The sequence below is a fragment of the Nonomuraea sp. NPDC004702 genome (genome assembly GCF_053601695.1).
In genome coordinates, this window is sequence record NZ_JBSGCE010000061.1 from 1 (window position 1) to 53675 (window position 53675).

47 protein-coding genes and 5 pseudogenes are annotated in these 53675 nt (G+C 65.7%); 21 read left to right on the top strand and 31 right to left on the bottom strand.

The window, feature by feature from the left end:
- Positions 1–345: 345 nt before the first annotated feature.
- From ACWEJ6_RS43170 to ACWEJ6_RS43180, 3 genes are all read right to left on the bottom strand, one after another.
- Positions 346–909 carry a transposase gene (locus ACWEJ6_RS43170; protein WP_452431309.1) on the bottom strand — a complete coding sequence of 188 codons (564 nt, stop codon included), beginning with the start codon at positions 907–909 and terminating at the stop codon, positions 346–348.
- Positions 795–1127, bottom strand: a complete 333-nt coding sequence (locus ACWEJ6_RS43175; RefSeq protein WP_452431310.1) for a transposase — start codon at positions 1125–1127, stop codon at positions 795–797. Before ACWEJ6_RS43175 ends, ACWEJ6_RS43170 begins: the two co-directional genes overlap by 115 nt.
- Positions 1128–1274: 147 nt before the next feature.
- Positions 1275–1736, bottom strand: coding sequence for a hypothetical protein (locus ACWEJ6_RS43180; RefSeq protein WP_452431311.1), 462 nt, complete (start codon positions 1734–1736; stop codon positions 1275–1277).
- Between the two features lie 1009 nt (positions 1737–2745).
- Between ACWEJ6_RS43180 and ACWEJ6_RS43185 the strand changes: the two genes are divergently transcribed.
- Positions 2746–3618, top strand: coding sequence for an inositol monophosphatase family protein (locus ACWEJ6_RS43185; protein ID WP_452431312.1), 873 nt, complete (start codon positions 2746–2748; stop codon positions 3616–3618).
- A 33-nt stretch (positions 3619–3651) separates the two neighbouring features.
- On the top strand, positions 3652–4101 hold the full coding sequence (locus ACWEJ6_RS43190) for an SRPBCC domain-containing protein (protein WP_452431313.1): 450 nt from the start codon (positions 3652–3654) through the stop codon (positions 4099–4101).
- On the opposite strand, the gene ACWEJ6_RS43195 is transcribed toward ACWEJ6_RS43190, so the two are convergent.
- Genes ACWEJ6_RS43195 through ACWEJ6_RS43225 form a run of 7 tightly spaced genes read right to left on the bottom strand, consistent with a single transcriptional unit; the run spans position 4098 to position 14577 of the window.
- Positions 4098–4283: a hypothetical protein gene (locus tag ACWEJ6_RS43195; RefSeq protein WP_452431314.1), complete on the bottom strand. Its 186-nt coding sequence runs from the start codon at positions 4281–4283 to the stop codon at positions 4098–4100. The genes ACWEJ6_RS43190 and ACWEJ6_RS43195 overlap by 4 nt on opposite strands.
- A gap of 2 nt (positions 4284–4285) precedes the next feature.
- On the bottom strand, positions 4286–4681 hold the full coding sequence (locus ACWEJ6_RS43200) for a hypothetical protein (protein ID WP_452431315.1): 396 nt from the start codon (positions 4679–4681) through the stop codon (positions 4286–4288).
- 6 nt (positions 4682–4687) lie between these two features.
- Positions 4688–6313: a protein kinase domain-containing protein gene (locus tag ACWEJ6_RS43205; protein WP_452431316.1), complete on the bottom strand. Its 1626-nt coding sequence runs from the start codon at positions 6311–6313 to the stop codon at positions 4688–4690.
- A 32-nt stretch (positions 6314–6345) separates the two neighbouring features.
- Complete coding sequence (locus ACWEJ6_RS43210) at positions 6346–9444, bottom strand: type I restriction endonuclease subunit R (RefSeq protein WP_452431317.1); 3099 nt, start codon at positions 9442–9444, stop codon at positions 6346–6348.
- Positions 9445–9482: 38 nt separating this feature from the next.
- Entirely contained in the window at positions 9483–10829 is a 1347-nt protein-coding gene (locus tag ACWEJ6_RS43215) for a restriction endonuclease subunit S (protein WP_452431318.1), read from the bottom strand.
- Positions 10826–12772 (bottom strand): type I restriction-modification system subunit M, encoded by a 1947-nt coding sequence (locus ACWEJ6_RS43220; RefSeq protein ID WP_452431319.1) that lies wholly within the window; start codon positions 12770–12772, stop codon positions 10826–10828. The genes ACWEJ6_RS43215 and ACWEJ6_RS43220 overlap by 4 nt, the downstream gene beginning before the upstream one ends.
- A 23-nt stretch (positions 12773–12795) precedes the next feature.
- Positions 12796–14577, bottom strand: a complete 1782-nt coding sequence (locus tag ACWEJ6_RS43225; RefSeq protein ID WP_452431320.1) for an N-6 DNA methylase — start codon at positions 14575–14577, stop codon at positions 12796–12798.
- A gap of 356 nt (positions 14578–14933) precedes the next feature.
- Between ACWEJ6_RS43225 and ACWEJ6_RS43230 the strand changes: the two genes are divergently transcribed.
- The 3 genes and pseudogenes from ACWEJ6_RS43230 to ACWEJ6_RS43240 all read left to right on the top strand — a co-directional run bounded on the left by ACWEJ6_RS43230 (position 14934) and on the right by ACWEJ6_RS43240 (position 16440).
- Complete coding sequence (locus ACWEJ6_RS43230; protein ID WP_452431321.1) at positions 14934–15152, top strand: hypothetical protein; 219 nt, start codon at positions 14934–14936, stop codon at positions 15150–15152.
- Positions 15149–15478: pseudogene (locus ACWEJ6_RS43235) on the top strand (DUF6119 family protein); the annotation flags it as partial. The gene ACWEJ6_RS43230 and the pseudogene ACWEJ6_RS43235, both read left to right, overlap by 4 nt.
- A 101-nt stretch (positions 15479–15579) precedes the next feature.
- Positions 15580–16440, top strand: a pseudogene (locus tag ACWEJ6_RS43240) (DUF6119 family protein).
- Positions 16441–16531: 91 nt separating this feature from the next.
- On the opposite strand, the pseudogene ACWEJ6_RS43245 reads toward ACWEJ6_RS43240, so the two are convergent.
- The 3 genes and pseudogenes from ACWEJ6_RS43245 to ACWEJ6_RS43255 form a co-directional block, all read right to left on the bottom strand.
- Positions 16532–17203: pseudogene (locus ACWEJ6_RS43245) on the bottom strand (transposase); the annotation flags it as partial.
- Between the two features lie 214 nt (positions 17204–17417).
- Complete coding sequence (locus tag ACWEJ6_RS43250; protein WP_452431322.1) at positions 17418–19364, bottom strand: hypothetical protein; 1947 nt, start codon at positions 19362–19364, stop codon at positions 17418–17420.
- Positions 19348–21480 carry an AIPR family protein gene (locus ACWEJ6_RS43255; protein ID WP_452431323.1) on the bottom strand — a complete coding sequence of 711 codons (2133 nt, stop codon included), beginning with the start codon at positions 21478–21480 and terminating at the stop codon, positions 19348–19350. The genes ACWEJ6_RS43250 and ACWEJ6_RS43255 overlap by 17 nt, the downstream gene beginning before the upstream one ends.
- A 321-nt stretch (positions 21481–21801) precedes the next feature.
- On the opposite strand from ACWEJ6_RS43255, the gene ACWEJ6_RS43260 reads away from it, so the two are divergent.
- The 8 genes from ACWEJ6_RS43260 to ACWEJ6_RS43295 all read left to right on the top strand — a co-directional run bounded on the left by ACWEJ6_RS43260 (position 21802) and on the right by ACWEJ6_RS43295 (position 27572).
- Positions 21802–22788: a glycosyltransferase gene (locus ACWEJ6_RS43260; protein WP_452431324.1), complete on the top strand. Its 987-nt coding sequence runs from the start codon at positions 21802–21804 to the stop codon at positions 22786–22788.
- Entirely contained in the window at positions 22781–23200 is a 420-nt protein-coding gene (locus tag ACWEJ6_RS43265; protein ID WP_452431325.1) for a hypothetical protein, read from the top strand. Before ACWEJ6_RS43260 ends, ACWEJ6_RS43265 begins: the two co-directional genes overlap by 8 nt.
- Positions 23104–23859: a phosphotransferase gene (locus ACWEJ6_RS43270; RefSeq protein WP_452431326.1), complete on the top strand. Its 756-nt coding sequence runs from the start codon at positions 23104–23106 to the stop codon at positions 23857–23859. The genes ACWEJ6_RS43265 and ACWEJ6_RS43270 overlap by 97 nt, the downstream gene beginning before the upstream one ends.
- A 63-nt stretch (positions 23860–23922) precedes the next feature.
- Positions 23923–24501, top strand: a complete 579-nt coding sequence (locus tag ACWEJ6_RS43275) for a hypothetical protein (RefSeq protein ID WP_452431327.1) — start codon at positions 23923–23925, stop codon at positions 24499–24501.
- A complete protein-coding gene (locus ACWEJ6_RS43280; RefSeq protein ID WP_452431328.1) occupies positions 24438–25358 on the top strand; it encodes a hypothetical protein in 921 nt (306 codons plus the stop codon). The genes ACWEJ6_RS43275 and ACWEJ6_RS43280 overlap by 64 nt, the downstream gene beginning before the upstream one ends.
- 207 nt (positions 25359–25565) lie before the next feature.
- Positions 25566–25718, top strand: a complete 153-nt coding sequence (locus tag ACWEJ6_RS43285; RefSeq protein ID WP_452431329.1) for a hypothetical protein — start codon at positions 25566–25568, stop codon at positions 25716–25718.
- Between the two features lie 653 nt (positions 25719–26371).
- Positions 26372–26914: a hypothetical protein gene (locus tag ACWEJ6_RS43290; RefSeq protein ID WP_452431330.1), complete on the top strand. Its 543-nt coding sequence runs from the start codon at positions 26372–26374 to the stop codon at positions 26912–26914.
- A gap of 295 nt (positions 26915–27209) precedes the next feature.
- Entirely contained in the window at positions 27210–27572 is a 363-nt protein-coding gene (locus tag ACWEJ6_RS43295) for a transposase (protein WP_452431356.1), read from the top strand.
- 179 nt (positions 27573–27751) lie between these two features.
- On the opposite strand, the gene ACWEJ6_RS43300 is transcribed toward ACWEJ6_RS43295, so the two are convergent.
- The 3 genes from ACWEJ6_RS43300 to ACWEJ6_RS43310 all read right to left on the bottom strand — a co-directional run bounded on the left by ACWEJ6_RS43300 (position 27752) and on the right by ACWEJ6_RS43310 (position 30088).
- A complete protein-coding gene (locus ACWEJ6_RS43300; protein ID WP_452431331.1) occupies positions 27752–28165 on the bottom strand; it encodes a hypothetical protein in 414 nt (137 codons plus the stop codon).
- Between the two features lie 346 nt (positions 28166–28511).
- Complete coding sequence (locus ACWEJ6_RS43305; protein ID WP_452431332.1) at positions 28512–29243, bottom strand: AAA family ATPase; 732 nt, start codon at positions 29241–29243, stop codon at positions 28512–28514.
- The gene (locus ACWEJ6_RS43310) at positions 29243–30088 is read right to left on the bottom strand and encodes an aminoglycoside phosphotransferase (protein ID WP_452431333.1); all 846 of its coding nucleotides are present in this window, start codon (positions 30086–30088) and stop codon (positions 29243–29245) included. The genes ACWEJ6_RS43305 and ACWEJ6_RS43310 overlap by 1 nt, the downstream gene beginning before the upstream one ends.
- Before the next feature lie 155 nt (positions 30089–30243).
- Between ACWEJ6_RS43310 and ACWEJ6_RS43315 the strand changes: the two genes are divergently transcribed.
- On the top strand, positions 30244–30468 hold the full coding sequence (locus tag ACWEJ6_RS43315; RefSeq protein WP_452431334.1) for a hypothetical protein: 225 nt from the start codon (positions 30244–30246) through the stop codon (positions 30466–30468).
- A 131-nt stretch (positions 30469–30599) separates the two neighbouring features.
- On the opposite strand, the gene ACWEJ6_RS43320 is transcribed toward ACWEJ6_RS43315, so the two are convergent.
- Both ACWEJ6_RS43320 and ACWEJ6_RS43325 read right to left on the bottom strand, forming a co-directional pair.
- Complete coding sequence (locus ACWEJ6_RS43320; protein WP_452431335.1) at positions 30600–30842, bottom strand: hypothetical protein; 243 nt, start codon at positions 30840–30842, stop codon at positions 30600–30602.
- A 1184-nt stretch (positions 30843–32026) separates the two neighbouring features.
- Complete coding sequence (locus ACWEJ6_RS43325) at positions 32027–32332, bottom strand: hypothetical protein (protein ID WP_452431336.1); 306 nt, start codon at positions 32330–32332, stop codon at positions 32027–32029.
- Positions 32333–32891: 559 nt separating this feature from the next.
- Here ACWEJ6_RS43325 and ACWEJ6_RS43330 point away from each other — a divergent pair.
- Together ACWEJ6_RS43330 and ACWEJ6_RS43335 are read left to right on the top strand one after the other, a co-directional pair.
- On the top strand, positions 32892–33059 hold the full coding sequence (locus ACWEJ6_RS43330; protein ID WP_452431337.1) for a hypothetical protein: 168 nt from the start codon (positions 32892–32894) through the stop codon (positions 33057–33059).
- Entirely contained in the window at positions 33056–33691 is a 636-nt protein-coding gene (locus ACWEJ6_RS43335; protein ID WP_452431338.1) for a hypothetical protein, read from the top strand. Before ACWEJ6_RS43330 ends, ACWEJ6_RS43335 begins: the two co-directional genes overlap by 4 nt.
- Positions 33692–33791: 100 nt before the next feature.
- Here the strand turns inward: ACWEJ6_RS43335 and ACWEJ6_RS43340 are convergent, their stop codons facing one another.
- On the bottom strand, positions 33792–34229 hold the full coding sequence (locus ACWEJ6_RS43340) for a hypothetical protein (RefSeq protein WP_452431339.1): 438 nt from the start codon (positions 34227–34229) through the stop codon (positions 33792–33794).
- 800 nt (positions 34230–35029) lie between these two features.
- A complete protein-coding gene (locus tag ACWEJ6_RS43345; protein ID WP_452431340.1) occupies positions 35030–36040 on the bottom strand; it encodes a ParA family protein in 1011 nt (336 codons plus the stop codon).
- Positions 36041–37103: 1063 nt separating this feature from the next.
- Here ACWEJ6_RS43345 and ACWEJ6_RS43350 point away from each other — a divergent pair.
- Positions 37104–37705 (top strand): annotated as a pseudogene (locus ACWEJ6_RS43350) (transposase); the annotation flags it as partial.
- Between the two features lie 474 nt (positions 37706–38179).
- Here ACWEJ6_RS43350 and ACWEJ6_RS43355 read toward each other — a convergent pair.
- The gene (locus tag ACWEJ6_RS43355) at positions 38180–38896 is read right to left on the bottom strand and encodes a hypothetical protein (RefSeq protein ID WP_452431342.1); all 717 of its coding nucleotides are present in this window, start codon (positions 38894–38896) and stop codon (positions 38180–38182) included.
- Between the two features lie 448 nt (positions 38897–39344).
- Between ACWEJ6_RS43355 and ACWEJ6_RS43360 the strand changes: the two genes are divergently transcribed.
- Complete coding sequence (locus ACWEJ6_RS43360) at positions 39345–39665, top strand: hypothetical protein (RefSeq protein WP_452431343.1); 321 nt, start codon at positions 39345–39347, stop codon at positions 39663–39665.
- 602 nt (positions 39666–40267) lie between these two features.
- Here the strand turns inward: ACWEJ6_RS43360 and ACWEJ6_RS43365 are convergent.
- Positions 40268–40612, bottom strand: a complete 345-nt coding sequence (locus ACWEJ6_RS43365) for a transposase (protein WP_452431344.1) — start codon at positions 40610–40612, stop codon at positions 40268–40270.
- Positions 40613–41107: 495 nt separating this feature from the next.
- Here ACWEJ6_RS43365 and ACWEJ6_RS43370 point away from each other — a divergent pair, with 495 nt between their 5' ends.
- Complete coding sequence (locus ACWEJ6_RS43370; RefSeq protein ID WP_452431345.1) at positions 41108–42277, top strand: IS110 family transposase; 1170 nt, start codon at positions 41108–41110, stop codon at positions 42275–42277.
- Between the two features lie 8 nt (positions 42278–42285).
- Here ACWEJ6_RS43370 and ACWEJ6_RS43375 read toward each other — a convergent pair.
- The 5 genes and pseudogenes from ACWEJ6_RS43375 to ACWEJ6_RS43395 form a co-directional block, all read right to left on the bottom strand.
- Positions 42286–42636: pseudogene (locus ACWEJ6_RS43375) on the bottom strand (IS982 family transposase); the annotation flags it as partial.
- 222 nt (positions 42637–42858) lie between these two features.
- Positions 42859–43386, bottom strand: coding sequence for a hypothetical protein (locus tag ACWEJ6_RS43380; RefSeq protein ID WP_452431346.1), 528 nt, complete (start codon positions 43384–43386; stop codon positions 42859–42861).
- 18 nt (positions 43387–43404) lie between these two features.
- Positions 43405–44421, bottom strand: coding sequence for a tyrosine-type recombinase/integrase (locus tag ACWEJ6_RS43385; RefSeq protein WP_452431347.1), 1017 nt, complete (start codon positions 44419–44421; stop codon positions 43405–43407).
- 32 nt (positions 44422–44453) lie between these two features.
- Positions 44454–44936 carry an NUDIX domain-containing protein gene (locus ACWEJ6_RS43390; RefSeq protein WP_452431348.1) on the bottom strand — a complete coding sequence of 161 codons (483 nt, stop codon included), beginning with the start codon at positions 44934–44936 and terminating at the stop codon, positions 44454–44456.
- Positions 44937–44945: 9 nt separating this feature from the next.
- Positions 44946–46583 carry a DegT/DnrJ/EryC1/StrS family aminotransferase gene (locus tag ACWEJ6_RS43395; protein ID WP_452431349.1) on the bottom strand — a complete coding sequence of 546 codons (1638 nt, stop codon included), beginning with the start codon at positions 46581–46583 and terminating at the stop codon, positions 44946–44948.
- Between the two features lie 952 nt (positions 46584–47535).
- On the opposite strand from ACWEJ6_RS43395, the gene ACWEJ6_RS43400 reads away from it, so the two are divergent.
- Together ACWEJ6_RS43400 and ACWEJ6_RS43405 are read left to right on the top strand one after the other, a co-directional pair.
- Complete coding sequence (locus ACWEJ6_RS43400; protein WP_452431350.1) at positions 47536–47910, top strand: hypothetical protein; 375 nt, start codon at positions 47536–47538, stop codon at positions 47908–47910.
- A 36-nt stretch (positions 47911–47946) separates the two neighbouring features.
- Positions 47947–48657: a hypothetical protein gene (locus ACWEJ6_RS43405; protein WP_452431351.1), complete on the top strand. Its 711-nt coding sequence runs from the start codon at positions 47947–47949 to the stop codon at positions 48655–48657.
- A 1776-nt stretch (positions 48658–50433) separates the two neighbouring features.
- Here the strand turns inward: ACWEJ6_RS43405 and ACWEJ6_RS43410 are convergent.
- From ACWEJ6_RS43410 to ACWEJ6_RS43425, 4 genes are all read right to left on the bottom strand, one after another.
- Entirely contained in the window at positions 50434–51273 is an 840-nt protein-coding gene (locus tag ACWEJ6_RS43410; RefSeq protein WP_452431352.1) for a hypothetical protein, read from the bottom strand.
- The gene (locus ACWEJ6_RS43415) at positions 51274–52140 is read right to left on the bottom strand and encodes a ParA family protein (protein WP_452431353.1); all 867 of its coding nucleotides are present in this window, start codon (positions 52138–52140) and stop codon (positions 51274–51276) included.
- Between the two features lie 787 nt (positions 52141–52927).
- On the bottom strand, positions 52928–53158 hold the full coding sequence (locus ACWEJ6_RS43420) for a hypothetical protein (RefSeq protein ID WP_452431354.1): 231 nt from the start codon (positions 53156–53158) through the stop codon (positions 52928–52930).
- Positions 53136–53618, bottom strand: coding sequence for a hypothetical protein (locus tag ACWEJ6_RS43425; RefSeq protein WP_452431355.1), 483 nt, complete (start codon positions 53616–53618; stop codon positions 53136–53138). Before ACWEJ6_RS43425 ends, ACWEJ6_RS43420 begins: the two co-directional genes overlap by 23 nt.
- Positions 53619–53675 lie beyond the last annotated feature (57 nt).

A 53675-nucleotide genomic window follows, 5' to 3' on the forward strand; every position in this document is an offset into this window, starting at 1 on the left:
GGACTCCACTTGAGGTCCACAACGAGTACCTGAGTCGACAGCTCGCATCATGAAGTGATCATCAGGAAGCTGTCCGGAGGACGCGGGGCACCTCAACATCGAGTTCTGCGGCGCGCCCCCAGACACCTGGAAGCTCGCCCACTGGTGGACGTACGTCAGCGGGCCTCTACTCCGAGACCAGCCCGCCCACCGCGCCATCACCGTCGACAACCGCCTCGGCGCCGCCATCAGCTTTGCCGACCAGACGCGCGAGACGCTGAAGCGGATCCTCACATGAGGGGCATCGTCTTGTACGGGCCACCGCCAGCGGTAAAGGCATCATCACTGCCGCCCCTAGCCGATGACTCACTTGGTGAGTCGGTTGTAGCAAATGAGGGCTGCGGCGATGGCGTCGAAGGCTGCGAAGTGGTCGGCTGGGCGCTGGTGGCGTCGGTGTAAGCGGCGGCAGCCGGCCACCCAGGAGTCCGTGCGCTCCACCACCCAGCGGTGGCGTCCCAGGCGCTGACTGGACTCGATCCCGCGGCGGGCGATGCGGTGGATGTTGCCCGGTCGCGCGGGAAGGCGCGCGGGTGGGGGTAGTCGTAGCCTTTGTCGCCGTGGAGCTCGCCGGGTCGCCGCCGCCCTGGGTCCGCGACGGGAACGGATCGGCGGAATCGACCGCGCCAGCGGTTCCCGCGCGAGACTGTCGTGGATGTTGGCGGCGCTGATCGCGACAGCCGGCGGCGAACCGGTGCGTTCGGTGATGAGGTGAGTCTTCGACCCTTTCTCGCCGCGATCGACAGGATTCGGGCTTGTCAGCTCCTCTCTTCGCTCGCCCGGACGCTGACCGAGTCGATCGCGCGTCGCGACCAGTCCAGCTCGCCGCGGGCGCCGAGTTCGTCCAGCGGGATCCGGTACAGCTTGGTCCACACTCGCGGGGTGCTCCACTCGGTGAAGCGGCGATGCGCGGTCCGCCAGGAGGCGCCGAGGACCGGCGGCGACCGCCGCCAGGCACACCCAGTGGTGGCCACGTACACGATCGCCGCCAGAATCGTCCGGTCGTCGACCCGCCGTCGCCCGCCACCTCGCGGTCGCGTCGGCGCCGGCGGTACCACCCGCTGGAACAACTCCCACAACTCATCCGACACCAGCCGTCAAAGGAACGCATCCACGATCGATCTAACGACCAAGCCCCAAATGAGTCACAGTCTAAATAGCCGTCGTTAACAATCCTCTGCGGCACCTAATGGTAATAGTTGTGCTACATGGCCGCTATAGGTGGCGAACATCAGTCATCACCTCAGCGTACGGGTTAGGACATCTAGGATCGGCGCACCCATGTACGCCTGGACTCGGCCCATTGCTTGATATGACCAACGAAGGTACATCGGATAGGCGGGAACCTGGTTCTTGCCTACGCACACCACCACGCGATCCTCGGGCCGCCCTTCCAAAATTTTCCAGTGCAATCGGCTTCCGATGCGTCGCCTACGCATGTCTCTACGGATGACAAAGTCGATCAATGCGAGCGATCGGCGCCCGCCTTGCTCATTGGTCATATCTCTGGCAGTTGGCTCGACGAGATGATTCCACCAATAGTCATCGCTTGGCAGCCGATGACCAAAGATGAAGCCGATAAGGATCCCGCCCACATGAGCTGTCTGTAGCTCGAATCCGGGCATATCGACATCGTTTCGGAAGCGTCCCAAAAAGCGATCTTCGCTGTAGAATTTTGACCTGAATTCCGGAGAATCCATGAAATCACTTACATACAGCTTTGCGAGGGCGCCCTCAATATTTCTCGCACTCTCTCTATTGTGCTTGGTTATGGTGACGTCGCCATTCTCGACAGAGGCCTCTCTAGTTGGACTCCGAGCGGGCAAATGCCTGTTCTCACGGGTGCTGATGTACTCCGTCCCGGAGGGCCACCGCCACGGCATCTGATCAGGTCATACATCTGAGAGGACCGCAAAGTCAAGTCACATAAATTAACCTATCAAGCGACATACAGCATCAATCCTCCTTCGGAACACCTGGCGTGTCGCATGCGTACTACAGGTTCCGAAGCGCGTGACAGGAATGCCCGAGAAGCGGTATGGCCAACGCGACCAGCCAACATCACGCCACGGTCACGACTAGCGCATCTACCGAGGCCTTTCCCTATGGCATGCCATCTCGTCTAAGCACAGCCTCACGGAGGGGAGCACGACACCGCGAGGCGACCACGTCAGCAGCCGTGATCGTCCCCCCATATCTTCCCACCGAAGGTCGCATGCTCTGACCTCACCTACAAAGAGGCAGGCAGATGGCATGAAGGGTTTTGTTGTCCATCGGACTCCTAAATCGGGTGCCGCAGGTACGAATCCTGCCGGGGTCACTAGTCTCAGCCCGCAGCAATGCGCCCCTCGAAGCGACGCCTCATGACTGCTGCCACGAGCACACCTCTCCCTGTTCGGTCTCTACGTCATGAGGGGAAGCCAAATTTCGTCTCACGCGAGAACCGCGACCGCCATCCCGGCGCGCAGATCTACTCCGCGGTGTTCGGAGCCATGACCAAGGGGAAACTCGAAGTCAGCGATTTCGACCATCTGACCGGCGCTGGCATCATGCGAGCGGCAAGGTTCAAGGCGGTCCCATCGCCGCGACGATGAGCCCCCAGGCATCGAACCGCCGCTGGAGCTGCGCTAACAGTAGGAAGGTCCCGTAGTGACACCCTCCCCCGCCCTCCCCGGCCTCCCCCAGAACCTCGTCGAGCTGGTCGCTCAGATGATCAGGGAGATCCGACCCAGCCTGGTCCAGGCCGCGCTATCGGGTGAACGATCAGAGGCCGCCAACCTGCGCCACTCCGACAACTTCCTGTCCGCACACGATCTATGGATGCATGAGCGCTACCGAGAGCTTCTGAACCCGATCCTTCCCTCATACATCTATGCCTCGGAAGAGGCCGCCCCTCAAGTCATCGGAGCCGACCCAGATCCGGATCTGTGCGTCGTGGTCGATCCGCTCGACACCAGCGAGCTGGCCGTTCGCGCCCTCTACGGCTACACACACGTGATGGTGTACTCCCGCAGCCTCGCCCGACCCATCGCCGCGGTGGTGGGCGACATCTTCCACCATCTCCAGATGTATCTCGCGGCCCGCGACGAGGACGGCAACGACCAGGCGTTCGTCTACACGCAAGACGGCAAGGCACACGAGCTGAAGGTGCGCCGCTTCGCAGAACTGCACGAGGCACTGATCACGAACTACCTGATGAAGCCTGCTGAACGACTCCAGCCGCTCGGACGCCAAACCCGCCTACTCGACGCGCTCAACCAGCCTTCGACGGACGGCGCCCTTCGCGGCCGCGTCGGAGTCGACTTCGGGTCCGCCAGTTTGTGCCACGTCGCGGCGGGCTTCACCGACGCGACGATCGAGTTCGCGAAGGGCTTCTCCGTCTGGGACCTGGCACCAGGACACTACATTCTCAAGGCCGCGGGCGGCGCAGTCCTCGACCTCGAAGGCGACCCCCTACCACTGGACTACCAGTTTGGCAGCATGGCTGACATCAACAGGGCGATGGACAGGCGGCAGAAGTTCGTGGCCGCCTCCAGCCTCACCCTCGCACACGACATCATCGCCTCCATCGACGCCCTCTAGCTAGTGGCGGATTCCGGGTGATCCTCACGTACCTTGAACCCCACCGACAGCCCCGGCAAGACGTCAGACGCGACGGACGTCGTCGACGTCGAGTTCACCGAACTGGTTCCACCAGAGCGCGTGGTGCAGCGGGCAGTGTTCGAGGCCGATGACCCGTCGTACGCGGGCACCATGACGATGACCTGGCACCTGACCACCGGCGAAGGGACCAAGGTAACCGTCATCGCAACGGACGTACCACCCGGCATCGACCAAGCCATACATGAGGCCGGGATGGCCTCCTCGCTGGCCAACCTGACGTCGCAGCTCGAAAGGGGCCGGCTGAGTCAGGTCGGCTTGCGACCGATGGGCCGTCCCAGCCTGAGCAGCATCTCCCGCACGGAGAACTCAACAAAACACCAGGTCAGCCGGAGTGCTTCACGTGTCTACTCCCATGAGGTGCCTGACGTTTCTGTCCCACGACATGAGCAACAAGTGATCTAGGAAACATGGCCAACCTTGTACGGCCGATGAGCGTTGACGTTGCGGACCGGGAGATCGGTGGTGCGGTGCGCCGTGCGCGGCCCTTCGTCCAGATCGATGGTCAGCGTGGTGTCGCTGACGTGCACGGTGACCGCCCGGCCGACATACAGCCGGCCGAGGGAGACCCTCTGCCGGGTCACCATGATCACACCGAAGGCGCTCGCGCGGCACTGCACCGTGACCGGCGACCGCTCCGGCACCGGCGGCGGCCCGGCCGGGCGAGCACCGGCAACTGCGGGCACTTGGCCAAGATCAGCGGGTTCGGCCGGACCCGCAGCAGCTGCCGGGACTCAGCGTCGAGGAACATCAGCGTGTTCTCCTCGATCCGAACGGTGACCCGGCGCCCGCCCAGAATCTCCGCAGCCAGCAGATACCGGCCGGCCAGGCTGACCATGCCGTACTTGTTCACCGTCCGCTCCACCTCCACCACCGCATCGTTCTCCGCCCGCGGCAGCGGCGACGGCCCCGCCGACCGGCCACCATCAGCGAACAGCCGGGCCAGATCGCTAGTCGACAGATGCGAGCGCGGGCAGTCCACCAAGAAACATCATTCGAGGAAGGGCAGCTCTCCTTGAGCAGACCTCAGACGCCGGATCTGCCTGTCGAGATTCCGTATCTGGGTCGAGTCCGCACCGAACGCCTCCGCTAGAAGTGGACGGACGGTTTCGAACTCCGCTATCGCTTCGTCCGGGTATCCGGACGAAGCGAGCATCTGCGCGATTACGAAGCGTGATTCTCGTATCCGCTCCGCGGTGTCGTCATTCGCCGCGGGGTCGGCGTTGACGGCGTTGCCCACGTAGAAGCGCAGATGCGGCAGGGCCTTGTCCGACTTGCCGATCTCGGCGTAGGCGTGACCTGCGTGATACGAGCAGTCGAGGACGTAGAAGTCGTTCTGGGGAAGACGCTTGCGGTAGTCACGTCCGACGACGTCGAACAGCGACGCCGCGCGGGTGTACTCACCGGCGTAGAAATGCGCGGCGGCCAGGAAGTGCCGCAGCCGCAATTCCTGGAACGAGTCCTGGGCGCGGGCGACGCCATCCTCGAGGAGACGGGTCGCTTCGGATGGGTGGTCGTTGTCGAGGAGCACTTGGACGTTGGCTCGTAATTCCTCGAATTCGTCGTCGGTGAGTTTGCCCCGGCCAGAGCCCTGCTCCTGCCGCTTGGCCGGAGCCAGTAGCGGCCGCCGGAACGGACGGGTCGGGTCGCGGTTCTCATCGACGCTCCCCGCCCCACCGGCCAATCCGCCCGACATCGTCACGAGGGGGAGGAGTTCCTCGTAGACGGCCTCCGCCGAGGGCCGAACCGCTGGCTGCTTCGCCATCATCGACGACACCAGCACATCGAGCTCCGTCGGGACATCCGGGCGGCGCGCCCGCACCGACGGTGCCGCCGACTGGAGGTGATGGAAGCGCACGGGCCTGTCGGTCGTCCCGTGGAACGGCACGTCACCGGTAAGCAGCTCGAACAGCAGGCAGCCTAGCGAATATACGTCCGAGGCAGATGCCACCGCCTGGCCGATGCACTGCTCCGGCGACATATACGGCGGGGTGCCGACAGTCCGATCCACCTGGGTGAGCCTAGGCAGCGCCCCCGCACCACGCAGGATCGCGATGCCGAAATCCAGCACCTTCACCAAGCCGCCGTCCACAACCATCACGTTGGCGGGCTTGATGTCCCGGTGGACGATGTCGACTCGGTGCACGTCCACCAGGACCGCCGCGATCTGCGCGGCGATCGACGCCGCCCAGGACACGCTCGGCCGCGCGGCGACGTAGTCCGCCCTGTCCAGCAGCGACTCCAGCGTCGAACCGCGCAGCAGCTGCATGATCAGCCACAGCTGCGTACTACCGCCGGGGGCCGTCTCGACACCCGTGTCGTAGACCGCCGGAATGCCGGGGTGCTCCAGCTGGGCGGTGGTACGGATTTCCCGCAGAAACCGCCTACGGTCCCGGTCCAGGGCGTCGAGGATCTCCGCCGCCTCCGGGCTGTCCGGCCCGACCGGGATCGCTCCCAGCGAGGAGGTCCGGAGCATTTTGATCGCGACCCGCCGGTCCAGCCGCTCGTCGTAGCCATGGAAGACCTCACTCATGCCTCCCTTGCCGAGCGACCCCTCCACACGGTAACGCCCCGCCAGCAGCCGCCTCTCGACCGGTTGTCCGCCCCCGTCCTCCACGCCCCATCAGCTCTATCTCGAGATCGGAACTCCTAGCCGGCCAGACCGCCGGTTTCCCGCCTCATCTCCGCGCGGAGCTTGGCCAGCGCCTCATCCCGTGCGGGCTCGGTGATAATCCGGTAAGCGCGCTTGCGTGCCGCCTCTTTAATCGCCTTCTGGAACTCGTTGTTATCGAAATACAACTCCATGAAGGCAGTGTTACGTTCGGCGTTCTCCGCGACGATGTCATCGAGCCGGTCGTCGGCGACCTGTCCGAACCGGGCCTCGTCGTTCATCAGCGCGATCTGCTGCATTCCGGTGTCCTCGACCAGACCGACGACCTGTTGGTAGATGAGGATCTGGTCGGCGGTCCCCAGGCCGAGGCCGAACCGATCGTTCAGCTCCTCGATCACCTCCGACAGCGGCTTCACCTCCGGCTCCCGGTAGCCGCCGCCGTCAGCGGCGTGGCCCCGCACAGCCCGGTCACCGACCGCCAACAGCGACACGTTGTGGCGCCCGGTGTGCTCCAACCGGAAATGGCTCAGGTCCGCGTCCCCGATGTCGATGGAGGTCGAGGGTCGTCCGGGCAGTCGGAGCAGCAGGATCCGGCCGTACTGGTAGAGGCGTTCGAGATCCCGGTCACCCCAGTCAACGATCTGCGCGATGAGGCTGTAGGCGCGTACGTAGTCCTGAAGCGCGCCCCGAAAGCCCTCCCGCTCGTCGTCAGTGTCCAGCGCGTCGAAGCGGTCCAACGCGGGCTTGAGGTATTCGTGCAGCTCGGCGTGGAGCTTCCGCTCGGCCGCCTCAGGCAACCGGCCCGGGCCGGCTGCCGCCAGGACCCGGATGAATGCCTCCATCTCCGCGGCGACCAGCAGCTCGTACTCCATTACCTCGCGCTGCTTGGTGTAGAGCAGGTTAGGGTCGCTGGGCTCGGTGATTGTCGTTTCGAACCAGTCCCCGAACGCGGCCTGGATGTCGGCGGCCTGGTTGACGAAGTCCAGGACGTGCACATCGTCCTGGGATTTCAGCGGGTGGATCCGGTTCAGCCGGGAGAGCGTCTGTACCGCTGTGACGCCTGTCAGCGGCTTGTCGACGTACATCCCGCATAGCAAGGGTTGGTCGAAACCGGTCTGGTACTTGTCCGCGACGACCAGCAGGCGGTACTCGTCCTGGTGACGTGCGGCAGCCTGTGGATCGTCGGCCTTGGTGTACGCGAACCGATCCGGCAGCTGCCCCTCGGGGAAGCCGTTGAGCTGCGACTCGGTGAACTCCAGGCCGGTGTCGTCCTTCAGTTGACCGGAGAACGCGACGAGCGTGCCGCAGTCGGTGTACCCGCGCAGGGAGACGTAGCTGCGGATCGCCTGGTACAAATCGAGTGCGTGCTGCCGCCCGCTGGTAACCACCATGGCCCGGGCTCGCCCGCCGAGCCGCTCGGCGAGGTTCTCCCGGAAGTCGTCGACGATCAGCCGGGCCTTCTGTTCCAACGACTTGGGGTGTAGTTCCGCGAGGCGGACCAGTCGCGCCTTCGCCTTGCCGGCGTCGACCTCCGGGTTGGCGATCTGGGATTCATTCTGGTCGACGGCCGCGTTTCGCAGCCGCCACTTCGTGTCGTAGGTGATGTAGTTGGCTAGAACATCCAGGATGTAGCCCTCGTCGATGGCCTGCCGCATCGAGTAGATGTGGAAGGGGACGTACATCCCGATCTCGCCGGTGCGAGGGTTCACCCGCCCGGGATCGAAGGTCCCGAACAGCTTTAGCGTCGGCGACTTCGGCGTGGCGGTGAACGCGAAGTACGACAGGTTCGGCTGTTTGCCGCGCACCCGTGTCATGTAGGTCGCGTCGTCTTCGTCCTCCTCCCGCGGCGTCGCGTTCGCGCCGAGTGCCTGCTTGAGCCGGATCGCGGATTCCCCGCCCTGCGAGGAGTGCGCCTCGTCGATGATGACGGCGTATCGCTTGCCCGCCAGCCCCATGTCGACGATCTTCTTCAGCAGGAAGGGATACATCTGCAGGGTACTGATGACGATCTTCGAGGTGGCGTCACCGAGGGCTGCGGCGAGCTGCGTCGAATCGACATCGATCTTCTTGACGACGCCGGGTGTGTGGTCGAACTGGAAGATCGTCCTCTGCAGCTGCCGGTCCAGAACCACTCGGTCGGTGATCACAATGATCTTGTCGAACACTGGCTGGTTACCCGCGTCGAAGAGATTCGAGAGCCGGTGTGATACCCAGGCGATCGTGTTCGACTTGCCCGAGCCCGCCGAATGCTGGATCAGGTAGTGATGCCCGGCCCCGTGCTCTCGTGCGTGGTCCACCATTTTCTGTACCGCGTGCCACTGGTGGTAGCGCGGGAACACCTTCGGCAAGGTGTGCGGGTTCTCCTTCACGCCCTTCCGGTCCGGCACTTGGATATGCACGAACCGGTGCAGGATCTCCAGCCAGTTGTCGCGCTGCCAGATCTCCTCCCACAGGTAGTCCACGCTGTACGACCCCGGCTTAGCCGCCGGGTTCCCCGCCCCGCCGGACCGGCCGGGTCCGTTGGATCCAATGTTGAACGGCAGGAACTGGGTGTCAGCCCCGCGCAGCCGTGTGGTGATGAAGGCCCGGTCAGGATCCACAGCGAAGTGGACCAGCGCCCGCTTGGAAAGGAATACGTCGTTCGGATCCCGATCGCGCCGGTACTGCGCGATGGCGTGGTCGGCGTTCTGCCCGGTGTTCGGGTTTTTCAGCTCGATCGTCGCGGTCGGTAGCCCGTTAACAATGAGCGCCATATCGATCGAGCGCTTCGGATGCCGCACGCTGTAATGCACTTGCCGGGCAACCGTCAGCACGTTTGCGTCGTACTCGGCGAGAGCGTCGGTGGCCAGGGTATGGCCTGGCCGGAAGTACGCCAGGTCGATCTGCACCCCCCGGTCCCGCACCCCCTGCCGCAGCACGTCCAGCACCCCACGCGCATCGACTTCGGCGGCCACTCGCTGCGCGAACTGCCGCCGCGCCGCGTTTTGGTCACCCCCGTAGAACCCAACGAGGCGGTCCCACTTCTTCGCCTGCGTCGCACCGATGAAGCGGAACATCTCCCCGGTGTCGAGCCCCAGGTCGACGTTGAAGGTCCCCTGTGCCGGCGACCAACCACGGTCTAGCAGCTCCGCCTCCACGCGATCCTCAAACCTCCGCTCGCTGCGCACTCCAGGCATCACGCGAACGCACCTTCGGATGGGGAGAGACTGGATGTGTCGGCTCCACGCGCGGTCGTGACATCGATCTGCCCGGTGACGGCAGCGGTGATGAGCGCCCGACGACGCTCGGCGAGGAGGGCATTTGCGGCTGTCATCTCTGCCTGCGTCTTGTGAATGGCAGCGATCTCAGAGTTCAGCACAGCAATCCGACGGCGACCGTCAGATGGAATGGGAATTCTATATGCCGCCAACTGCTCGCCGGTCAGATGTGGAATGGTCGCCAGATTGCCATCGGCGTCAAACACGCCAGCCGCCTTCGAAAAGCGCAGCCAGTACATGAGCCATTCGACGGGAACATCGCTGATGGCTCGAACACGGTGAAGCGACTTCTGATAGAAGACTTCGGGAATTTGACCATCCCAGACAGCGGCCTCCGCTACACCAGCTCCCCCTTCGCAGACCAAGAGGTCGCCTTTTTTGACCCCGTATCGGATCCTTTCGTTTGGCTCAAACACCATTGTAGCCAAGTCGAATGTGCTGATCTCGTACCAATGAACATTCGCGTTGCGCAGGTAAGGCTTCTGCCTCTCCCCTGACGCGCGATCCGCGTTCAGCATCTTGCCGAGCTGAACATCAAAGTAGGCGTATACGGGTCCAATACTCCAATCGCCTGGAATCGTTGGCAGCCACTCCCAGCCGGTTCGCATGCGTCCCATGCTGTTGCGCTCAGACCCGCCAAGCTGCGCGCCAATCCGAGCCAGCTCGAGTTCACAGAGAGATGTCACCTGGGCAAGCCGCCTGGTCGTAAGCGCATCGATGCGGGCCGTCTCGGCGTCGAGGAAGTGGGCGATGCGCCGCTGCTCATCCAACGGAGGCAGACCGATTGGAGCTCCGGCCAGGCGCTCACGATTCAGTTCGATCTGGTTGGTCGCACCCACAACGAGCGCTGAGTGGATGTAGTCCTGAAACGGCGTAGAGCTCAACCAGTAGAACATGAACCGAGGATCAGCGACGTCGCGGTCCGCACGGGCGACTGTTACGTGCCCATCGGCGACGCACGGTAGATCGTCCGGCGCTGTTGTGAAGTAACCGACGCGCCCCAGTGTTCCGTTTCCCGTTGAGTTGATCAGCACATCATTCGGGACCAGGTAACCCTTGAGCCTTCGCGGATCCCCGCTGTAGTTATGGAAACGCGTGCGTTCCCAATCCAGGCCAGCAGGCTGATTTGCCGCCTGGCTGATCACCCTGACCGGCCCACTATCGACATAGTCAGGCGCGGTTCCACGGTTCAGGAAGGTCACCGCGAACTTGATCGGCGACCATGACCAGGCTTCTGGAAGCGCAATATCGAGCCCGGTGCTCACCCCGTCACCTCTCCCAGAAGCTCCTGGATCTGCGTTTCCAACTCGCGCAGTTCGGCGTCGATCTCCGCCAGAGGCCGGGGCGGCGTGTAGACGTAGAAGTGCCGGGTGAACGGGATCTCGTAGCCGACCTTCGTCTTGTCGTAGTCGATCCACGCATCCGAGACGTGCGGGGTGACTTCCCTGGCGAAGTATTCCTCGATGTCCTCGTCGAGTGGGATGTTCTCGTAGTCGCGCAGATCCGGGTCGGGCAGTACCGTACCGTCTTTGTCCTTCTGGACCTCACCCTCGGGGTCGGAAATCGCTACCGCAGCCCAGAACGCCTTCTTCAGCGCGGCGGTGCCGGGCCACTGGGCTCCGCTGTCGACGACGGCCTTGTACAGGGCGTTCGTCGCATCCTTCTTCGCCCACCAGACCGAGCCGACCACGCCGGCTAGCGCCTCGACCAGCGCTTCGCGTCCGTCCCACTTCGCTAGGGCCTTCGCGCTGCCCAGTGCGGTCAGGGTGTCCTCGGTGATTTCGAAGCGGAGCTTTAGTGGGCGCTCCACGGTGATGCGGTGGTAGCCGAAGTCGCGGGTGCGGAAGATCTTCACCTTAGCGTCGTCGCGGTGCTCGGCGTCTGCCACGACCTTCACCGCGTCGACGTACAGCTCGGTGATGTGCTTGATCTGATCATCGCTGATCTGCTTGCGCTTGTCCCCGAGGGACTTGCGCATCTTCTCCCACTGGTCACGGGCATCGAGCAGGATCACCTTGCCGCGCAGCTTCTCGGGCTTCCGGTTGGAGAGGATCCAGAAGTAGGTGGAGATGCCGGTGTTGTAGAAGAGCTGGTCCGGCAAGGCGACGATACCCTCCAGCCAGTCGTTCTCCAGGATCCACTGGCGGATCTTCGACTCGCCGGACTCGGCAGCGCCGGTGAAGAGCGGGGAGCCGTTGAAGACGATCGCCAGGCGCGAACCCTTGCCCTCGACCGGGTCCATCTTGTCGAGCATATGCTGCAGGAAGAGGAACGAGCCGTCGTTGATGCGCGGCAGCCCCGCGCCGAAGCGGCCCGCGTGGCCGAGCGTGGCCTCGTCCTCGACCGCGTCCTTGACCTTCTTCCACTCCACACCGAAGGGCGGGTTGGCCAGCATGTAATCAAACGTCCGCCCCCGGTGGCCGTCCTCGCTGAAGGAGTTGCCGAAGTGGATGCTGCCGCGCTGCTCGCGCATGAGCATGTCCGCCTGGCAGATCGCCCACGACTCCGCGTTGAGCTCCTGGCCGAAGAGGTAGACCGTGGCGTCCGGGTTGAGCGACTTGATGTGCTCCTCGGCGGCGGTCAGCATTCCGCCGGTTCCACAGGCTGGATCGAGGATGTTGATGACCTGGCCGTCCGCGGCGAGGGCGTCCTTGTCCGGGGCGATCAGCAGATTGACCATCAACTTGATGACCTCGCGCGGAGTGAAGTGCTCACCGGCGGTTTCGTTGGAGTCTTCGGCGAACTTCCGGATCAGGTGCTCGAAGACGTAGCCCATGTCGTGGTTGCTGAGCCGGTCGAGGTCGCGCATCGAGGCGAACTTCCCGACTAGCGCGTAGAGGATCTTCGCGCCCGCCAGGCGGGTGATCTCATTGTCCAGATCGAACCGGCTCAGGATCGTCCGGACGTTCGGGGAAAATCCATTGATGTAGTCACGCAGGTTCTTCGCTACGTTCTGCGGGTCGCCCGCGATGGTCGAGAAGTCCTGCTGCGAGGTGTTATAGAACGGTAGCTTCGCCGCGAGCTCCAGCAGCTTCTGCTTGTTCTGAACGGTGAGCGCGGCGTCACGGCCACGTACAGCTTGCCGGGTGGGAGCCATCACCGCGTCGAGGCGGCGCAGCAGCGTGAACGGCAGGATCACCCCGCCGTACTCGTGGCGCTTGTAGTCCCCGCGCAGCAGATCTGCCACTGACCAGATGTCGGCCGCCATCTTGGTATGACTGGGTCCCGAGGTCACAGCTCTCTCTTCTCCTCATCAGCAGCACTCGTGTCATCAGTGTTCTTCATCAGCGTGAATTCGGGTGCCAGAACGCCGGCGATCAGTCCGTACACAGTCTGTTCAATTACGTGCGTGCCCGCCCTCTCTAGCGCCGCAAGCACGTCCCCCAGCTCCCGCAGGTAGCGAAATGCGTCGCCGTAGCGCCGCTGCTCGGCCAGGGGCAGCCGGGGGACGCGGCAGCGCCGAAGGTCGTCGCGGTTGAGCGCACCTAGGGTATTGGCCACCGGGAGCGCTCCAGCGTCAGCCCGCAGGAAGGTCGCCAGAAAGTGGGCGTCCAGCCGTTCGGGGTCGATCTCGATGATCTGCGCGACCCCGGTGTCGTCCTCGGCGGTGCCGGTCGCGACGATTGGCGGGCGACCGTGAGTTCGCAGCAACACGTCCCCGGCACGTGGGGTGTCCTCGCGCGACCTGACGCTCAGTACTCCGGCGCGTTCCAGCTCACCGAGGGTGGCGGACGAGTGGCGGGTCGGCACCGTCGCTGCGGTGAAGCGCGGCAGCCCCTTGAGCGCACGCGAATGGAGGGCGTGCAGCTTGTCAGTGACACGGACGAAGTCATCCGCGCTCGCCTCGACCCGCTTGGTGACATGGCGGGACGGCAGCAGGTTCGCATCACCGTCGAGGAGTTCCAGGCGCGGTACCGTGCGAGAGATCGTCGGATCGGCGTCGCTGAACAGTCGCTCCCAGGCGGCGAACTCGTGCGGGACGTCGGCGGCGTCACCCAGTCCCGACAGGTCGACCATCCGGACTTCCCGATGGTCGGGAGCGCCGTAAGGCCGCTGCAAAACCCAAAGGTAGACGTCCGTATCGGGGGCGGAGCCCATTCCCTTCGGTAGCGCGATCACGTCTCGGAGCGCTCCGGAACGCACTAGCGCCGCGCGTATCTGCCGCCCCGACAGCCGCACACAAGTGCGCGGCGTCACAGCGACGACCGCCACGCCCCGCGGCCGCAGGTGCGCGTAGCAGTGCTGAACCCAAGCCAGTTCCCCGTCGCGAGGAGCTGGGATGCCGAACTCCCAGCGCGGATCGGTGGCCAACTCGGCCGAGGGCCACCGCGGCAAGTCAAAGGGCGGCTCGCAGACGACGGCTGCTGCCGCGCCCAGATACCCCCTAAGCCGGTTATCCAGAAGGGAGTCGCCGGTGTAGATCTCGTACAACGTACCGAGAGGGTTGTCGCTCAATCTGCGCACGGCCGCCTCGGTAGCCGAGAGCCGGACATCCTGCCCAGCCAGCCGAACCTCGGTGCCGAAGCGGTCGGCGACGGCCAGTAGCAGTGTCGCCTCCGAACAAGCGGGATCCAGCACGACGGGCACGTCCGCGCCCCAGCCGCCGGACGACCGGGCCGAAGCCGTCGAACGCGGCAGCAGCGACGCCATTACCCTGGCCAGCAGCTCACCCGGGGTCAAATCAGCGACGCCGCGCTCCGACCCCTCTAGCGGCTGATCGAGATAACTGTTCTCCCATGGGTGGGGCTTGCCACCTGGGAACAGAACGGAGTCGTCGACGCGCTGCGTCCCGGTATGGGTCCGTCCGGCCGTCGACAACTGGTCGCCCTTCCCTGTCGCCTTCAGCCACAGCTCGACCTCCGCGAGAGAGAACGTCGGGCTGTGCTCACTGCCACCGACCGGTTTAGGGAACTCCGGATAGCGCCTGCGCCAGTTCGCCACGGCGGCACGGGTGACGCCGGCCAGCCGGGCGATCGCCGCCGCCGTCCCCTCATCGTGCTCGCCAAGACTCATCAGGGGACCATACAGGACAACAACCGATCATTCCAAGATGTTGTTAGCACTTGTGAACTCTAGCGCCAACGCTAACAAGCCGTGGTTGTTTACCCGCGCGAGCGGCAGTCGCTAACCGCCGTGACCCACGGATGATGAGTGTCCGCACAACAGGGCACCCAGGAGCGTCCTCAGTCATCCCGATCTCCCAAGCCTCTGGGCACGCGGGCCACGTCCGCACAGGGGGCCTCCAAGCCACGCAACAAGACGCTCCAGGACCGGTGCGCACGTCGCATGGCACCTACGCCGTCCAAGGCGCACCGCACCTCCCAGCCATCAGGATCACCATGGTCCCTGTACCTCAGACGAGGACTGACATGAGCACTGACAACCACACCGTCCCGGTCGCGGCCGAGAGGACCACGACCCCCTCGACCACCCGCAAGACCTCCCTCTACCGCCTGCGCGCCGCGGGCGCGATCGCACACACGAGCCTCCGCTCATTCGTTCTCCCCCGCTACCTGGACCGTGAAGGGTTCAAAACCCGCAAGGTCAACCACCCGCCGCCGACTGGTGTGACCCGCTCAGCGCTCTGAGCGGGCACCCCGTCGCCGAGGAGAACCAGACGACCCTCGGCCTCCTGGTCCGCACTGGACAGGCGATCTACGGCCTCACCTACGGCATGGGCCACCTGATAATCGACCCGGCCCGGATCGACCCCGGATTCGGCATCGAGCTCGCTTTCCGCTGCCTGGACGCCGACCGCGTCACTAGGGTGCGCCGCCAGGTCATGGACGCGCGGGGCCGGACGGACGAGAACTCCGCCACCGGCGGGGAGAACATTCGGGGTTTCGGCATCGAGCAGTTCGGAGAGATCGTCAGCCAGATCGCCGGTCAGATCGCCAACGTCCCGCTTACCTTCGCCAAGGACCGCACCCGGCCCGCGCACATCACGGGCGACGACCGTTCGGTGAAACTGCCCTCGGCGGCACACCCGCCTCCCTGCTCCACGATCTCCAGCGGATCGAGGAGGCCTGCGCCCAGCCGAGCCCGCTGCCGGAGTTCGAGTTCATCGCCCAGGTCCGGCCGCTCCTCCCGAAGTCCGAGCAGGTTCAGCGGCTTGACGAGCGCCTCGACGCCATGCTCGGCGGGGATGAGCGCGCCCTCCTCGCGCTGGCCGTGCCCAGCGTCTGCCGGGACCGATACAATGTCGCGGAGTCCTTCAAGGTAACGCTCGGCGGCCGCTCCCAGTACCACACCGAGCTCGAGATCGACCAGTTCGTCGAAGCCGTCCGACACCGTCAGCCGGGGAGCCGCCTGCGTGCCCTGCGTGACGGGCGCATCCAGATGTTCGCCGACACGGAGGGCCACGAACTGATCAGCGGTAAGGTTCCCGCTGATCACTGGCTCACCGCCGAGGTGTCCGAGGGCAGCCTCCACTACTTCTACTGGCAGCGGCGATGGTACGAGATCGGCGCGGAATACCTTGCCGTCATCGAGCAACGGATCGCCGAACTCCTCGCCCGCTCCACCGAGGTCACGATGCCGCCTTGACCATAGGGCCGCAGCCCCAAGGAGAACGACGAGGACTGGTACAACAAGCAGGTCGCCGCCCGGGACGGATACGTGCCGCTCGACAAGAACACCGTGCACACGGCTCGCCTGCGCGGCGGCGGGCTCGAGATCTGCGACGCCCTCGGGCCCGCCGGCCAGTTCATTCGCGTGAAGAAGGCCGAAGCGACCGCCGAGCTGAACCACCTCTTCGCGCGGGGCCGGGTCGCCATGGAACCCTGCGCTTCGATACCGAAGCGCAGGAGAAGTTCCTTACCAAGCTCGACGAGCTCGCCCCGGGCCACCCCCTGGACAGGACGTTCAGGGCGCTGACCCTCGTCTGCGGCATCCTCCTCAAGGACGGGATGCCGCTGACCCCAGAATCCCTGTTCTCATTGGCGAATGTCTCGCTACCGCACCGCGCGAACACCTCGCCCAGCGCGGACCACAAGCCGAGCGCGCCATCCCCGACCGCGAGCACCGGCGCCCGCGTCCCGCGCCGCTCGCGGTCGCGCGGCAGGCCCGCCCACGACTCGCCAGACTGCCGGCAGCCGTCGGTGAGCGCGACCAGTTCCTCGCGTCCGTTGGCCCGCACGCCGATCATCACCAGCGGGCACAGCTTGTGTTCCTCTAGCCGGACGCTGACGTGGATACCGTCGACCCACAGGGAGACGTAGTCCACCCCGGACAGGTCACAGGCCGCGAAGGCGCGCCGCTCAGCCTTCCAGGTCTCGGTGACACGCGTGATCACCGAGGCTGACAGGCCCGCCGCCGAGCCGAGAAACCGCCCCAACGCGGGGACGAAATCGCCCCTGGGCAGGCCATACGGGTACAGGAGCGGCGGCGTCTCGGTGAGCCGCGGCCTCTTGCGGCACCAGACGGGCAGGATCGCCGAGGACAACCTCTTGCGCTCGCCGGTGACCTCGTCGCGTTCGTCGGCGAACGCGACGAGGCCGGCGTCCACCTCGGCCCGCGATGCGGGGGCGAGCATCTCGCGGGCGCCCTCGCGCACGAGCTGGTCGATTAGCGAGGCCGACGAGTCGCCGGTCGCGCGGTCGTGGTCGTCAGCGGGCGCCTCGGGGACTACGGTGAGCATCTGGGTGTGCCTTCCCGACCGTCGTTGGCGCGTCGGCCTGCTTGAGATACCTGATCAGATTCGGGAAGGTGCACTCCCTCCCGTCAGATCCACAGGTTTCAAGCATTGCTCCGCCAAGCTCTTCTCCCCACCGGGCGCCCCGCCACCCATCGGAGAAGACGGACGTGAAGTCGTGCGATGAGGCGGAAAGGTGGGCCTAGATGGCTGTATCCGCCTACACACCGTACGTTGTGTAGAGGCGTTCGAGTTCGTCTCGCCACACGATTTGAAGTTCCGAGGGACTGTCAGGTCGCGGACGACCATGCCTAGTCAGCACGTCCGCGAAACCAGGGTCCATCGAGCCGTCCAGCATCGTGATCAGAGCTGCGAGCAGCGGTCTGTTCCGGTCCTGGTCCATCGCCGCGAGTACCGAGACCCAATCATCGCCGGTGAGCCAGGCGGCTCCGTTCACACTGCGCGCGACCGACACCCAAGTCACCGTCTCTCCCCGAGCTGCTACACGCTGGAGAAACTCGCGAAGCCGAGAGGGCAGGGCTGCGGCACGCGGCGACGGCCACGCGTAGCGAAGCTTGAGTCGACGGATCTCGTCCTCCTCCTCGCGCCAAGCCTGTTCCTCAGCACGGCGTGTGGCTCTCGCCCGCTCAAGTTCCTTTGCGCGAGCTTGACGCTCCTCCTCCTTCTTCTGGTCGAGCTGCTGTCGGAGGTTCCATTCTTCAAGCCGACGCGCTTCACGGATGAGCGCTCGCTCGGCCTCCATGCGAGCGCTCTCTGCCGCCTTGGCAGCCACCTCCTGCTGCTGGCGCGCCTCGTGCTTCCGTTTTTCCGCTACCCAGCGCTCGGCTCGCCCCAGTTGCGCCCTGTACCACGTGTCATGTCCGACGAGCGTTGTCAGCACTGGGCGCGATCGGCGCAGGAGTTCAACCACCCGCGAGACATCTTCGGCTTCCCTCGCGTGCTTGATCTTGTCGAGGACGTCGTACATCTCGTCCCGCGCCTTCCAGATCTCCATTCGCGTGATCGCTTTTCGGGGCACGGACTTCTTCGGACTCGGGCCCGCAACCGGCCGCCTGGCCGCCCCCGCTCGCTTCTGCTCCACGTTGCCCTGTTGTTCAATCTCCGTGGGAGCAAGGGTGGGGGCGGACATCGTGCCAAGTGGGCGCAAGCCCTCGGCGAAGACGTCCCATGGCCGCTCAGGCCGGTCGATCTGCTTGACTTGCGACACGCCGACGATCTCGTGATCTTCTCCGACCGTGAACGTCAACCGGTCCGGCACCAAGATTCGCGCTTGCACAACATCCCCGCCCTGCCTGGGGAGCACCTCTACAGGCACCACACAGGTTCCTGGCGCGATGCCTAGACCTCCCACAGGACGCGCTACAGGCGCAAGGGGTCGAGCCACGGCGTTGAGGAAGTCCACTGGCCAGGATGGCTCCACTTTGTCCTGTGGAGACGCATGCCAGGCTTCAATTTCCGGTGTGATGATGCCGTTCTCCGTGATGCGACACTCGCGCAGATCAGACCAGCCGACTCGACGATCGGCGGTACGCGTCCCGAGCTGCACGACCCGGCGATCCTGTCGCTGGTCACAGCGCACGAGGAGAGCGTAGCCGTGCAGGTCGGCCACGTGTTCCGCCGTATGAGATGCCCTGGGCCCGAAGAGCCAGCTGACTCCCTCGTTCTCCTCCCGCAGACGGCGATCGCAGGCGGTCCAGGTTCCCGGAAGCATTGGCTCCAGTTGGACCTGAATGATCGCGCGCCGGTTTCGGATCACGAGTTCGGAGCAGCCGTGGTTGTTGAATATGCCCTCGAACCGCTGACGCGGCATGCGGCTGCGCTGCTGGACCATGCCTGCCAGCCCATTGTGGATGTGAAGGTGGTCCGCGCTGGCGATGCCGCGATCATGAAGGTCGCACACTCTCGATGACGTGATGCTTGGTCCTGGCCGGTGGGCGAAGTGCGCGACTCTGTCATCGTAGATCTTGACGCTCAATTGCTGGCCACAGCCGCGAAGCAGGTGACCGCACCAGAACGTTCGGCCCTCATAGAGATCGCGAAAACGCTCCGCCGACCATGGGTCTACGGGAAGCGAAGCTCCGGCGTCCGAGTCCCGGTCGTCGAACACCGCCGTTTGCACCTTCCGCGTGTCACGCACGACCGTCATCGCCCTCCTCCTGCTTGGCGAGAACATCGAGTGCGAGTTCCCACAGAGTGCCTTCTCCCTTGATCGACCAGCGAGAGGGGCCCTGTACGGCGACCGGGCGGACGTCCGGCGACCAGCCTGCTCTGTTCCAAATCTCCGTTACCAGACCGGTCGGCGAGTATCTCTTCCCATCGACCGCCCATGCGAGAGGCTTGGATCTGTCGTTGACCCAGGCCGCTTGGCCTCGGCGCGAGTCCTCAGCCAGCCACAACTGGAGGGCTTCTCGTTCGGGCTTCGTGGCGTACTCGAACGACAAGATGGTGCCGTCCTGAATTCGACCAGCGTCCACCAGCGTGGGGACCGCGTTGGGTCGTCGCTGCCGTTTGGGGCGAGGCGTCGGCTTGTAGTCGGATGGCAGATTCGGGCTGATAGTGGTGTCCACCATGCGCGCGACTACGAGATCGACGAGCAGCGCGCATCGTGCGGGGTTCGTGATCGTGCTGCTGACGAAGGAGGTAGGGCCAAACTCCTCGTCGATGCAGGCGATCAACCAGATCAGCACGGAGTCAACCAACTCCGGGATCCGCTCCAGCACTAACGCGAGGTCGTAGTCAGGTGTGTCGATGCCTTCCGGATCTATGCGCCTGAACACGATGTGGGTGATGAGGAAGTCGGCCTGTTCCGCGACGGCTCGGGCCCGCCCTGTCCACTTCGTCTTGGCGCCCTGGAGCGCCGCGCCTACGGCTCTCATGATGAGGTATGAGTGCCAGATCTGGAACGCCGTGGGCGCCGGCTTGAACAGAAGGGCGTAGGTTTCGGCCTCCCACAGCAGGTCCGTGCTCCGCTTCGCACGGATGGCCAAATCGACTTTGCGGTGAGCGCACGCCAGAGCGATGGCTGCCTGCACCACCGAGCAGCCGGCTTCGGGAAGAGGGTCTGGCTCGCCTCGCCGGAACGTGTAGGTCTTGTCCAGGGAGAGAGCGAAGTCCTCACGGATCGCGATCTGAGCCGAGTCCAATGCGACAACAAGGTCCCGCTGCTCGACCCGGTTCTGAACATTCGTTGCCCGCGTCACGGAGTTGCCGAAGCCTTCGGGACAGTTCCCCGTGCTGATGACCTTGAGGCCGACGTAAGCCTCCGCGACCCCGTCCGGAGCTCTGCGAGACGCCTCCGCGATGGCTGCCACGGTCTGGGCGCCGTTGACCACACTTGCGCCTTCCATGACAACCTCTGCCGGCCCTTTGTGGCCAAGACTCCATGCCTTCCGTTCCACGCGTTCGCAGAGAACAGTGAGCCCGTTGTTGAAGTACCAGAAGTCGTGAGGGCTGTTGACGAGTGTGCTTACGAGCTCATGGTTCACTGCGGTGAGCCCCAGCGATTGCCGGATGTTCTTCGAGAAGAGCCGGTCCCCATGGTTATCGAACCACTGAGCGATTTCCACCGCCGATACCCGGCCTTGGTAGGCGTCGTAGGGCTCGCCGATGCGGATCCATTCATCCATGTGGGCGCTTAACTGGATCGGCGGCTCGGCGAGCCCATCGCGCACCGCTTCCCAAATTCGCTGCAAGGACCATACGTCGTGATCCAGCTTCTTATCGAAGCCGGCGTTGAACTCACTCTTCAGAGCGTCGAACCGTTCCAGCACCGCCGACGAAAGTGTCCCGCCACCCATCAGCACGACGACAAGGGTGATGCGGCCGCGGGGGTCGGTAAGGACAGCCTTGACCTGCTCAGCGTGCGCCTCGAACCGCTCGTTGAACCGTTCGAACTTCTGCTGGTCGATGGAGGTCAGCCCATCCCAGAATGCGCGAGCATCGTCGATGCCGAAGCCAGCGGTTCCCCTGTCCTTCCATTTGCTCTGAATCAAGAGCAGGTGGAGACCGTTGTCGGCGAAGGCGATCGCATCGATGCCGACGTCGTTCGCACCGTCGATGACAGCATGGGCGGCTTGCTCCGGAGTAAGATCGGCAAGCCGCCGAGCCACGAAGGCAGCCAACGCTCGGCTGAGGAACTTCCGCTCGTACTCCTCCGGCGACATCTTCGTCGCATCGGCCATGTGGATCAGACCGTCGAACTCCATGCGAAGCGCATCCGCGACATGGCGAACCTGCAACGGCATCCCGCCTGGCTTGACCATGAATTCCCCTTGTCGGAACGTGACACAGAGATCATGGCACCACTTGTCCGCAAAACCGAGCTTTCTAGGAATATGCAACTACATAGATCCGACTCCGGGATTCCACCACCCCTGGCCCGATCTGCTGGCCGTACCACCACCGCCGCGTGATCCGCTGGCCGCCTGTTTCTACAAGAGGCCGAGGGCTGAGACAGCCGGCCCGCGAAGCCTTGATGACGATCGCGCGGTAGTCTCTAAGCCGGTCCAGGTTCTCCAGCACGCTGCTTGGAAACGGATGTAGGACGAGCGGGGCCATTTCTTCGGCTCGGGCACGACCAGGCCGTGGCGAGCCTGGAAGGGCTGCCCATCCAGCCAAAAGGCCCCGCCGTGGTCAACCTGCATCAGCTCAAGCGGCTCTACACAACCGACGGCCGACGCACCCGAGAGGCGGCCGCGGCCATGCTGGAGCGGCTGGCCGAGCTGCGCGAGGGCGGTTGGCGCCTGGTGTGGACGGTGCACAACCTGCTGCCCATCAACGGTGGCCCCCCGGTCGAGGCCGACCGGGAGGCCGCGCACGGGGTGCTGCAGCTCGCGGACGTAGTTGTGACCCATACCCGTGCGGATGCCGCTCACCTGGCCACCTTGACCCGGGCGCCGATCATCGTGGCCGGATGGGCGGGCCTGACCGCTTCTCCCGCCGTCGGCCCGCCGCCCTCCGACGTTCGCGCGCTGGCCCGCTATCTGCGAGATGCGCCGTATGCGGTGCTGATCGTCGGCAATCTCACCACCTACAAGGGCCTGCCCGAGGCCGCGGCCGCGTTCCTGGAGGCCACAAGGCAGGCCCGGCTGCTGATTGCTGGGCCCGGCCGCGACGCGCACACCCTGGCCCGCCTGGCCGAACTCGCCGACGCCAGCGGCGGACGCATCCTCCTGCACGCCCAGCGTGTCGAGCCCGAGCATGTGCCGCTGCTGTATCGGGCGGCCGACGCCGCCCTGTGCCCCTACCGCACCGACGGGCCGTGGCGGTTCTTCACGGACGTGCTGCACCCGAGCTCGGTCGGCACCGCGCTCGCCTTCGGCACCCCGGTCATCGCCCCCGGCCTACCCGCCATCACCGAGATGACCGCCGGGAGGCCTGCCCGGCTGTACGCGTCCGCCGACGGGCCGGGCCCGGCGCTGGCCGCTGCCGAAGCGGCCGGACCTACCCTCGCTCGGCCGCCCACCGACGACGCAACAATCCGCTGGCGAGCCATCGGCGCCGCCTACCAGAACCTGTATTGCCGGCTCACCCAGCAGCCCGCCTACCGAGGAGAGAACCGCCGTGCCTGAGGACGTCATCGTGGCCACCCCGCTCGAACAGGACACCATCGCCACCGTCTTGGCCGACCGGTACGCCCTGACCGCCAGCGACATCGTCCGCCAGCCGATCGGCCAGGTCACCATCAACTACCGGGGCAGCCTCACCGACGGGCGGCAGGTGTTCGTCAAGCGCTACCCCGCCCAGGCCCGCCTGGACGACGAGCGCGGCGCGATCCGGCTCTCGGGTGCCGCGCTGCCGGCGGGCATCCCCGGCGCGCCGATCCTGACCAACCAGGACGGCGACGTCATCGACACCAGCAGCGCCATGGCGGTGTCGGTTTGGCGATGGATGCCCGGCCACGTCGTCCCCACCTGGCCCCGGCTCAGCTGGCCACGGCCGGCCGCACTCTGGGCGAGCTCCACGCCACCTTCGCCGACCTGACCACCAACCCCGGTCTTGTCATCGGCGGCCGCCACGACGCCGTCCACGCCTGGCGCCATGCGGACCTGCCCGGACTGCGCGCCACCATCGATCGCCTGCTGGCACTCATCGAGCAGCGCCGTCGCGAAGGCCAGGCCGACGCGTTCGACGAACAAGGTCGGCGCACCCTCACTGAGCGGCGCGCCATGCTTATCCGCGTCCCCGCCCTGCTGGCCGACCTGCCGGAGCACCTGACCAGCCAGCTCATCCACGGCGACTACTCCCCGGTCAACCTGCTGTTTTCCGGCGACGCCCTGACCGCGGTACTCGACTACGCGCCACCCGTCCCATTCTTGGCGGCCTATGACCTGGGCCGGATGGTCTTCTACCCGCACACCGTCACCGCCTCTCCCGACTGGCCGGCCGCCGCGACCATGTTCGTGGCCGGCTATCTGACCGCCCACCCTGCGGTCCCTACCGCCGACGTGCGCGCCTGCGGCCGCGTCGCCCTGTTGCAACTGCTCACCAGCCTGTACGGGGTCAAGCAGCACTACCTCCAGCCCGGCCTCGACCAGCAGGCGCTGGACGGGTTCTGGCTGTTGCGCCACCAAGCCGCCGCCGTCCTGCTGGACCGCCTTGACGAGACCGACACGCTGCTGACCGACCTGACCCGCGTCTGACACGCCGCCCGCGCGGCCCGTCCGCGCACCGCCTGACTCTTCAGATCTTTAAGGGAGGTCCCCGTGACCACCGACACCGCTATCCCCCATGCCACCACGGCCTGGAGCACGACCTGGGGTGTGGTCGGCGGCCCGATCACGGCTGCCGTCATCGAGACCGGAGCGGCCGCCATCGCCGCCCGCCATCAGTTGCGGCTGCACCGTCCCGGCCCGCAGGCGCCCCTACAGCTGACCGACCCCGCCGGCGGGGTACTGCTCACCGTGCGCTGGCGGCCCGCCACCCCGACACGCCCCGACACTCTCGGCCATGTCCTGCCCGATCAGCCCTGTCTGCAGGTCCTCATCGACGCCCACCCAGCGGCCAGGCCGCGGCCGAGGACCTGCACACCGCTCCACGAGCGGACGCGCCGCTCCGACCTGGCCGAACTGCGCGAGATCACCGCATCCATGCCCCTGCTGACCCGCCACGCCACCCCCGACGCGAACCTGTCCGGCTGGGCGGTCATCGTCCGCGACCACTACGTGGAAAACACCCTCGCCCTCCTGCTGGCCATTCAGCGCTGCGGCGTCCCACCCCAGTGGATCTCGCACTGGCCAAGGGCGACCAGACCCACGACCGCGACCGCATCCACGCCACCCTGACCAGCCTGGGCAGAGCCAGCGGCGTGCTGGACAACACGGCGATCAACGGGCCACACACCCACGCCGCCGACCTGGCCCAGGCGCTGGCGGAGGTGGACGCCTTCATCGATGCCGCCTACCAGGCCGGACGACCGGTCCTGGTGATCGACGACGGCGGTCTGATCGCCCAAGGCTACGGTCGCCCGGACGCGCCCAGGCGCATCGACGCGGCGCTGGAGCTGACCGTCTCCGGCCTCAAACGCATCGCCGCCGCTGGACCATTGGCCATCCCGGCGGGCAACCTGGCCCGCTCCGCGGTCAAGACCCGACTCGGCTACCCCGAGATCGCCGACGCATACGTGCGCCGCCTGCGGGCGCTGCTGCCAGCTATCAAGACCATCGGCCGTTCGGTGCTCATGCTCGGCTACGGCACTCTCGGCTCGCGCCTCGCGGCCGCGCTGCACGCGCACGGCTGCCAACTCCACGTCGTCGACCCCGACCCGCTCGTGCTCATCGCCGCTACCGAGGCCGGGCACGCCACCTACCGCACCGCCGCCCACGCCCTGCGCGCCAGCCGCTCATCGTCGCCGGTACCACCGGCGACAGCGGCGCCCTCCCGGAAGAGGTCCTCGCGCTACTGCCCGACGGCGCCATCCTGGCGCCGTTCGCCACCGCCGACTTCGCCGTCCACCACCTACGACTGGTTCCGGTCGTCGAAAGCGGTTCCCGGAAATCCCCAACCGTCCGACTGGTTTGCCTTCAGCAACTTCTCCCAAAGGCCCGAAACGCCGCCGCGACCGCCAGCGCCATACGCCATCGAGTTGACGGGCAAGGAGGCAGCCACGAGGTATGTGAGTACTAAGATCTATCTGGGCTAGAAGGATGGCGAACGCTTGAAGGGTACGAGAGGGAAATCTTGGAGGAGGTTCCCGCGCCACTCGGAGCTGCTGACATTCCCGCGAAGAAGAATGGCGGATCGTCTGATGTCGGAACCGGTAACATACTTTGGGCTTCTGCTCACAGATGACACCCGGCAAAAACCCAGTGGACTAGCGCGGCGGCGCATTCTGGATGACGGTGGGATCGTGGACGAGACCTTCCAGAAAGACCTTCAGTGGCACACCGACACAGTGATCGGTGAATGGCGACGCGGCGAGTCGAGCGAGCAACTCGTCGAGATCAGCGAGGCTGAAGCCGAGCAGGTCATGCATCGGTTCCGAGAGATGTTCAAGGAGTAAAAGGAGCCGGAGCGGCACTCCAAGGATGGGGCGATGACTCACTCGTGGTCAGAGGGCAGACTGGTCTCGGTACCGATAGCGCAAAAGTAGTCCCAGAGTTGCTGAACCACATTTTCGCCCGCTCGGCACCTTGTCCTGAGACCGCGGAATAGAACCCGCCGGCTAGCGGCCGCTGACCGAGACGACCGGCGTCTTCCTTGCGCACCAGGCGGCCCAAGATAGCGGAGCTCGAATGAGGGCGCGAACCGATCCGGAGCGCCACCTACCCAAGGCATCCATCGGCGCCCGCACGGCCAAGCCGACCTCGACGCACTGTTCACCCGCCCGGACACCCAACTCGCAAGCGCCTCGACCGCCGAACCCGAACCGCTTAGCCTTTATGGCCGCAACGGAGGATTTCGCCTAGACAGAAGAGCTAACGCGATCGAAACACTGGAATTTTTCGCCGACAGAGACGACAAGAACAAGTTACGTTCCGTATGCCCTTCATCCTCCTTACCCGGCTCTCCCGAGCAGGACTGTTACCGCGTCCACCGGCCCGGCTCAGCCGCCGGAGATCCGGACCTCGCCGCAGGCCACCGGACTCATCTTCACCAGCCACCGCTCCTGACCTGCGGCAATAGAATAGAAGTGCTTCGTCTCAAGGAGAACGAATGAGCGACCGAGCCCTGTTAACAGCCGTACTAGCCACTCTTCTGATCGCGCCTGCATGCTCTCCTCCGCAGCAGGATCGGCGTCCATTGGGCAACGTAACCGCCGAGCCTCGCGAATGCGGCTTCATCTCCCGCGCCGCTATTGCTCGCGCCACGGGCCTGGATGACTTCTACACGGATGGCACGGAGTCGGTTTCATACTTCGGATATTGCCAGGTGACGGCATCAACGAGTGTGTCAGACCCTGTGCGAATGCTGATCGAGCTGCATAATCCCACGCCTACGCCCATCCAGAATCTGGAATACACCAAATCAATCGACGAAGGGATTTCACTGCCGAATGATCTAGGGCCCGGGTTCAGTGCTTTGATCAAGGATAAAGAAGGGGCCCCGGTGGGCGCCTATGTCCTCGCGTGGACGCCTGACGTAATCAAATTGCTGTCCATTAGGATCGAGCGAGGAGCTCCCGGCCGGGACGTTCGCGCCGACGCCATCGAATTCGCCCGACAGCTCCGGCCCCTCCTCCTTACTTCGACCTCCTGACAACTTCACGGCTCAGTAGAGATAAGACTATTACCGTGGGTCAAGAGCGGTGGCTGGTGGCGATGAGCCCTGTAGCCCGCGACGAGGCTTCGGCAACCGGCAGCCGGGCCCGGCTGGGCCGGTAGGCGCGATATCAATCCTGCCCAGACGAGCCGGGAAGGCTGTCGTCAAGAGTGCCCTGTCCTGCGGCGGCCGTTACTACCAGCGGTTCCTCGCCAACATCCAGGATGCGGATCCTGGCACCGCTCCCATCTTCTACATCACCGACAACTCATCCAGCCACAACAGCTAAGCCATCCTCACCGAGGATGAGACCACCCGACTCTCCCAGCTCAAGGACCACAACACCGTCCTGGCCCGCCTCGCCGAGCATGTCACCGCTTTCGCCCAGATGATGACTGGCCTCCCCTGCGCCCGGCACCTAGAAGTCTGGTTCACCGCAGTCGAGACTGACAGCCTGCCCGCCCTGCGCACTTTCGGCTGCGGCGTCGCCCGCGACCAAGACTCCGTCACCCACGGGCTGCCCCTACGTCACAGCAGCGGTGCCGTTGAGGGCAATGTGTGCCGCGTCAAGGCCCTCAAGCGGCAGATGGTCGGCCGCGCGAACCTCGACCTGCTCAGCCAAGCGGATTCTGCTGGCACGGCTCACTCACCGTGACCACATCACGATCTTTGTGCCAGAGCCATTCCCTCATGACCGCTCACAGTCCCGCCTTGTTGTCCGTAAGGCGATGGGCCGCGTCGGTTGGTGCCGAGATCACCAATTCACGGCCAAAGAGCGGATCTCGGTTTCGAGATCCGCTCCCCGCAAGATTGCCGACAGCGCGCCACGGAGCATCACAGCCGCCTGCCTGAAGATCCACTCGGAAGCCGCCACCTCATCACGCCCGCTCGGTCCACCAGCAGCACACCCGCGGGAAGTGCCCCGGCATCTTCGACAAGTCCCTCCAAAACCGCCGGAGCGAACTCCGCGGCGAGGCCCGCCGCGTACGGCCGCTTCCACAACATGCTCGGGCACGAGGCGGCTGCACGGTCTTCCGTGTAGGTGACCGTGAAGCGGGTGCTCTTGCCCGTACCAGATGTTAACTGTCCGCCCAGCAACGCGCGCGGAGCGTGCCCGCCGAAGCGGCGCAGCACCTCGACCCCCACTCGCGCCGAGGCGACGGAAGTCTGGCCCGCAGGACGACTCGCGGTCAGCGATGCCGTCGGGGTGTAGGCCCCTTCTGGCAGGTCCTCGGCGACGGCGATCATGCCGCCTCTCCCAACATTAATCAGGATCACGTCAGGGGCCCAATCCATTCATCCTCCGGTTCTCTATCGCCCAACGCCCAGGATTCAAGATCGACAAGTGGCGCCGCAGAACCCTCCATGATCAACTTTCCGCCCCGTCAGCGCCGGCCGCACTCACTACGTTCGCCCTCCGCGCGACTCAAGGCCATGTCGCCGGCCTGCCGCTCACCACCACGCGAAGGCCGTATCGCCAGGAAACGTCCCCAGCCTCACCAACCGAGCCCAAGTTCATCTGTCCGCACGTCCCCTCGACCGCCAGCTCCGAACTCCTGGGCAGGCCAGCCGACGAATGCCGTCCGTTCCCGTCTCAGTCCATGTCCAGCGCGTATCGCAGGTAGAAGTCCGGCCTGGCGAGGAACCGTCGCCAGTGGTCAACCAATTGAAGGCTCTCCCACCCTGCCGAATGAATGCCGTCCTCGCCCAGTTCGATGATCTGCGCACCCGGCAGGCTGGCGACAATCGGCGAATGGGTCGCGCAGATGATCTGCCCACCCTCTCCCGCGACGCGGTTCATGAGCGCGACCAAGCGTAGGCACGACTGGAACGACAGGGCCGCTTCAGGCTCATCCATCAGATACAGCCCCGGTCCCAGCACCATACGTTCGAGCACAGTGAAGAACCCTTCACCATGGGACTGCTCCGCGAGGTCGTCTTCCCAGAAGCCATGCATACCTGACACGCTCTGCCCAAGGTTGAACAGTGTCTCGGCGCGGAAGAAGAATCCGCGTCGCTTGGGGCGAGAGCCGTGCAGCAGCCGCAATCCCGTGGACGTGAGTTCGGCATCAAGGACCTCCCCGAGCGGTGTGAGGTCACTCGTCGAGGAGTACTTCGTCCCCGCCTTACCGCCTTCAGAGTTGATGCGGCACACATCGGCAATGGCCTCGACCACCGTTGACTTCCCTGACCCGTTCTCGCCCACCAGGAAGGTAACCGGACGAGTGAAGGTCAGCCCATGCTCGACGAGGTAGCGCACCGGAGGCAGGCCGCCAGACCAGCCGCCCGGCAGGCGTGAAGCCGTAAGCCGCGTCAACAGCACCATTACCTCCTCTCCGCCTCGTCCAGGAGCCGATGCGCGTGAGCCCGCACAGGGCGTCGCAGTTCACCGTAGTCATCCACACGATAGCCACGACTGAGGATGTGAGCTGCGGCGCTGAGCTGAGCGACAAGACCGGTGGGCGTGTCCAGCAGGTCGGCGAACACCTTGTGCACCTTGTCGGCTGTTTCCGGCACGAGGAGCGAGTGACAGTAGAGCAATGCCGCACCGTACCCAGCCGGGGCGGTCCCCCAGTACTCCCAATCCAAGATCCACAATCGTGGGCTGGTTAGATTGGCCCAGTGCAGATCAGTGTGCTCGGTGCGCAAGGTCGGGCTCGGCAGATCCAAGCGGCGCGCGTACAAGTCTTCAAGCCTGCCCACAACAGTGTCCGGGGCGTGTTCGCCCCGGTTGGTAGGGTGCGCGGCCAACCTGTCCAGCGCCGTCCGCAGATCTGCCCACCACGTGCCGGGAGCGGAGAAGGGCTGTAGCAGCTCAGACGTAGCAGAGCAGGGCTTATCTGGAACGTAGGTCATCAGTTCGGCGTAGATGCCGACCGGCGGTTCGTCCCACTCCATGCGCGCGAGGACTTCCGGCTTCGGCAAGCCCTGGATGTCGGCCGCGTCGAGGTTGCCCGTCCATGCCTCACACTGAGTCCAGTCTTGATGCTCAGCTGTGGCACGCAACCAGAATCGGCCGCCGCTGGAGGTGGCGGCCGATCCAATGGTGCGGTCGCGCCAGCCGAACACCACATCACCGGTGAGGGTTACGCCGAACCCCGTCGCCCCCTCACGGAGCACACGACGCAGGAACGCGCGCTGACCGCTCGACTCATGATGTTCGCTGGTCACGCAGACTTTTCCTGCCTGGTAGGACGGCACTGATTGGCTTACTGCTCCTGCTAGATTCGCACAGCCGCTTGTCCGGCCCACATGACCCGTAGGAGGGGCTACCGTCCGGACGCGGCCCGCAGAGGGTCTGGACTGCGGTGAGCAGGCCGGGCTACATGACGGGCCGCACCTTGAATCGCCTTCATCAGGCCCGCATTGCCTCCTACCTCGAAGGCTTTCCGCAGCCGGCGCGTGATCTCCCCGAGCTGCTGGCTCGTGCGGATATTGGCCAGAGGCTGCCAAATGTTGCCGATCGGGTGCAACCAGGGGAGTTCGCACGGCCACACCTTGCCTGTGGGCGAGATGGCGATCTGATGATTTCCGACCTGCCACAGAACTGATCGAGGCCCGGCCCGTTCTCCGGAACGCAGCGTCCGACCTCCCGAATGTCGTCGTAGCCGACATCGTCGTCCCGAGATCTTCGAGAACCGCGATTGCTTCCGCTGACTGCGCTGCCCTTCGAGTACGCCGATCACACCCACGGGAAGTGGAAGGCCGACTCACAAGCACGGACGATGTTCTTTGCGATGACCTTGTGGGAGGGACGTTTGGTGATCGCCTCGTGTTCGTCAGTCCGGTCCGGGTAATGGGAAGTCGCGATCCGGACGTCCGGCAGGCGGAAGGTCTCCCACATCGCCGGTGTGGCGTGGAGGAGATTGGTGTAGATCTCGACGTTCATCTCGCTGTCGAGCGCGTGCCGCACGAGTTCGGTCAACGCCGAGTGAAGCGACGGCTCGCCCCTCGATGGACCGGCCCATGGTCGCACCAGGATCCCGGGTCCGCGTGATGACCTGCCGCCAGTCGGCGATGGTCATGGTTCCGTGTGTTCCATCGGGCCCTGAGGGCGGAGCCTCCTGAGCGCCATGAGGGACTCAACGAAGCCGCCATGCGTGGCCATGCCGTGCGAGAACTGGTTGTGGAGACCGGTGTCGAACTCGCTGCCGAGGGACTACGTCTGGGGGCGCTACCCGCAGCGAGAACCGGAGCGCCGGCCTGACCTTCTCGCCCCGCCGCGACCGGCGGCGGTGCTGGGTGAGCGTTTGAGGCCGTGACTGCCGCCGGGCGGACCCTAGAGTGTCCCCCTAAGCTGGGACCGGATGGCCCTGGTACGCGCGCCGGCCGAACTCGCGGACCTGGACAGCCCACACGCGGACTACCTGCAGCCGATCGTCCGCTGGTACACAGAGATGTCGCCTCATCGAGGTGATGCCCGAGAACCGATGTAGCCGCGGCACCACTTGCGGGTGCTGATGAGGAGGTCTTGGGAGTGCGACAAGCTCGGGATGTCTACCTCAGGCCGTGGTTCGAAAGTGGTTGGGATAGCCGTGCTGGAGATGCGCCTCGGCAACGGCCACCAGATGGTGTCAGCGATCCGCCAATTGAGCCACTTCCTTCCCCGTTCCCGACAAGTGCTCTTCCGCCTGCTCGCGGGCGGCTGGGGCCAGGGTGGGCCGAAGGCCCATCGCAAAGCGACGCGAAGCGCCCTGGAGGCAGACGTTCGCGAGCAGTACCCTCCGGCACCGGGAACGGAGAAAGCCGCCTTGACCTGACCCTATTCCGTGATCCTCACCGTGGCTCAATTACCTGGAGGTGATCACGGTTTAGTGGCTCAATTCCGAGATCGCCGACAATGGAGGGTGACATTCCGACCGTGAGGGCCGGCGGGGCGTGTCGTTGCGGCGACATACTGCTGGCACGACACGGCGGCCATCGAGCGTTTCGTGGGTCTGTGCCGTGCGGGAGTACACCGCGGCGGCCAAGGCCCGGCTAAGCCCAGAACGGGCCTTGTCGCCGAGGCGGAAAGGCACGCGTCCCTGCTCGGCCTCGCCGATCGGCCAGGTGTGGACGTACATCTCTCACCCGGTGGGCCGCACCTCGCCACGGCCGTGACCACCCTCCTCAGCGAGTCACGCGCAGGGCCCACTCGACCGAGTCCGGGGCCTGGACTCGTACGGTCAGGGTCTTCCTCCGGCCCAGGTCGAGGCGGTTCATGATGGGGCTGATCACGTCGTCGAGGCAGGTGAAGGGCATGTCGATGCCTGGCTCCAGGATGATCTCCGCCTTGCCCTGTCCTCGGCAGCGGAACAGGACCCACAGCTCGTCCTTGCCGGAGGGGATGTCCCCCACGACCATGGACCCCTTCCTCGGCCCCGCCTTGAGGACGGTGGTGGTGCCCGCCTCCATGGCCGGCATGCGCAAGGTCATGTGTCCGGGCGATGGCGTGGCCGCCGGGGTCGCGGTGTGGGGGGTCGGCGGGGTGGCGTCTGACCGCCCCGACGCCGGACCGGTCGGAGGCGAAACTGCGCAGGCCGCCGCCAGGGCGAGAAGGCAGCAGGAACCTACGAGGGACGCCACCTGTCGGATCACCATGTCGAGATCACCTCTGCTTGACGTACCAGCCGACGCGCCAAGGAGTCCAGGCGGTCACGCTATCGGCCTTTGGGATCGAGCGACAGTAATTCACACCGACGAACGGCGAGCAAGCGATCACCCAGTATTGATGGGCAACGTCAGTTTCACGGGCCTCCGTGTAACGGCCCTACAACGGTGTAGAACGCCCTGCATGACGTGAGCCATTCGTCGAAATACCCTGCCCCTCCCGACCACGCCATCGCGCGGCGCCGTGCTTCGGTGCCGCCCTTCTGGTGTTACTCATCACCGGTCGGCGATTCTCGGGTTTCGGACGCCAGTTCTTCGTCGTCGCCGTGTGAGGGCACCCTGTGGGGATCATGCTCTGCGGCACGGCACCGCAGCCCTCGGGACGATGCTGCCGGTCTACGGCGTCTTCCGGCTGCACGGCGGCTCGCTCGCGGACCGCTGGCCGCCCAGGCCGATCATGCTGGCGGCCGACGTCGTGCGGACCTCAGCCGCTGGCCTGCTGCGCGTCCTGGCCTGGAACGGCGAGGACCGGTCGAAGGCTATCGCCGAATGAGGGACGAGGGCGGCTACCGCTGCCAGGACATCGCTACCCGTCTCGGCCGGAGCAAGTCGCACATCGTCAAGCGCGTCAAGCTGTTGAAGCTGCCTGCCATTACTCAGCAGCTGATTGTCTTCAAGGCGCTCGGGGTTGACACGGCACTTCTCTTTTCCGCCTCGGGTGATCAGGCCGAGCTCGTCGCACCGGCCTGGCAGATCACGCGGAAGGAAGGACTCAACGCCAAGGAAGCCGCGCGCCGCCTCCTGCTGGGTCTCGGTGGCGCGGTCGGCGTGGACGAGACGAAGGGCGTCAGGGACAGCGCTGCCGAGGGTTCGATTCCGGTTCCGGCGGAACCGGCACCCGCGGGGTCATCACTGGGTGATCCCAGCGCGCCGACAGAGGAATTGGTTCTGCCGGAACCGGTCTCTGCCGCAGCGGACCATGAATCTGAGAAGATCCCTCCCAGCCTGGAGGTACTCCAACACCGGGCCGCTGTGACGGCTTCCTCATCGAAGCCGGTACCTTCCCTCGGCGCGGCAACGTCACCGAGCCGTGCTTCGGACGATCCTGATCATGCGCGCGCCGCCGCTGCCCGTGACAAGAGCTGCCAGGAACTGGGTCGCCCAGTACCTCCCCGAAGCCAGTGACACCACATGATCCGCATCGCGGCCGCGGCCATCGACCACGTCAGCCGGCAGGGGGCCTCCAACGTTGAGGCCCCCTGCCCGTCGCTCATCCGCGCCGTGATCAGGATGAGACCGCTGCCTCATGCTCCAATCCGTCAAGAAACGCCTCGATGCACGCGTTGATGACGTGCCCGAGCATGCCTCTATGCGCGAGATCCAGGGACAGGTCGTCCTTCAGATCTTCCACCCATGCATTCACTTCCGATGTGAGATTGAACGTGTTGGACCTCGGCAGATCCTCGTGTGAGGTGCGAATTCTGAAGCTGTGCCCCATCTCGACGAGCACCTCGAGGGGCTGTCGACGAGCTTGTCGCAAGGCGGCATCGATGTAGTGACTGGGAGCTAGAGGAGGCCGCCGCCGACCGGCCGCCAACCGTCTCCTGTCCGCCACGGCTTGCTGGTTCAGCCGCGCTGCGAGCCCTGCGCTGAGGCGCACATTTCGGCCAACGTTGTCCACCGATGGATTGGCCGCGTCGCTGAAGCTTTGATAAAGACTCACGTAGTTGGGCGGCAGCTGCGCGAGGAGCGTCTTGATGGGAGCGGGAAGTTCAGCCGGGCGCGGTTGAAAGTAGCCAGAGGCCGCTCCGACGGGAGAACGGCGCCGCCGAGTAGATACCGCCCCTGCGATGCTTCCATCGAGCGGCTCCTCAGTGCCAGGTTGCACCCGACGCGTAGGCCGCTCAGGGTCGCGTGCCATCCCTGCGGCCTGGTCAGCGGAAGTCGGTGTGTTAGGTGCCGCCGCGGCTGGCTCCGATTCCGAAGAGCCGATCCTCGGGCCCGCCTCCATGGTCGCTGAGACGGTGGGGAGCGTGGCAGGCGCCGCCGGGGCATCAGTTGTCTTGCCGTGCTCTGGTGCTAGAACTGTCTCCTCTGAGCTCGGTGATGGCTCAGTAGACCTATCACTCCCCTCCCGGTGCTTCGGTTGCTGAAGATCTCTCTCTTTGGAGGTAGGGGTTTTTGCCACGGACGCATCGGCGTCATCGACCGGTATTCCTGTGGTACGGGTCTCGGATGCGGATGACCCGTCATTGTTTGGCGTGGAGCCTGACTTGGACGGAGCGGGGGGTGAGGAATGCGTCGGCGACGCTGCGGCCATGGAGGTCGCCCTTGCTTCGGCTGCCGTTGACGGCCCATGCGATATCGACTCGTCCGCTGGCGCCTTGTCGCTGTCAGCTCGCTGCTCAGGAGAAGGGGTGCTCGCAGTCCTCTGACCGCGACGCGCCCGTCTGGGTCCCAGAGCCGAGGCGAAGGCGCTCAGCTCATCAGCCTGAGGCAGCGGGTCCCTGTCTACAGGGGCGCTCATGCTGTTGCCTCCACATCATCCGGCTCATCGGCAGCGTTGAGTGCCTCCCGCACCTCGTTGATGGCTGTGAGGATCTCCATGGTGAGACTGCGGTAGTCCTGGGCCAGTTGCGCGGCGCTCTTCTGAAGGGACGGCTCAACATCCAGCGCAGCCGCCAGTTCCTCGGGCACCATGCCCAAAGTACGACATCTGACAGCAACGGCTTCAACGTGGCGAATCGCCGTCCCGAAGACGGGTGCGTTGCCGGCCAAGTCCTCCTGCAGTTGGTCCCGGATACCTTGCTTGACACGGGTCGCTGAGCTGTTCGTGGCGAACAGAACTACGCCCAGCAGGGCGAGGTCCGGGTTGTGCTCGCGAGCCTCCCGGAAGCGTCTTGCCACGAGACGCAAGCCCTTGCGTGATGAAGGGTCAGACTTTGAAGGGATGATTACCACGTCGGCGGCTACGAGAGCCTGCAACTGCAGAACTTTGGAGCCAGGGGCGACGTCGAGGACAATGAGGTCATAGTCCTCGTAGACCTGCTCGATAGCCGCGGCGTACATCCCAACCCAGGAATGATCCCCGCTGTGTCGCGAGAGTCGCCGCTGGCAGTAAAACTCCTCCGCAACGCTCTCCAGAAGTTCTCCGCCAGGTAGAACGTCCAGGTTCTTGCGCGGCGTGCCGGTCGGCTGGAGCTTAGCGCCTTCAAGGATCATTCGCGCCTGGGCCGCACCGTCGTCCGCAAGTTGCCTGTCAGCGACGAAGCCTAGGTCTTCGGCGTTGTTCCCCTGCTGGTCCAGCTCGATCAGCAGGGTGCGTAGCCCAGCGCGCGCGGCGGCTGCGGCGAACGCGGCTGCCATTGAGGACTTACCCACGCCTCCCTTGCCGTTAGCGAACGCGATGACCTTGATCCGCGCGTCTCCGTTCTTGATGTCCTGCTGCTTACGGTTCTCTCGCTGCTCTAGCCCCTCACGCGCCCAAGCTGTAGAGGTTAGTGCCAGCTCGGGCGCACTTGATGGCTGTGACATGTCACGTAGCCTTTCGTGTTTCGGTGCCGTGGGAATGATCCGCAGCCCCTGTCGTACCATAACCGGCGCCGCCCTTGCGGGAGAGAACCACATGAAGCGCGGTTCTGTGACAGAAAGCTTATGAAGTGCCGAACAAGTGAACGAGTCTGTAGCTGCTGACGTCGTAGCGCCCGTTCGATCTCCTCAGAGCGAGTGGCTCTCCTACTGATGCTTCGCGCATGTCAAACGCGATAGGCGGCAATGCGCAGGGTCATCAAACACTCGGCATTCATCACATGTATCTCGTGACCCAGTCCCGTTGAAGTTGCCATCTGTGGGCACGATGTGTGTGTTGCTGTAAGTGCGTTTGTGAAACCGCAGGTCAGGGCCACTTTTGAGTCTCGATGTCATCGAATCGAGACAGTGTCAACAGCTGTCCACACGAGGCATCGCACACGTCAGGGGAGTGCTCGGACGCGCTTCGGGGGCCGTGTAGTCCTAAACTCCCCCTCTGGGCGCCGACGCCCTACCGTCCACCAAAACTACCGCCGAGTAACGGCATTTGACCTGCCGAAACGCGCCTAAGGGCCGAACGCGACAGGGTCGGATAGGCGGTACCCGAAAGGGGGTACGCCGCTCTGAGGTGCCTTCTAGGGCCGTACAGGGGCTATCCGAGTCGGCAGCAAGATCCACAGGCCCCGTAGGGGAGCGAAGGGCCTCGAGTAAGTAGCATCAGGGACCCCATGGACCCCCCGCGACACTCTGCGGCCCCAAAGCTAACGCGGGCGACCAAAGGACAGGCTCTCGGATACCTCGTGGCATACGGGCCTGGCCTCTCTCGCAAGACCCGCCGATGTATATGGTCAACCTGGTCGATACCTGCAGAACCCACCCTCGCGAGGCGCGCCAACGCCGGAGCCTCTGGACCTACCGCGATGAAGGTGGCCTCTCGACGATCAAGCTACTCCCGGGCAGAGGGCACGGCCATCTAGAGAGGTGATTGCTTGATGGTTCCCTTCGCAGGGGGCGCCCTTCTCGCAGGAGGAGAGGCGACTGGATGCCAGCGACGCGCAGCCAGGACGACATGGGACCGCTGGCACCGATCGAGCGTAAGAACCGGCTGGCAGTTGGCGGAAGCGGCTGAGGACGCGGCTCCCCATGGGATGCTGCGCCTGTTGAACAGCGCCCGCTGAGATCCCCATCACGTGCGAGCTGACCTACGCGGATACATGACGAACCATCACGGCCCTCGTGATGACGTGCTGATCGTGGACGACACCGGCTTCCTGAATCGACCGGCGTGCGGCGTCAGTACTCCGGTTCGACGGGTCGGGTGTACAACGACCAGATGCGCGTGTTCCTGGTCTACGCCTCCCCGCTGGGCAGGGCACTGATCGACGCCGAGTTGTATCTGGCAAAGTCACGGATCGCACGCCTGCCGGGGTGACGGCCGATAAGGCCCACGGCATGGAGTCACGTGTCGGCACTTCCTGGAAGAACACCACATGAGCTATGTGGTCGCGGTGCCCAAGAACCAGACCGAGGCCATGGGGTGGGCGGAGATATCCGCGTCATTACCCTGACCGCCCAGGCGCCGTCCGAGGCGCCGTCCGAGGCGGCGCCCAGGGAGAGCGACTGCATGACTGGGCGCTGGCCGATGTGCGCTTCGAGGCCGAGCCCGGTTACCTGCCCAGGCCTCGTAGCGCCGGACTTGGTCCGGTCCAGGCCGGTCTCGTTCTTGGCGCTGTGGAAGCATTCCTCGATCGCCCAGCGGGTGCCGGCGATCGTGATGAGGTCTTCGGTGGTGCCGACAGGGGTATGGCACAGGCCAGTTCGAGTTCGCCTTTGGCGTTGGGGGCTGCGCCGGACCAGCTGCCAGCGCTGGTCGTTCGCGGCGGGTGACGGGCAAGGTAGGCGTGGGCGAGCGTGGCCAAGGTGATGTGGCAATCTAAAGGCACGAGCGGCCTGCTTCCCTCACGCCAGCCGAGATCCGCCGCCTGCTGGCACACCTGACCGCGACGGTCACCCCGGCCGCTCACGTAGGCGCTGTCCTGGTCACAACGCCGGCGCCACCACCTGACCCGCGCCCGAGTCAGCCACTACTGGAGACGGTGGCTTCGACATCACGAAATCACTCTGGAGTACTACCGAGCGTGTGACTCACATGGCGCCGAACCGAGCCTCGTGTTGTTGCTTGGCGAGTTGGGCCAAGCGCGGGAGTACGTCGCCGATCTGCTGACGGAAGCTGGCGTACCGTTCGTCGTCGAGCGCGTCCACGATCTCCTGAGCCCACCATCCGATCTCACGGAGGGTGGGGAAGCGCGCGGGAGTCAGTGGCCACTCCATCTCGCGTACCGCGCGACGCAACCCGATGAGGCTCTCCGCGAGCTCATCATCGATGAGATGGTCGTACCGGGCACGGAAGCCAACGAGTTCCGACGCGGTCTCCCACAGAGGCAGGGCATGACGGTCGTACCACTTCGCTTCAGCGGATGTGAGCTGAGGGCTGACGGTCGAGAGCCGGTGGGCGCGCTCTTCCCTTTCGCTCCTCGCCAGGCCCAGTTTGGCCGCGCGGTGCCGGAGGATCCGGTTCTCCACCGCCTGCCTCGTACGGACGTTCAGCGGAGGCGCCATCCTGATCATCGCGATCTGCTTCGCGCATCCCAGCTCGAGCAGGTCGTGTTCGAGCCGATCAGCCTCGTCAGGGACATGCGGCGTGTACCGGCGGATGTAGGCCAGCACCCATAGGGCGTCGATGACGTCGTTCGAGATCACCCAGTCCGGCACTCTCCGACAAGTCAGGACATGCCGAATCACCGCAACCGGCTGCTCCGCCGGAATCTCATGCAGCAACACGTCCAGATCGGGATCACGCACGCTCCGCCGACGCTCTACTATTTCTTCAAGAGCCCTCTGACCTGCGGATTTGCTGACTTGAGGTTCTGCGCGCTTAGGCATGTCAATAGTGTATTGACGTCTGTGATCATTGTGGGACGCGCTGACAGTTGAGACTCCCAGAGTGTCTGAGGCGCTTGCAGATGTCAGTACGGCGCCAGGGATGTCAGTAGAGATGGCAGTAGGCCATTGGAGATGTCAGTAGGCACGTGTATCGCAGGAGGTTCGGCCCGGGAGATGATGACGCTCTGGCCCCGGCGGCTGACGCTGGTCGTGGCACCGGCGTACGGCGAGTCCTTCACGTCGTGGGCCGATCGGATGGCCCTGCGGAACGGACCCCCCCGCCCTGGACGATCGCCGAGGCGTTAGGGCTGGATGTACAGACCTGGCCCCGCTTACGATCATCACCCGTGAGCAGCAGCGCACCTGGATGTCGCTGGTGCGCCACTTCGAGATCAACCTGATCCCGCTCGATCACCCGGCCGACGACCTGACCCTGCACCACCGGCGCTACCTGCACGAACACACCTCCGGCTACATCGGCTCGCTGGCCATGCCGTTCAAGGAGGCGGCACACACGGCGATGGACACCGGCATCGAAACGCTCACCCGCCACATCCTGGAAAGCGTGGTGCTCAGCCACCACGACGAGACCGACTACGCCAAGACCACAGCCCGCCGTCAAGCCACTGCCCGGCCCCGCACCAAGAGGACCGCGCCCGCTTCCGGCCAGGACGCGAGCACCGCATGATCCGGCCCGACGCCGACCTCGGGGAGCGGCAACCGGACCGGCCGCCGCCGCGCCGGCTGACTCTGGTGTGGCCGCCAGCCGACGGCGAGGCCTTCCGCTCTTGGTTCTTCCGCCTGGTCGAAGCGCAGCCAGAACGGCTAACACAACAGCGTGGTGATCCCGCCCAGGAAGTCCAGCGCCAGCAGGCGCTTGGCCTCCTCCAGACTCTGAACCCACCTGCGGCCCCATACTGACCACAAAGGCCAGCCCGGGCCGATGCCGTGGCCCTGTCCGCCGGGTGAACCGGCGCACCAGCTCGGCCCGACGCACCTCGAACGAGGTCATGTCACCGACGGGGCAGACCACCTCTGCGCTGCTGACCTGCCACGTGCCAGAACGTCCCGTGTTCGTGCTGGGAATCCGCCATCAGGCCAAGAAACGTCCATACGGGGCTGTAATTCACGCAGCTGGTCGAAGGGGGTTTCGAGGGTCCTGGCTACGAGTCGGCGATAAAAGTCTCTCAGCGGGCATTCTGGGGGCTCGATTTTCCGGTGATTGCCGAAGTCGGACCGGCCGACGAATCTCCGCCGGCTGAGGGGAGCGCCGGACGGCGGCTGGGACCGTTAGGGACCCTGTACGACGGCGCGTCGGCACTGGCGCTGGACGCCAGCCGACTTGTCGCCCTTCTTCGGGAACCCGATCTCATCCACGGTCAGTACGCCGTCGCGGCGGCCGAGCGCTCCATCACGCATCCGCGCAGGTCGGCGCGCACCTCGCGAGGGTTCCAGTGGGCGCTGTTCAACAGGCGCCGCATCCGATCCGGAGCCGCATCCCCGGCCGCCTCCGGCCAGCTGCCAGCTGCTTTTCCGCTCGATCGGTGCCAGCAGTCCCATCACATAGGCTCGCGCCTGCCTGCCCAGGACCCCGCGCGGGGGCGTGACCTCCGAGTTCGCGGTTCTGCCAGACATTCACAATCCAGGTGGCGATCTCGTGTTCCATCCGCTCGACGGTCAGCACCGCGTCTCCTATCAGATCCGCGGTCGGCGACATCGACGCCGGTGTAACCGAGTAGCCGCCCGAACAGCAGCGATCGGAACGCGCCGAAGGCCCGCTCGATGGTCTGCCTGTCCGTCGGCCGCAGCACCCTCGACGGCAGGAAGTTCGTCCCGATCACGCGCTGGACCTCCACTAGATCGCTGATGTGAATGTAGGTCCGTGGTCCCTACCGTTGTGACATCTGGGCTCGTAGCGTTCAGATGCCCCGGAGGGGTGAGTGTGGCTTTCAGTGGTCTGCCGTTCCCGTGGCTCCCTACGACTCGCCGCTCACCCCCTCATGCCGGACCCGGCCTCTGATTAAGAGTCGCGATCTGATCGCTGAGTAGGGACCTGACGGCGAGGTCGTCCGCGGGCTGGACAAGGGATCTGCTGGGGAGAGGCTTAAGTCGAGGCGAGCGTGGGCCGGGGTGGACATCGGCGGGGAACACCATCACGTGGCGGTGGTCGACGGAGACGGCACGCGGGTGTTCTCCCGTCGCGTTGCCAACGACGAAGCCACACCGTTGGCGACGATCGGGGACGTCCTGGGCCTGGCCGAGGACGTGACCTGGGCGATCGATCCGCACAGCAGCGAGTCGGTGCCGCTGTCGACGTTGCTGATCGATCATGGTCAGCAGGTCGTCTACGTGCCGGGCATCGTGGTCAACCGGGCGGCCGAAGGCTACCGCGGGGCGGACAAGACCGACGCCAAGGACGCCTTGATCATCGCTGATCAGGCTCGGACGCGCCGCGATCCGACCGTCCTGGACGGCGACGATGACGTGGTCGTCCAGCCGCGAACGCTGGTGGCTCGACGCAAGGATTTGGCCGCTGACCGCACCCGGGCGGTCAACCGGCCGCACGATCAGTCGCCGACTATCCGCCCCGCCCCGCGGCGCGTCCTGGACTTGACCACCAAGGGTCCGCTGACCTTGCTGACCGGCTTCCAGACCCCGGCTGAGCTACGCGCGATCGGCGTCGACGGCCTCACCGTCTGGCTCAAAGCCCGTAAGGTCCGCGACGCTGCCGCGCTGGCTGGCAAGGTCGTCGCGGCCGCGCGGTCTCAGCACGCCACCTTGCCCGCCGAGCGGACGGCCGCGCCGCTGGCCGCCCAGCTCGCCCAGGAGCTGATCACTCTCAACAAGCAGCTCAACGACCTCGACGCTCTCCTCGAGGACCGGTTCGGCCGCCATCCGTCCGCCGAGATAATCCGCGGCGTGCCCGGCATCGGCGTCCCGCTCGGCGCCGAGTTCATCGCCGCCACCGGCAAGATGAGCCGCTTCACCAGCGCCGACCAACTCGCCAGCCTCGCCGGCGTCACCCCGCGGCCCCGCGATTGCGGCCGCGTCAGCGGCAATCCGCACCGGTCCCAGCGAAACAACCGGGCCCCGCGGCGCGTCTTTTACACATCCGCGCTGCTCAGCATCCAGTCCTGCCCTGAGTCCCGACGCTTCTATGACCGCGAACGCGCCGAAGGCAAACGTCACGTTCAAGCCGTCCTCGCCCTCGCCCGCCGTCGCGTCAACGTTCTCTGGGCACTCCTGCGCGACAACCGCACCTACCAGCCCACGCCTCCTCTCGCCCGCGCTGCCGCTTGACAACCGGATTAAGAGTCGTAGGCGGTCAGGGACCGTTTCACGGGTGCGCCGGTGTTCCAGTTGTGCCAGATAGCGGCGTTGAGGGCGAGGATGCGTTGGCTGATGCGTGCCCAGAGGCCGTCTGGGTGGCGGGCGTTGTGGCGTTCGAGGCCGAGCTGGTTCTTCAGGGTCCAGATGATCGCCTCGACGCGCTGACGCGGCCAGCCGGGAAATGGCAGGGCAGGTGCGGGCTCGTCTTCGCGGGCCGGCCGGATCAGGAGATGGCCGAGATCGGCGGCGGCCTTCTCGATGCCGGCTCCGGCGAATCCCTTGTCGCACACGATCGGGCATGGCCCGTCGGCTATCTGGTGGACGTGTAGTTGAAGCACCTCGCGGATCTTGTCGCGGTCGGCCTGGGGCCTGGGGTGGCGGCTCAGCCAGTTGGGCCAGCCGTCCGGGCGGGGCGGGGTGGTGGAGTGCGGCGTGAGCTGGGCCAGTGATGCGGGCGCCTGGGCGGTGGCGTGGTCGTCGTTTTCCATGGTCAGCTTGCGTCGGATGGGGACGGCGGGTCGTGCGGCGGACGAGAGTGAGTTGTTGAGGGGCTACCAGCCGCCGGAGTCGCCGCCGTAGTGCGCGTGCAGGATGCGGGCGGTGTCGGCGGCCATCCGGGCGGCTCGCCGTATGGTCGGCGTCAGGCTTTCGTTGTTCGGCAGTGGGGCGAGCGCGTCCCGCAGGACCGCCGCGAGCGCGATCATCGCCGCGGCGATGCGGTCGACGTCGTCGGGGCTGGCGTCGAGCAGCTCCCCTTCGCCGTTGCGCAGCAGGGCGGCCAGGTCGGCGCGCCGGGTGCCCTGGGCGTAGCGGTGCCGCAGTTGCTCGCCGAGCACCTCGGTCAGCAGGGTGACGGTGCGCTCGCAGTAGTCGTCGCTGACGGCGAAGGCGTCGCGGCGCGGGATCGCGTACTGGTCCAGCAGGCCACTGACAAAGCCGGCGAGCACGAAGCCGCGGCAGGCATGCGCGAGGGTGACCGGAGCGGGCTGGTCGCCTGGCTCGGTGGCGGCGCTGATGTCGGCGGCGAGCGCCGTCAGGCGGGCGGCCAGCGGCTCGGCGGGGGCGTGCGGGTCGGTCATCGGCGAAATCCTTGCCGGTCAGCGGTCTACGGTGAGGTGGCGCGGGGCGTGCTGTTTGTCCTCCTCGGTGGGCTGGCTGTAGACGCGCAGCGTGTCCAGGCGGGCGTGGGCGGCCATCTCCGCGACAGTGACGAGGTCCTCACCGCCGCGGATCAGCTGGGTCACGAAGGTATGCCGGCCGACGTGGGCGGTGGTCGGGTCTTCCAGCCAGGCGGCGTTGGCGATCGCGGTGAAGACGTCTGAGGCGGCGCGGGCCGACAGGCGTGCGCCGCGTCGGTTGAGGAACAGTGCCCGCTGGGTGGCGGCGCCGGGCCAGGAGCGGCGCGCGTCCAGCCAGTGGGTCAGGTGCCGGTGCGGCTGGGGGTGAATGGGCACCTGGCGGATCTTGCCGCCCTTGCCGTAGACGATCAGCACGCTCTTGCGGGCTGAGAGGCGCGCGTCGGGTACGTTCAGGGCGACGGCGTCGCCGATGCGCGGCCCGGCGTGGAAGGGCAGCCGGGGCAGGGCGCGGTCGCGGGGGTGCGGCCAGCCGTCGATGGCGCGCGGCCAACGGATCTGGGCCGGGGCGTTCATCGCCTTGGGCGCGGTCTTGGGGGTGTCTTCGCGGCCGATGTTGGCCTTGCCCAGGCCACGCCGGACGTGGAGGTCGTCCAGCGCGGTCAGGGCGTTGTTGACGTAGCGCACCGAGCGTTTGGAGTCGGCCTCGCGCGGCGGGCAGGGGCGGTAGTCACGTACCGCCCAGTCCCGGGCGCGGCGATCGGTGCGCGGATCGCCGTTCACGGTGGCGGGCCGCTCGGCGAGCCAGGCCAGGTACACGCGCACGCGCGAGGTGTAGGTGCGGCGGGTGTCGGCGGCCAGCGGCACCCGCTCCAGCGCGGCGCTGTAGTCGGTGAGCGTCTGCTGGTAGGCGGTGGACAGCGGGGTGGGGCGGGCGCTGTGCCGCTTCGGCTGAGCCGCGTCCGCCGACGGCCCCGTGTTCTCGGAAGTTGTTCCGGGGGGTTGTGATCCGTCCTGGACCGGGTTCTCGGAGATCACCACCGGAGTGTACTTCCGAGAAGGCGTCGTTCTCAGAAGTTCGCGCGAACGGGGCCGCCGCCGCTTCCGGGGGTGTATCGGAGCCAGGCGTGGATGGTCTGCGCCGACTCGGGGGTCAGGTCGCTGTCGTGCGCGGCGGCGGGGTCGATCCAGCGGCAGGCGGTGTGCTCGCCGGACAGGGTGATGGCACGGTCGGGGGCGGGGACGGCGAAGGTGAGCTGGCGGGCGGCGCGGCCGGAGCCGCTGGTGTAATCGAAGCTGGCGGCGAAGCCGGGCTCGATGGTCAGCGGGTGGCGCCAGCCGATCTCCTCGGCCAGCTCGCGTCTGAGCGCCTGCAGGAGGTCCTCGCCGGGTTCGACGCCGCCGGAGGGGAGTTCTTCGATGCCGCCCATGAAGTCGTTGGTGGCGCGGCGCAGGATGAGGACCTGGCCGCCGAAGTGCACGACGGCGCCGACCACGAGTTTGTCGATCCGGTCGCGGTCGGCGTCGTCGATGAGCTGCTGCAGGTGGGTCACCTGGCCAGCCTATTGCTGGCCAGGCCGGTCAGGGCGTTGTTGAGAGCGTTGGTGATGGTCGCGGTGTGGGCGCGGCCGACGTCGTCGTCGCTGACGGGGAGGGTCACGCGTACGGCGCAGGCGGCCAGGTGGTCGCTCGATGGGGAAGCCGGTTTGGAGGTTGGTCGTCTCGTACGTGGTGACCGGCGACAGCGGCGTGGTGAAGGCCGGGTAGGTGTGCAGAGGCCGCATCGCATCGCACGTCTCCAATGCCTGGCACCGTGCGAGGGCGAGGGCCTGGAGCAGGTCGTCGCGGGTGAAACCGGCGCGGGCGGGGTCGATGATGAAGACGAAGGCGTAGAAAGTGGCGGTGGGGCGAGGGCCGGTCGGGGTGAGAATGGCGACGCCAGGCTGGCCGGCCAGGATCTCCTCCAGCGGCAGGGCGTGATGCTGGCGGTCGGCCAGCCAGTCATCAAGGCGTTTGAGGTAGACCGCGGCCATGGCCAATCCGAGCGGGTGGGCGCGGTACTTGAGGCCGAGCCCGGCCTCGGCGTCGCGATACAGCTCCACGTCGGGGCGGATCTCTGCCAGGGCGCGCTTGTTGTAGTGCGCGAGCAGGGTCGCCCGTTCATAGAGGTCGCGGTGCGGCGTGGTGAGGATGCCGCCCTCGCCAGCGGTGATGGTCTTGTTGCCCTGCAGGCTCCAGCGGGCGGCGTCGGCGAGTTCGCCGACGGATAGACGCTCTCGCATCGCGCCGTGGGCGTGTGAGCGGTCCTCGATCAGGGCTAGGCCGCGCTCGTCGCACCAGCTCCGTGCGGCGTGCGTGGATTGCGGGTGGCCCCCATGTGGGTGATGACCACCGCGCGAGTGGCCGGGGTGGACCAGGTCGGCGGCGCGCTCCAGATCGAGGGCGCCGTCGGGGGTGACGTCGGCCAGTACCGGGACCACGCCGAGCTGCGGCGGCGGGGTGGCGGTGGTGAAGAGGGTGTAGTCCCGCGCCCTCGCCTCGTCTGCCGGGCTGCGGTCGAGGGCGTAGTAGGCCGTGTGCAGGGCGGCGGCGCCGGAGGAGGTGAGCAGGGCCTGCCGGGCGTGGTGGCGGGCGGCGAGGGTGTCCTCGACGCGGGCGATGATCCCGGATCGGTGGTAGATGGAGGTGGTGACCTCCATCTGAGCCAGGATCGCGGCGCGCACCTCGTCGTCGATCGGCGGCCGGGACAGGTGGGTCATGAGGCCTCCTTTAGCGTGGGGTGGGCGGCCGCGACGGCGGGTACCGGGAACGAGGCGGTGCAGGCTGGCGTGGGCGGCCTCCAGCAGAGCCACCGCGCCCAGCCCGATCTCAGCCTCGGCCACGGTGGTGGCCGGGTCGTGCGGGGCGCGGGCGTCGTGGCGCGGCATCGCCGCCTTGGCGTCGTCGTTGGCATCGGCGGCGATGGTGTGGGTCAGGCCGACGTGTTCGCTGACCTCGATGCGAGCCTGGTGGCCAATGATGGTGATGCCGCCGTGCTCGCCGACCAGGTCCACCTCATCGGCCCAGTTGTCGCAGCGCGACAGCTCGACGCTGCCGCGGCAGCCACCGAAGTGGGTGAGGAGTGCGTGGGCGCGCTCTTCGACCCGCACCCGCGATCGGCGCGCGGGCGGATCTGCCACCTGGGCGTAGACGGTGGCCACGTCAGGAGCCGCGGCACGCCAACGAGATCACCGCTTCTCGCCCGCGGGCTCGCCCCTGATCGTCTGGTGCTGCGACTCGACTCCAGGCAGCGGTGTTCACTAGTGAACAGAGCGTCGCGGGGCATGAAAGGCCGGTCCTGCCCTTCGCTGGAAAGCCGTCCACCACAACCCCTGCGGGCCCGCGCCTTGGAAGTCCACTTTCACGACATGGTCCCCTCAGCCCAAAGCCGCCAGCGCCATCGGCTGGCTCGTCTCCAAGCCGCGCATCTACCTGTGCCCACGCGTCCTGGTTCTGGACGAGATGGGCTACCTGCCCCTCACCCGCGATAAGGGCAACCAGGCCTTCCGAACGAGTGTTCGATCTCGTGGACCAGTGACAAAGCCTTCAGCGAGGGCGGCCAGAGGCAGATCTTCGGAGATGAGGTGCTAGGCACTGCCATCCTTGGCGACCCGCTCCACCGCCAACGGATGGGTCCTCGATGTCGCCACGCCCGAGTGGCCCATCGACAGAGTCGCGAGATCCGCGCAGCAGGCTCCCCAACAGGTCGCGCTCTGATCGTCGCCCCCAGCTACGCCCTGACTCTCCTCCTCCACCCCTGCCGTCCTTCGCACCGCACACTCGTACGCATCCTTTGCGCGCCGATGAGTTCATCGCCGCCCCTCGTCTACGCCGTGGATGGGGTGTCCCTCATCGACATCGACCTGGCCTGCCTGGACGATGGCATGGCGCGGATCTCGCAGACTCAATCGACACCTTCGTGAGGTCGGCGCCAACCCAGCGGCCGGTGACCGCAGCGAGGACGCCATCCCGGCGGCCCGGGCCTTCCCCCGGTCGAGAGTACCGATGTCGTGATCGACTCACAGCACCTGCGCCGCCCTGTCCTTGGCGCCGCCATACCGAAGGCCCACTGATCACCTTGACCACCTTTCGTGATCTCGGCACCATGCCGATATGAGTGCCGGCCTGATCATCGCGATGCCTCTCCGTCAGTGGGGGCTCATTGACGCGTCCATGGACAATGACGCCAGCGTCGAGACAGTGAACGGCGATCGTCAGCGGGCCGATCTCGCGCGCGGAATCCGCCAGGCCGGCTTGGATCAAATCTTCCACTGGGCAGCTGACGCTCCAGGCTTCGGTTCGTGGCCGCCACCGGACGAAATCGTGAAGCCCAAGCTCACGATCGCCCAATGGCGCTTCACGATCGACGTCCTCGAACGCTGGGCCGCGGCCGCCGAACGCACCGGACATCACGCGATCGCCGCTCAAGAACGTGAACTCCGGGAGCTGATCATCTCGCGGTTCCAAGCGCACGGCGTTCAGTACTGAAGTCGCCACGGTGCTCACCCGCGGGAGGACCAAGAGATGAAGGAAGTGTCACGCCGCGACCGAGTGATATTCGTTGACTGGCATGGTGTGCTTTCCCGCGACCCCTTCTGGGCGTCCATCCGAGACAACACCCGGCATCCGCTTCATTCGCGACTGGTAGAGACACTCGCCCAGATCTTCGCCGGCGATGGAGCCCACGCCTGGATGAAGGGCCAGGTGTCCTCCACCCAGGTCATCGCGAGCATGAACATCCAGATGGACCGACGATTCCGCGGTGACTTCCTCCATCGCCGTCTACTGGCCGACTGCGCCCGCATGCGCGTGAACGTTCCGTTGTTCGAGATGCTCCGCGAGATCAGGCCGTATGCCTCGATCGTCGTGTCCACCGACAACGCGGACTGTTTCGCCGACACTTTCAGACGGGTGCGCGAGACTCGGCACCCGACAGTTCCCCGGCCGACGACGTTCGCCGAGTGGGCCTTCGTCTGTGACGACATGATCTGTTCCAGCGACGTCGCGGTCCTCAAGAGCGAAAGTATCGTCGAATTCTTCGGGCCCTGGCTGAGCCGGCATGGCATGACTTTCCCTGATTCGCTGCTCATCGATGACTCAACGAACAACTGCGCCGCCTTTCAGGAACAGGGAGGAACCGCCTTGCGTTGGACGATGGGCACCGACGACATCACCGAGGTCGCGACCGCGCTCGCTCGATGGCTCAACACCTCCGCCGCGTCCGAACACTTCTAACACGTGATCTCCGCCCCCTTACCGCCACCTTCGATGACGCGGATACCGTAACCTTGACACCCTCCAGAAGACAGCGCCCCGATCAGCCGCGGGCTCCGCGGTCATGTTCAGTGACTCCAGACGCGGAGACCGTTGGTAACTGCCAGAGATGACTGTCGCCGACATCGGCACCGTGGCGGTCCGGAAAACTGATCATGGCGTCCTCCGATAACAGTGGGCCTCGAGAGTCACCGGTAGGCGTAAAGCTGGTGGATCCCCTGGGTGGACATACCAACCGCTGCGCCCCGCCCGGGCCCGTTCACGGGCTTGGACGGTTCCGCGCGATGGTCAGCGCTTTGCCGCCGGCTCAGTCCAGGCCGCGGAGGACACGCTTCGTGTGTTCCTCAGCGAGCTTCACCGACGCGATCGCGGCATCCCGTGTCGGGTGGCGAACATCATGGTGTCGGTTGACGCGATAAACCGGCCCAACGTTGAGACGTTGAGCCAGCGGCCGCGGGCCGAGCTTCCGCGGTGGGATCAGCCAGAAACGGTGTGGATTCCTTAGCGAGACGACAGGCGAGGAGTCGCGGTGGGAGGTGAAGATCCCTGAGCGCACCGTGCGGGCCGGAGCGCTCAACTACGCTGATCTGCCCACGCCTCTGGACCGGGTTCAGGGCACCGCCTGACGATGCCCAAACGTCCTCCAGGCGTTCGTGATGGATCAGGAGAAGTCGTTCCTTCGGGTGTGGATGCTACGGGACCGCCCGTAGCGACAGTTCACGCCCACGCGGCCTGATGAGAAGGACGAGGAGTTCTCGCCGAGCGGCCACGGATGATCCTGGTCGACCGCGTCGAGGTGATCTGGACTGCTGGGGTGTGCTGACGCGGGCCCCGCGACGGTAGAGCTGAACAGATCGCTGAGCGTGCGTCCGGCGATGATGCCAGGTTAACGGTGTGCCTTGTGTGGCCGCTGTCCGGCTGGTGCGACTCCCAGCATCGAGTTCGGGTCATCGGTGACCGAGCGGCGATTCTTGAGCCGGCGGCGGGGGCCGTTGTTGGCGATGACCTCGCGGTCTCGCTGCGGTGATCGAGCTTGGCGGTTGTCAGGGCCTCATCACTGACGATCTAGGCCCCTCTGAAACGGCTCGATCGCCCGCGCCCGCATCGGTCATGAGTGGCGAATTCTTCAAGCCCGCTCGGGCGGCTGCGGGCCCTCCACGGATCAGATCGATAGGCGGAGGGACGGATCACCCGCCTTCAGTCGATCACGGCCGCGCTGGGGGGCATCATCTGATCGCCGGGGCCACCGAGTCACTCTCGCGATGGCCCTGACGGGCGCCCACGAAACGAAGTCCCCCTGTCGCGTGGCCAGGGGACCGCGATCCGGACGAGGCGCTGCCGGCCTCGCCACGCGGGCCAGAGTTATTCGTATCAGCGGCGACAATGCCCGTAACAGCGCTACCGCCCGCTCCACGGATCATCGGTTCGTCACGCCCCCGCCCGCTGGGACGCCAGACACGATCGCCCCAGGAAGAACGCCATCGCGCCGCCGAGTGAACCTTCGTCCAGCGCGAGCCCTCCGATCCCTTCGCATCCGCTAGGAGATCCCCGACAGCGGGGCGGGCTTGGCGACAAGGAATACTGTGTGACTGAGCCACGTCCTCGAGCTTGAGTGCTCGCTCACCCCTCGGCAGGGCCTGACTCCGCTGGCGCGCCCCCTCTAGACGCGTGTCGAGAGCATCGTCGCCCGCGAGTGACGATGTCACCGTGATGTCGATGACAAATTTGTCATCGACATCACGACGTGCTGATATCGCCGAACTCCGACTCCAGCATCACTACGGCCTGCTTGAGCGCGGGGAGGAGCGCGCCTTGACCCCAAACTGGATCCTCCTTGGCGGCCTCGATCAGGCGCCTTCCGTCGCCAGAGCCGACCAGGTCCGTGAACTGGCGGAACCGCGCCAGGTTCCGGGAGTAGTGCCTCCCTTCCTCCTGGAGCTCCTGGTCTGAGCCCTCTGGGGGGAGATAGCCCTTGGCCCGGGCCACCCGTACAAGAGCGGCGGCTGATCTCTTGCCTACGGTCGAATCCCAAACCTCAAACAGAGCATCCCGGCCGTGTGCTTCCAGTACCGGCCGCATGGCGGTGACCTGCCCTTCGTTCAGATCGCGATCCACACCATGTTCCGCAAGCGCCTCTACCACAGGAATACCGGCGATGACGCGCGAGACGTATGTGGGGTGCCAGGGATGCTCCGCCTTGATGTAGGCCGTGAAGGATGTAAAACCCTTCTCCCGAAAAAGCTCATAATCACGAATGGCCGCTAGCGCGCGACCGATCGCGAGGAGCCACTGCGTAGTGATCGCAGTGATGTGCTTCTCGCAGTCCTCCAAGGTCGGCACGTCACCACGTGAGACCTTCTCCACGAACGCGTCCGAAGCACGAATCGCGGGCTCCAACACCGACGGGTGCGCGGGAGACGCGCTGACCGTGCCCACCGGCTGAGAAGCAGGTGCTAGCGACGGAGCATCCGCTGAGGCCTCCAGCGTTACATCGACGTGGTCACCAGCGGCTACGGGCTCAGGGGCGGCGATGATCCGGGTCTCTCTGGCCGGTCGGCCCCGTACAGGCTTCGCCATCTATTTCACCTCCACGGCCGGCACCTCAAGCCCCATCCGGATGGCCAGCCGCGCGGCAAGCCTATCGAAACGGGATGCCATCTCTTCTCCTTCTCGCCCCAACGCGCGCAACGGTCGAGGGGGAGCGGCATCGGCAGCGTCCTTGATGGCAACCCTCTCAGGCAGCAACGGCTGCCACAGGTCGTGCCCGAAGATCTCCGGCATCGACTCCTCGACCTGAAACTTGTGGGCGCCCGTACGCGTATCAACGCGGTTGGCGATGTAACCCACGACTTCAAGGCTGGGATTGCCCAGCTTCTTCCGGTTGCTCGCAACGAAGTCACGCAAGGCCATGGCACCTTGCATCCCATCCATCTCGGCATCCATCACGCACAGGGCCGCATCCGCGGCCGCGAGCGCCAGCTGAGTGAGATGACCGAGATTGGGCGGGCAATCGATAAGAACGAAGTCAAACTCATCATCCGCGCCGTCGAGGGCCACCTCAAGACGATGCACCGCACCCAACTGGCCCGCTTCGAGCATGGCGCGATTCTCTAGATCAGGACGAGAAGGAAGAAGAGTGATCCGCTCGCTATAGGGAGCGGGCCAGCCGATCTCGGCGAACGCGTCCGTCGCGCAGCCCTCCAGATCCGCCTCCGGCCGCTCCGCCAAAGCCTTCAAAACATCCGACACAGTCGGCTGTGCGTAATCCGTCGCCAGGGCCAGACGGCGCCCGGCATTACCCTGAGGATCTAGATCGACGACCAAGACGTTGTAGCCGGCCTCCGCGAGTGCCGCTGCGAGATTGACAGTGCTGCTGGTCTTGCCCGTGCCGCCCTTGTTGTTCGCGACCGCTACCCTTTTCGCTCGTCGCCGTGATGGGATCATGCGTCCTACCTCCTGAGATGACGTGCGCCTTCGCACGTTCGGCGCGTCAGCGGCACACGCGACATCCTAGAGAGCTCTCGATTGGCGGTCACGCAGAAAGGCCGCCCCAACAAGCAAGCGCCCCTACTGGGCTTCTCATCAGGGAAAAGACCTCGCCTCCCCACCAGCGACGCCAACGAACTTCGGCGAGCGTCCACGATTACCGACCCGCCACCTACGCGCCGGCCCCATCCCACTCGGGACCCACGCCCAATAATCACGCCCATGGGAGTGGCATACGAGTTCTGGCCTGGTCATCAGGTGCTGTCGTTAATGAGGACGGCCATCGCGTGAGGCCCCATGTTCGTCAAGCGGCCTGTGTCGTTGGAGTCGGGTGTCCGAGAAGCCGGTAGATCCCGCGGCCCGAGGCAACACTTGAGGCGGCGGATGGCTTCGCCGCGGGTCTCACCATCGCTGGCGCGTCTGGCCAGATAGTTTCGGGTTCCGGGGTCGCGGCGTTCCAGCGTGAGGACGATGTGACGCGGAGCCCGGTCCAGCTCTTGGTCTCCGAAGGGATTGATATGGGATTGATCCGGCGGCTGGCGTGTTCGCCACCGGCTGGTCCCCAAAGGACTGACGCCGGCCCGGGCGGCCAAGGCGGCCTTGTGGCTTTAGCGACCAGGACCTGACCAGGAAACCCAGCAGTGGACGGCGGGTGATGACGCCGACGCCGCGCGTCTGGAGGGCTGACTGACGTACTCATCGACAAGTTCGGCCAGTTCGACGCCGGCAGTGGGCGCCTTGTCGGTCAGGTCGCGGATTCGAGGAGCCAGACGTCGCATTCCGGTGCGGCGGGTGCTTCTTCGTCGCCGCTGACCGCCACGGGGCGCGGGCGCGGGCAAGCGTCGATCGAGGCCTGGCGCATGAGACCGCGCGGTCGTCGCCGCGGCGACTCCGAGGCGGTCAGGATGAGACTCTTGAGCTGACTGACGGCGCTGGTGCGTGCGCTGATGGCGCTACCGTCGATGGCCCGCAGCACGCGTGCGCCTCCCGCGGGCCATCCCTGAGGTATGGCGCTCTGCACGCGACCCAAGGCTCCGCGGGCAGGCACGGCTGGCATCAAGGACGTCGCTCTCGCCGCTGGCACGCCGGCTGACGTGTCGCGGGCCGATCGGAGTCGATTGCCGCTGGCCAGTAACGCGTAAGGCGCGAGTCAGCCCGGCGCAGTGGCCGCGGATGCCTTCGATAGCCCAGACCACGTTTGGTCTGGTCATGTCGTGGGCGGTCCAGCCGATCAGATGCGCGTACCCGTCGGCGTCGGCGGTGATGATGATGGCGGCCAGCTCGCCGCAGATCGAGTTGACCAGGCAAGCTCTGTGGTTATCGTCGCGAGTGTCGGCTCCGATGACGGCCTCGACCGATGACGGCAGCATCGCCATCCGCGCGGTGCCGTTCACGTGAGCGCTGCCGATCTGGCAGAGGGACAGGCTCTCGACCATAGGTCGAGAGCCTGTCCCTCTGGCCTTTGACGCGGTCACGTGGCCAGGCGCTTCGTG

Excerpts from the sequence above, each read along its gene's own strand:
- ACWEJ6_RS43180 (WP_452431311.1), bottom strand. The coding sequence starts at position 1,736 with ATGGATTCTCCGGAATTCAGGTCAAAATTCTACAGCGAAGATCGCTTT.
- ACWEJ6_RS43185 (WP_452431312.1), top strand. The coding sequence starts at position 2,746 with ATGATCAGGGAGATCCGACCCAGCCTGGTCCAGGCCGCGCTATCGGGT.
- ACWEJ6_RS43195 (WP_452431314.1), bottom strand. The coding sequence starts at position 4,283 with ATGGTGACCCGGCAGAGGGTCTCCCTCGGCCGGCTGTATGTCGGCCGG.
- ACWEJ6_RS43220 (WP_452431319.1), bottom strand. The coding sequence starts at position 12,772 with ATGGCGGCCGACATCTGGTCAGTGGCAGATCTGCTGCGCGGGGACTAC.
- ACWEJ6_RS43225 (WP_452431320.1), bottom strand. The coding sequence starts at position 14,577 with ATGAGTCTTGGCGAGCACGATGAGGGGACGGCGGCGGCGATCGCCCGG.
- ACWEJ6_RS43230 (WP_452431321.1), top strand. The coding sequence starts at position 14,934 with ATGAGCACTGACAACCACACCGTCCCGGTCGCGGCCGAGAGGACCACG.
- ACWEJ6_RS43250 (WP_452431322.1), bottom strand. The coding sequence starts at position 19,364 with ATGACGGTCGTGCGTGACACGCGGAAGGTGCAAACGGCGGTGTTCGAC.
- ACWEJ6_RS43255 (WP_452431323.1), bottom strand. The coding sequence starts at position 21,480 with ATGGTCAAGCCAGGCGGGATGCCGTTGCAGGTTCGCCATGTCGCGGAT.
- ACWEJ6_RS43270 (WP_452431326.1), top strand. The coding sequence starts at position 23,104 with ATGGATGCCCGGCCACGTCGTCCCCACCTGGCCCCGGCTCAGCTGGCC.
- ACWEJ6_RS43290 (WP_452431330.1), top strand. The coding sequence starts at position 26,372 with ATGAGCGACCGAGCCCTGTTAACAGCCGTACTAGCCACTCTTCTGATC.
- ACWEJ6_RS43300 (WP_452431331.1), bottom strand. The coding sequence starts at position 28,165 with ATGATCGCCGTCGCCGAGGACCTGCCAGAAGGGGCCTACACCCCGACG.
- ACWEJ6_RS43305 (WP_452431332.1), bottom strand. The coding sequence starts at position 29,243 with ATGGTGCTGTTGACGCGGCTTACGGCTTCACGCCTGCCGGGCGGCTGG.
- ACWEJ6_RS43315 (WP_452431334.1), top strand. The coding sequence starts at position 30,244 with ATGACGGGCCGCACCTTGAATCGCCTTCATCAGGCCCGCATTGCCTCC.
- ACWEJ6_RS43325 (WP_452431336.1), bottom strand. The coding sequence starts at position 32,332 with ATGACCTTGCGCATGCCGGCCATGGAGGCGGGCACCACCACCGTCCTC.
- ACWEJ6_RS43330 (WP_452431337.1), top strand. The coding sequence starts at position 32,892 with ATGCTGCCGGTCTACGGCGTCTTCCGGCTGCACGGCGGCTCGCTCGCG.
- ACWEJ6_RS43335 (WP_452431338.1), top strand. The coding sequence starts at position 33,056 with ATGAGGGACGAGGGCGGCTACCGCTGCCAGGACATCGCTACCCGTCTC.
- ACWEJ6_RS43345 (WP_452431340.1), bottom strand. The coding sequence starts at position 36,040 with ATGTCACAGCCATCAAGTGCGCCCGAGCTGGCACTAACCTCTACAGCT.
- ACWEJ6_RS43360 (WP_452431343.1), top strand. The coding sequence starts at position 39,345 with ATGTCGCTGGTGCGCCACTTCGAGATCAACCTGATCCCGCTCGATCAC.
- ACWEJ6_RS43365 (WP_452431344.1), bottom strand. The coding sequence starts at position 40,612 with ATGTCTGGCAGAACCGCGAACTCGGAGGTCACGCCCCCGCGCGGGGTC.
- ACWEJ6_RS43380 (WP_452431346.1), bottom strand. The coding sequence starts at position 43,386 with ATGACCGACCCGCACGCCCCCGCCGAGCCGCTGGCCGCCCGCCTGACG.
- ACWEJ6_RS43400 (WP_452431350.1), top strand. The coding sequence starts at position 47,536 with ATGAGTGCCGGCCTGATCATCGCGATGCCTCTCCGTCAGTGGGGGCTC.
- ACWEJ6_RS43405 (WP_452431351.1), top strand. The coding sequence starts at position 47,947 with ATGAAGGAAGTGTCACGCCGCGACCGAGTGATATTCGTTGACTGGCAT.
- ACWEJ6_RS43410 (WP_452431352.1), bottom strand. The coding sequence starts at position 51,273 with ATGGCGAAGCCTGTACGGGGCCGACCGGCCAGAGAGACCCGGATCATC.
- ACWEJ6_RS43415 (WP_452431353.1), bottom strand. The coding sequence starts at position 52,140 with ATGATCCCATCACGGCGACGAGCGAAAAGGGTAGCGGTCGCGAACAAC.
- ACWEJ6_RS43425 (WP_452431355.1), bottom strand. The coding sequence starts at position 53,618 with ATGGTCGAGAGCCTGTCCCTCTGCCAGATCGGCAGCGCTCACGTGAAC.